Raw genomic sequence first — 57,671 nt, 5'->3', positions numbered from 1 at the left:
TTCTATTGCAATTGTAAGTGCAAGTGAGAAGGCCGTAAGCTCTACAGCTGGCCATGCTCTTATGAATACGCATCCATTTGCAAAAACTCGTTTCTTAAATGCTTGCAACAATTTTAACTCACTTTGCTTTGCTCTAAGTAGTGGTGACTTTGATGCCTTTGCAGAGATTGTTGAGGCCGAGGCATTAGAACTTCACGGCCTAATGATGAATTCAAAACCATCATTTATTCTGATGGAACCAAATACATTAGCAATCATCGCTAAGATCAGAAACTTTAGAGCACAAACAGGCGCAAAGATCTGTTTTACTCTTGATGCTGGGCCAAATGTGCATATTCTTTATCTAAAAGAAGATGAAGCTAAAGTTCGTCAATTTATTGAAGATGAAGTTTCTGGCCTTTGTCATAATAACGTTGTTATCCATGATCACATGGGTAATGGTGTCGAAGTGGAATTTTTAAATCGAGATTCATAATGGAAAGTGTCGGAAGTTTTAGCGCAAAAATTCTTCTTTTTGGTGAGTACTCAATCATTCGCTCGTCAAAAGCTTTAGCGATGCCTTACTCACTTTTTGACGGAAAGCTAAACTTTCCTGAAAAGCAAAACACAGGAGTTGATTCTGAGTTATCTGCATTTTCACAATATTTAAAGAAACAAAATGAGAAGGGAAACCTTAGCTTTAACTTTGATCACCAATCTTTTTCTTTTGATATCTCTAGTGGCATTAGATTTAAATCAACTATTCCTCAGGGTTATGGTGTTGGAAGTTCGGGGGCATTATGTGCGGCCGTTTTTGATCGTTATGCACGTATTAGTGATGAACAAAAAAACGATATTGCCTTCTTAAAGGATTGTTTTAAAGAAATGGAATCACACTTTCACGGATCTTCATCTGGAGTTGACCCACTGATAAGTTACTTAAATGTTCCGCTTCTAATTGATAGTAAGAAACAGCTGACTGAAGTTGTTTTAAAAAATGAATCCAAAGGCCCAGGGCTATTTCTTTTAAATACAGGCCGTGCCAGAAGAACAGAGCCACTTGTAAACTTATTCATGGAAAAGTGTTCTTCTAAGGACTTTGCTTATCTTTGCGATCGCGTCTTAACGCCAATTTCTGATGAGTGTATAAAGTATTATATTAATGACGATCGTGAAAAGCTCTGGAAGAAGTTTAAAGAGTTATCTTCGTTTCAATTTGAACATTTCAACCCGATGATTCCTGCTCTTTATCGAGATCTATGGACAGAAGGTCTTGAATCGAATGATTTCTATTTGAAGCTTTGTGGTGCCGGTGGGGGAGGTTTTCTTCTAGGTCTGGCCCGTGATATTTCTAAGCTACCTTCACAATTAGCTAATTTTGAAATTAGACCAGTATAAATAAGGCCCACATTCACAAGTGGGCCTTTAAGTTTCTTATCTGATACCGTACATTTTTCTAATATCAGCAAGCTTGTGTGTTGGTGTTACTTTTCTTTTATCTTTACATATCTTCATTGTTTTCATGGCATAGACACCAGAAAATACTGATTGTTTTGTTATGTAGTTATATCTTATATCTGAGACAACTTCGTTATTATCGTTTACTTCAAATTCTTGAAAAACTTCAACCGCCATTGCCTTGGCACTATATTCAACATCTCCATTTGGCCATGGAAAGGCACTACATTGTCCGACAGATAGTGCATACTCATTCACACTCACTCGGCATTTGTAATTTTCGTCATGCTTACCTTTTTCACACCATGTGCTTGCAAGGATATTTGTTGTCGCTAAAATCGATAGTAGTAAAATAATATTTTTCATGTTCTTCTCCATTTTTTCTGTTTGAGTTCTTACTGTTGAATTCCGTAAAGATCTTTAACTTCTTCTAAGCTGTATGTTTCAAGCTCTCCCATGGCCTTGCGACAGTCCCAATAAGAATCCATTGCTTGTACACCTGTACCTGTTCCACTCGTTGTACTAAGAACAGTTCTTCTTTCAGTAAGAAGATTGTGATTGGCATCTTTTAGGTAAACTTCTTCAACAAATGCTACCCCTGCAAATGCATTATAAGATTCGATATACATATTATCGTTGTACCAACATCTTCCTTTTTTAAGTACGTGTTGTGCAATTAGATCTCTACATTCATAAATTTTAACGTGCCTAGAGATTTGCTTACAGTTAGCAAAAGAGCTTGTTACTGTAAGTAGTGATAGTGCAAAAATTAACTTTTTCATATTCTCTCCTCATTCAATCTTTTTGTTTTCTTGTTCGAGGAGGTTATAACACAAAAAAGTGCACTACACTGTTTTTGTGTAAATATTTTATGGTGAGCTATGTTTTCGAGAGAAATTTATGTGAAATCAGTGATTTGGCCCACTCTTTTGGAGACGAGATGGGCCGTTCTTAGGCTAGATGGCCTCTGCAACAGTAGGAGCTTGTTTTAAAACACGGGCAAAGTCGCGTGGATTAATGAAATCCTTTCCATTTGCATAGTTTTTAAAGTCACCAGTGGCCAATGTTGAGTTAGCAAAAGTGATTTCCTCTAAAAGGTCATCTTCCATTGCCTTAATAAGAGCGTTGTTAAATGATCTCTTTGTTTGAATTCTTGCAGTAGGTGACTGCTTAGAGATACGAGTTACAATATCTTCAAGTTCATTTTCGCTGTAAAGAATTTTTCCGACAAGGCCTGCGTTTATAAGGGCATCGGCACCTACGCTTTGAGAAGATAGTAGGTATTGCATAAGCTTTGCACTATTTGCTTTTTCGTTAGTAAGAGTATTCATACCTGCCATTGGTGTGATTCCCTTATCGAGTTGATTAAAAGTCACACTAAAAGAAGGAGCGCAGTAGCGGATATCTCCACCCATTGCTAATTCTAGACTAAATGGGCAAGCAGATTTTTGAAATGACCAAAGGATCGTCTGTGGTAATAGCAATTGTCCCCAGCTAAGTCTTGCTAGTTGTTGTAGAGTATTACCAAGGTTTACTTCATCGAAAAACCTAAGTTCTTCTTTTTTGAATAATTCAATATCATCACTAGCAAATTTAAAAACTACTGAATGAATTTCAATTTTATTAGTTAACCAGTCAAAGAAGTGTTCAAGTTCATTTAAGTACGTCGAAGTATTGAAAAACTGTTCATCGTTGGCGATGACAACGTTGCATGTACGAGTTTGTCTAGATAGTGAAATATTGAGTGTATTGTACTTAAAGAAATTACTCATTGATACCTTCCCTGGTCTTTTTAAAACTGCTATCCGATGCAGTTTCTAGTTACTAAATGTAAACTCTCAGATCGATCCGTGATCTGTTAATAAAATTATTTCAATTTTGCTTTGGGTCTGTCAAATCTAAGAAGCTTTTTTTCTCATTAAATTTTCCACAAAAATACTTTCAGTATTCTTATAAGAAATAGACTTATCACATGAATTTAAGGTGTTAAGGATGTATTCTTGTAGTTGAGTATTTTGGTCGCTACTTACTATTCTTCTGGAATCCCTTGTTCTAAGCCTTAGTTGAATTACCTGTTCGTTTGGCTCAGATTTTAATAAGGCCTTAACTATTATTGCGTGAAGGGTGCTATTGTTGAAGTCCCAGTTTGCGGCCTCTAGATCATTTATTGTTTCTTGTGAAAGTTTTCTCACACTCATGCCGCGTTTAGTGCATTCATATTTAATATAGTGCTTAGCGATTTCAACAATCTCTGCTCGACGTAGTCGAAGTGGTGGAATATTGAGTTTTACTGTTGTGATGAGATTGTAGAGGTCTGTTAGAATAATATCGTTCTTTTCAAGGGCCTTCAGATCATTGGTTGCAATTGTCACGATTCTAATTTTAAGCGACCTAATAATATTGTAGAAGGTTGCTTGTTCATCGTAGCTTAGCATCTCAAGGTTTTTAACGATTAAATCCTTTATTCCCTTATTTGTCAGCTCACTTATTTGTTCAAGTTTTTTATGATTAGCAATTTCATCGTCATTAAAGTCAATGACATTCTCTTCATTATCGCCGCAAATATAACGTGCGTACGCTCTCTTTCCAAGGCCTACTTCTCCGTGGATATAGAGATTTTCTCTAGTGTTCTTAATTGTATTTAGAGTGTTAATGATCGATTGTCCGGTTTGTGATTTATCACTGAAAATGAAGTGATCTGGAAGTTTGTTTTCAACCTTTTCACTACTAATAGTATGCTTTTTACCTGCATAAAAATAAGAGATAAGGCTAGCGATAATCTTTATATTTTCAATCATCGTAAAATTAAACTTCCCACCCGATACACTATTAGACATACAAATAATGCCAATGCTTTCTCCATTGTGGTTAACAATAGGGGACATTAGGATATTTTTAATGTCGAGATCGACACCGGTTGCTTTTTTCTCATGAAAGCTTTTGTTAATGATTACTTTATTAAAGTAGGCTTCTTTTAGAATGCTATTAAAGCTATGATCCCTCGGTGTAACGTCACTATTGGTTCTTTCAATTTCGAATTCACCTGTTTTGGCATCAAAGAGAAAGATATGATAGTTTTCACAGCGGAAAATGCTAGGAAGCTCATTTAAGATATCGATAATCTTACCACTATAAGTTTTTTGAATTAAGCTTTGAAAGAGTGAAAATAACTCAACCCCATCATCACGATTGATCTTTATTTTATTTTGGCAGATTTGAAAGAGCTTGTCTTTGAGCTTCGCCGTTCGATAGTGTGATAAGAAGTCTTTTAAAAAGTATTTTAAAACCGTTGTTTGTGAATTTGGTTCAATTGAAATTCCGTATATCGTCTTTGTCACATCCTCACAATAGATGAATGAGCGGATGATTATTCCAGTTAACTCAAAGTCCCAGTTATTAAAAAGTCTTTTAGTTGCGATTTTGATTTTAACTTTCTCGCCAATTGAATATTTTTGCGAGCAAATGAAATTTAGGCCAGAGAGGTTTATTGAGTCAATGCGAACATTATTATGTTTGATATTTTCGCGATCTATTGTGATCACTTCAGCACTAACTTTATCTTCCTCGTGAATTGGGAAGCGATATGATTTGAAAAATTTGTAATTTTGAATATTAAATTTCAATTATTCCTCAATGATGGGTCCGATTTCAGATATCTTCTTATCGTCGATTTCTTTAGAATTTTTATATCTCTGAGAGTTAAAGTTAGTAATTTTACTAGACGATAAATATTCATATGAAGAAACTTAGAAATTATCGTATTAAACTAAAAGAGTCGGATAATATAGAGTGTATTCTCTATGAAATGATTGGAGACTCAACTTCAAATTCATTCAATGTGGCCGTCGACAATATATCAACAACAGGTATTGGTGTTCTCATCGGAGAGTATGTTGATAGTCAAATTTTTAAGATTGAAATTAAGTTTAAAAAAATACGATTATTCCAAACCGTTAAGCTAAGACGATATCGTCCAAATTTTAATAATGTTGGTGATAACTACCTTGGCCTTGAGTTTATTGACTACGAGGTTGAAAGCATTATGAACCTCATGACAGAACTTGTTTCTTCAATGGGCAAGAGACGTCTTCGAAACCTTATGTATGATATGGTTTTAAATGAAGCAGTTGCGGGAAATTATGATTCTGATAATACATTCGATAAAGATATCGATGATAATGTTTCTGTTTCAATGATTCTTGATTTATTTCACATCTTTAAGAACTATCGTAATAAAGTTGAATTGATAAAATTATTCATTATTGAAGTCCAAAGAATTGTTAAGGCACGAGATGCTAGGGCTTTTATTGTAGGACATGATGAACACACTTTCAGTGAGTTTGATTTTCACACGAATCAGCTAAAAGAAATTGAGTATCCTATTGTTGGAATACTTGAGGAGCTATATAACAATCCTCGTGGTATTAAATCAAAATTCTCTCAATCTCTATCAAGTGATGAATTCTTTAATATGTACGAGGTTGTTAATAATACAACGATCTCAACATATATGATGTGTCCGATTTTCGATCATAATGAAAATATCTTTGGGATTTTAAATTTTTCAAATAAAGAAAAGAACGAACTCTTTACTGATAACGATTTAAAACAGGCAATGTTCCTAGCTCGAGTTATTGGCCTTCTCTACTTTTACAAGAGTGATGAGATTGAAGAGTATGAAGAATATAATAGTGGTGATTATGGGGACGATTACGAAAATGAAGTTGCTTTAAATACTTCAATGGGAATAAGTGTTTTTGCCAAAGGTGCCCAATCGTTCTTAGATCAATATAGCGCACCTAATGAAAAGGGCCCTGTCTATATTTACGGCGGCGAGGGAAGTGGTAAGTTCTATCTTTGTGAAAAAATTGCTCGCCAGTCTAATACTGCTAATACTCATATCGAAGTTGTTAATTGCTATGCCAAGATGACAAAGAAAGATATTGATGAGGTTGTTGATAAGATTAGAGATCGTGTTATTAATGGCCATGTAATCTTTAAGGGCCTTGATAAGCTTTCACCTACGGTGGCAAATTATATTATCGAGACTGTTGATCAGAGAGAATCGTTTAGAATTCTTTTTACTGGTACTGTTTATTTGAATGAGTTAATGATTCCAAGCTTTAAAACCATCTCACTCGTTGAGAGAAAGGAAGATATTCTCTTCTTTGCAAATTACTTTATCTCACAATATAGCCTTAAAAATCATACCACTAAAAAACGTCTTTCTCATCGTGTTCAAAAAATGCTTCTCGATTATGACTGGCCTGGAAATATTTCTGAACTCAAGGCCTGTATTGCAAGACTCATGATCTTTAATAAAGGCAGTGGAAATTTGACGATTAGAACGAGTGAGATCACTCCTTTATTTGAAAAGGACATACAGCCACAAATATCAATTGAGGCCAATGATTTAAAAATTAATGCCTTTGATGAACATGACCTAAATGAACAGGAGTGTGCAGACCTCTATCTTTATTTCTTCGTGGCCAAGCAATTAAAAGAAGGTGCCGTAGGGCTTAAGTCTGTGGCAAAAGGCTCCTTAATCGACTACGAAGATATGGTTGGCCGCCTTAAAAATGGTAGTAAGGTTGTAAAGCGCTTATTTAATGAAACTGTTGAAAGAGTTGAGTTGTATATTTCAGATAATGTGGCCTAGATTTTCTCTAGGCCACGATATGAATTTAAATTATTCGTTTTCTTCTAAGAATCTTTCAGCTCTGATTGCTGCCTGACATCCAGAACCTGCCGCAGAAATTGCCTGACGGTAGTAAGAGTCTTGAACATCACCACAAGCAAAAATACCAGCAACACTTGTATCAGGGTGTCTTCCTTCAGTGATGATAAAACCGTGATCATCTAGATCAACTTTACCTTTTAAGAAGTCTGTATTTGGCTTATGTCCGATACCCATAAATAGGCCATCAGTTTTTCTCTCAGTAACCTCACCAGTTTTTAAGTTTTCAACCTTAATTGAAGTTACACCTGTTGCATCTGCGATGATTTCTGTAACAGCGCTATCCCATACGAATTCAATCTTTTCGTTATTAAAAGCACGCTCTTGCATTGGCTTAGATGCACGAAGCTCATCTCTTCTATGGACAACATATACTTTAGAAGCAAATTTTGTAAGGAAAGTTGCTTCTTCCATTGCAGTATCCCCACCACCAACAACGTGAACAACACGGTCGCGGTAGAAGAATCCATCACAAGTTGCACAAGCACTAACACCTTTACCAATTAATTCTTTTTCATTTGGAAGGCCAAGATACTTGGCCGATGCACCAGTTGCAAGAATAACAGCATCTGCAGTGTAAGTTTTATCTTCATCTACTGTAAGAGTAAAAGGTCTCTTTGACGTATCAAGCCCAGTGACAAAACCACTCAGGTATTGTGTACCAAATCTCTGAGTTTGTTTTTTCATATTGGCCATAAGCTCTGGCCCCATGATTCCTTCTGGGAATCCTGGAAAGTTATCAACATCAGTCGTCGTCGTTAATTGCCCACCTGGCTCATGTCCTTCAATAACAAGAGGCTCAAGGTTTGCACGTGATGCATATAGGGCCGCTGTATAACCAGCAGGACCTGATCCAATAATAATGACTTTGTGGTGTGCCATTCAAAAACTCCGTTTTTTTCTAAATTTTATTCAATTCCTAATTCTTTCTTAATTTCCTCAGGACGATCATCTTCCTCAGGGTTCATGTCGTAGTATGCGTTGACGCTTACTAGATCATCAGGATTAGCTGCTTTCTTAGTTGTTTTGTAAACTTCGCCAGTCATTTGGCATTCGTATCGAAAAATCTGAATATTCTTCTTTCTTTTGGCCATATTTTCCTCCGTTCACTCGTGGTGCACCGTGGCATAATTTTGTAAAAATATACATACCTTACCATATTGTTTCAAATACTTCCATTCGTTATAATTAAATATATGGATAAATATAAACAATTCGTAATGATACTTTTGCTAAATTTATTGATGGCAAATACTTATGCAATGATGCAAGCAAAAGTTGTGGCCCTTTCCCAGTCTGGACGCACAATTAAGCTGTCTGTCGGAAAGCTTACAGGACTAAAAACTGGTGATGTGGCAGACGTATCAATGCGTATTGGCGACTATCAAAAACCAAAATACCTCTACCTTGGAAGTATTGAGCTTCTAAAGGTTTCAGATCGAGAATCTTATTGGTATTTCAAGGATATTTCTGGAGATAAGCTAAACCGTGCTAATTTCGCTCCGGATGCAACTATTGCGCTACAAATTCGATCTCAAACCGCAAGTGGCCGTTATAAGAAAAAACCTGTCTACGAAATTAAGGCCTATGAGTCAAAGAAAACAAAATTTAATAATCAACACGCCATCGATGGAGAAGTTCCGACAGATCTTGTGCAAGATAAAGAGACTCCAAGTGATAAGAATTATGACTCAAGAATTGATGAGTCGACAATTTATAAGGTCACAAAGAAAACTCAGTTAAGAGATGGTGACGAGATTATCGTTAGAGATGGTAGACTTCGCTATAAGTATGTCGATTCTCAGCTAGAGCCTGTTGATACAGCAAAACTTACGGCCGAAGAATTTGATGCTCAAATGGCGCGCCAAAATCAAGATCAATTAAGTAAGATCTCTGCGGCCCAAGATGGCTACAAAGAAATGCTCTATAGTGGGCGACCTGACTTAACTGGTGCTAATTCAAATCTCTCAATTCCAAATGCGATGGAAGAAAGCCTTGCAAGAGAAAGGGCCAAGAATCGTGTGACAAAATCGGCAAAGGCAGTTCTCGATAAAGAAGGGCCACTATGGTCTGCTGATATGGATAGTGAGCAACTTAGTCGCTACTTAAAGTCATCTGGTATTGCTCGTGAAAAATTTAGAAGAGAAAATGTTCTTTCAATCGAAAGTGGTAATGAAGTTCAGTTAAGCTTTATTTCAAACCTTATGCCAAATTATACGGATAGTGACAGTAACCACCAAAACCTTGGTTATGGCCTTGCCGCTTCTTATGAATTTCATCTTATCAGAGCACATGATTCTCTCAAAAAGTGGAGTGTTGACTTTGGTCTCGACGTTTCAAACCTAAATGTTGATCTTGGTGGTATCAATGGCCGCATGACTTATATGAATTTTGGCGCGCATGTTAATTATTACTTCTACAATGCTCCTTACGTGCGAAATAAACTTCTTGCTTTTGTTGGCCTTGGAATGAAGCGTGGAACTGGTGAGACGACCTCTGCCTCTTTTGCTAATTACAGCTATGACTATGAATCAGTCGCTCTTCCTTCAATTACTCTTGGAATTAAAACAAGAATTTCTACATTCAGAGATTATGAAAAAGGAAATATGTTTGGCTATGGTATAGGGGCCAAGTTAAACTATGAACTACTAAGTTTGTCTCCTATAAGCGAAGTTAATGCAACGGATGCTAATAATTTTGCACTTAACCAAACAGTTAGTAATTTAAAATTTATCGCTAGTTTAAGTATATTTTTTTAAGGATATGATATGACAGGACGTTTACTAAAAATTCTAACCTTCTCACTAATTACACTATTGAGCTCTAGTACACTGGCTCTGGATATTGATGAGAAGTTAACTTTCAGAATTCTTCAGACTTCAACATCGAAGAAAACGATTCTTATGAATCGAGGCCTTGAAGATGGCCTCGTTATCGGGGATCATGCAAAGTTCTTTATTACGACAGGTGTTTTTGCTAGAGCTGTCTGTATTAAGGCCACTCCTTCACGTTCTGTATGGAGTATTTATCGAATTGTAAAACCTAATGAAATCCAACGTGATAAGGTTGCAAACTTAAAGATTTCTTCTCCTGTGAAACTGACAGATGATCGATCTAAGTCACTACAGGCAACGTATCCTGGTGGAAAGCAGATGGGGGAGCCTGTTGATGTTAACCGTTCTGCCCCACAACAAAGAAGTTCATATACTCAATCTTCAGCTTCAAATAGCTATGAGGAACAGAGTGAGCTTGAGGCCATTAAAACAACATCATTTTCAAGCAATCAAACAATGTCTAAACCGACACCAAGTAAGATTCTAGATAAGAATATGGCCTTTAATGTCTCAGCTGGCCTTAATATGCTTAGCGGAACATATGACAATGTTGGTGTAAGTACTGATGCAGAACTTAGCTCACTTGGTTTTGCTGGAGAGTTTGAGCTATTCTTTCCAAAGTCTCAAAGTTTTCTACAAAAATTTTCACTTAAAGCAAGTGTTGGTTACTATTCTGGAAGCAATGGCATCTCTGACTCAACTTCATCTTCAATTGATTTTGGTGGGGCCGTTAATTTCCATATTTTTAATCCTCTTGCAACAAACCGCTTTATTCCTTACGTTGAAGTTGGTTTTGGTCTATCGATGACTTCACTTAATGAAATCCCACAGAGTGCTGGTTCTTCAACAACTGAAAGCCTTTCTGGTTCAGGGACATATATGAATTTTGGTGGTGGGATCAAGTACACACTTGATTCAGGATTTGGTTTCTATGCAAAAGGTGACTACTTTAGCAGCTCATCAACTTTCAGTATAGAAACTGGTGGATCGACAGTTGAGAACACGATCTCTCTAAGTGGTTTTAGAGCAATTGCTGGAGCCTACTTACGCTTCTAGTTTCTCTTAACAGACGCGACTTAATACTCTAGTGGCGTCTGTTAAAATCTTCTTCACAACGGATAAACTCGTACTTTCTAACTTCAGCTTCCTGCTCAGGTGTGAAGCCTTTTTGCTTAAAAGGATTGTAGCGCATCTTAAAGCGAAACTCTGCAAGGGTCTTATCTTGAATATATGGTTTCTTATGTTTGTGAACGATTGCTCTTGCTACATCTTGGGCCATTGTTCTAAATGTCGTATATTTTCCACCAATGAGAACGTGACAGTTTTTCAATGGTTGAAAGTATTTGTGGACTCGCGCAGTCTTTCCTAGAGCGGCCGTGGAATCATCTTTTACCAGTGGACGAATTCCTGCAAAGCTTGAGAGTATATCACTTTCTTCAATCTTGGCCTTTGGGAAATATTGATTTAAGTTGGCGAGTAAGTAAGTGATCTCTTCTTGAGTTGGTTTTAGATCAAAATAATCTTCTTCTACTTTTGCTTCTGTTGTACCAACTAGAATTTTATCGGCCTGTGGAATGACAAAAATAACTCGGCCATCATTTGGTGTTAAAAGAATTGCACTCTTTATTTTTAAGCGCTCTTTTGAGATCCAAATATGACTACCACGTGATGGTAGTAGTTGTGGATGCCAGTGGATTTGCTTCGATTTTGCGAGGATTTTGTCTGTAAAAGGTCCTGTCGCAAAGATCATGTCATTGCAGTAGACTTCCTTTGTTGTCCCTTCAATTTCATCATTTAGAACAACTCTGATTGTTCCATCTGCTAGAAATTCATAATCAACTAAGGCCACATGATTTAGAGCATGACACTTAGGATTGAAGGCCCCATCTCTTAGGACTTCAATCGTTAATCGCCCATCGTGTACAACAGCATCATGATAAACGCCGCTTCCTTTTAAATCGTCTTCTTTTAAATCCGCATTTGTTTCAAGTGTTTCAATTTTACTCTTCATCTCATACGGAGAGTTTTGAAAACTTGAAAGAAGATCGTATAAGAAAAGGCCAATTCTAATCATCCACTTTGGACGAATTGAATCAGAATAGATCGGTAGATAGAACTTTTCTTCAAAGCAAAGGTGAGGAGCAAGTTTTAGCCACAGGTTCTTCTCATGTAAGGCCTCCCATACTAGGGGAAAGTCAAAATTTTCAAGATAGCGGATTCCACCGTGAAGCATTTTAGAGCTCTTAGAACTCGTTTGAGAGGCAAAGTCCTTCTTGTCGACAAGAAGAGTATCGACATCATGTAGGCTTAGGTCTCGGAAAACTCCGGCCCCTACAATGCCGCCTCCAATAATGATGGTACTGTAAAAATCTTTTGTATCGCTTAAATTGCTAATCATAATTGTCTATTTTCTATGCCTTGTTTTCTTCTAAAACGACATAGTCCCCGTGGGCCATGATAATAATATCATTAGACGCTGAGTCTTTATTGTGATGATTCACTGTAAAATGGATCGAAATAATTGCATTGGCACCCTTTTTAAAGGCGCTTTCTTTGAATTGGTCACTGAAGTATTCGATGAGGTTAATTGATTTAATATCATTAAACTCGTTACCATCAATGACTTCATTTATCTGCATTGGCCCTAAGCTATGTGTGATAAGGTATCCTGGGACGAAGTGAGAAGAGCTAAGAAGAACATCTTCTTGGTTAAAGTCTTCATCATTTCTGACAAAACGCTTTGTTTTATTTTGGTTGACTGAGCGAGGCCCTGTTAGCCCTCTCTGATCATTGTGGTCATAATTAGGGCTAGCATGGATTTCATGGGCCAGTCCAAGCTTGATCACACGGCAATAGCGACGTAATTTTCCTGCTAAGTAAATGGCACTGAACTCGCCAATTTGTGCAATCAGAAGCTGTCCACTTTCTAGGCCTGTGCGATAAAGATCTTCGTTATCACCTAAGAGTCCATGTTCATTTAAAATGGCAAGAATACTCTCATCATATTCACCAGGAATAATTCCTTGCATAAGGATGGAAAAAGGTGGATTTCCACCAATTGCAACCTTGCCGTATGTTGAGTTGGCCGCAAAGTCTCTGACTTCAGCAAAGTCTTGGGCCATTTTAACTTCAGGTGTTACGGTTTCAGGTGTGGCCGTAAGGGGAGTTTCTACTTGCTCATAGGCTTGTGCTTCTGGTGTAGAGAGCTCTTCTTGCTGAGGAAGTTCTTCTTCAAGGATGTTATTGTCTTCTTCAGTTTCAGATTCAGTTTCTTCTTCGAAAGGAGATAGTTCGATTTCAGCTTCTTCAGCTTCTTCGCTTTCTTGGTCCTCTATTTGGTCATCTTCTGCATATTCGACATTTTCGTCTTGATTGTTGTCGAAGTCGTCATCGAGGGCGTCATTTTGGAAGTCGTTTTCAAAGTTGCTTTCAAAGTCTTCGTTGAAGTCTGTTTGATCGTCTTCTTGACCAACTTCCTGATCGTCTTCATGATCGACATCGTCGTCGAGGCCTGACTCATCAAAGGCGTATTCGGCCTCGTCATATGAGTCGTCCTCATTATTGTCATTATAAAACTCTTCTTCTGACTCATAAGTGTCGTCATCCGAATTTTCTTCTGAGTTATTTGAATATTCAAATGGCGCTAACTCGATTTCAGCTTCGTCTTCTTCATTAGAGTCCTCACTGGACTCATCAAGATCAGAAAGAAGCTTGTCGAGCTCATCATCACCTTGATGAAGAAACTCAGACAAGTCCTCAATACGTGTTAAATCGTTCTTGTTATCGCCATCTGACATATTAATTATGATCCGTGACAGTGTTTAAATTTCTTTCCAGAACCACATGGGCAGGCGTCGTTGCGTCCTACCTTAACTTGACCGCGTGAGCGAGGAGCCTGAGCTTGTGCTGGTTCATCACGTCCTTCTTCTTCAGCAATTCTTTTTGCTTTTAGAATTTCTAGTTGCTTTTGTAGTTCTTCTTCCTGTTGACGTCTTAGTTCTTCAATCTCTTCTTGAGTGTATAGACGTACAGTAAACATATTGCGAACAACACTTGCTTTTACATCAACACGCATTTGTTCGAATAGGTTGAAAGCTTCTCTCTTATATTCAGTAAGAGGATCTTTTTGTGCGTAGGCCTTAAGATTGATCCCTTCTTTTAGGTGATCCATATTTCTTAAGTGATCTTTCCAGTGTTGGTCAAAAGTTGAAAGTAGAATTTCTCTTAGAGCAAGAGTCACTTGTCTTTCGTCATAACCAGCAAGCTTTGTTTCAAGAATTTCTTTTGCTCTTTCTTCAAAGTACTTGCTTACATTACCTTCGAATTTGTCAGAACATTCAACTGCACTTACTTCGTATTCTGTATTAAAAGTAGCACAGAATCCTGATTTCATCTCTTCCCAAGGAAGGTCCTCAAGAGGAACTTTCTTTTGTGGACGATATGTTTCATGAAGGTTGTCAGCAACATCTTCTGTCATCTCTTTAACGAATCCAAGGTTGTCTTCATCTGAAAGAATATCACGACGGATACGGTAGATTACTCGACGTTGTTCATTCATAACATTATCAAAGTCAAGAAGGTGCTTTCTGATTTCAAAGTTGTGCGTTTCAACTTTCTTTTGAGCTTTAGCGATGGCATTAGTAATCATCTTGTGCTCAATTGGCTCATCTTCTTCCATTCCAAGAGTGTTCATCACTTTTGCGATACGATCACTTCCGAAAATTCTCATTAAATCATCTTCTAGAGAAAGGAAGAATTTTGAACGACCAGGGTCTCCTTGACGTCCTGAACGACCACGAAGCTGGTTGTCAATACGACGAGACTCGTGTCTTTCAGTACAAAGGATATATAAACCACCTAGGGCCTTTACTTCATCATTGATTTTAATGTCGGTACCACGACCGGCCATATTTGTTGCAATTGTGACAGATCCCTTTCGGCCAGCATTTTCAATGATACCGGCTTCCTTACCGTGTTGCTTGGCATTTAGAACATTGTGTTCAATTCCTGCCTTTTCTAGCTCTTGCGAAAGTAGGTTAGAAGAGTCAACTGTAATTGTCCCAACTAGAACCGGTTGGCCTTTTTCGTTTAGTTCTCTTAGAAGCTTAATAATTGCTCTATATTTTGCTTGCTTGTTCTTATAGATAACGTCCGCTTCATCAACACGAGCAATTGGAAGATTTGTAGGAATAACAATTACGTCAAGATCATAGATCTTCTTAAATTCTTCCGCTTCTGTATCTGCTGTACCTGTCATACCTGCTAGGTTTGAGTACATTTTAAAGTAGTTCTGGAATGTAATCGAGGCAAGAGTTTGGTTTTCTTGCTTAATCTCAACACCTTCTTTTGCTTCGATAGCTTGGTGAAGACCGTCTGACCAACGAGAACCCGTTTTAAGACGTCCTGTAAACTCATCAACGATAATAACTTCACCATCTTTAATGATGTAGTTAGCGTCTCTTTTAAATAGGTGATGAGCACGAAGCGCTTGGTTTAAGTGGTGAAGTAGAGCAGAGTTTTCTATATCATAAAGATTATCAACTTTCATTAGCTCTTGAACTTTTAAAATCCCTTCTTCTGTAAAAACAGCTGACATTGATTTTTCATCAATTGTGAAATGCTTTTCAACAGTAAGTTGTGGGATAACTTTATTTGCAACACCATAAAGAGTTGAGTCACCTTCACTTGGACCTGAAATTAGTAGGGGAGTTCTGGCCTCATCAATTAGAATCGAGTCAACCTCATCCACGATACAATAGTGAAAATCTCTTTGAACATATTCTTCTAAAGAGAATTTCATATTATCTCTTAGGTAGTCGAAAGCAAATTCGTTATTTGTACCGTATGTGATATCTGAAGCATATGCCGTCTGGCGATCTTCATCTTCCATATCTGCAATAATACAACCAGTCGTTAGACCTAACCAATTATAAAGAACACCCATCTCCTGAGCATCACGACTTGCTAGGTAGTCGTTAACTGTTACAAGGTGGGCACCTTTTCCTTCAAGAGCTTTTAGGTAAAGAGGCAGAGTTGCAGTAAGAGTCTTACCTTCCCCTGTCTTCATCTCCGCAATAATTCCTTTGTAAAGAACAATACCACCGATGATCTGTACATCATACGGACGCATACCAAGGACACGCTTAGCAGCTTCTCTTACTGTTGCAAATGCTTCAGGAAGAATTTGGTCTAGAGTCGCTCCTTCACTTAGGCGTTGCTTAAACTTAGTCGTCTGTGCCTTAAGCTCGTCATCACTAAGTTTTTCCATTTGTGCTTCAAGAGAATTAATTTCATTAACGATTGGCATGAGCTTCTTGATATCGCGATCGTGTTTCGTGCCAAAAAAAGACTTAAGCGGATTAAACATTTAAATTTCTCCTAATTAATCCAGTACATAATAAAGTGGGTCCACCGGTGTTCCATTAATGCGAATTTCGTAGTGCAAATGGGGGCCTGTGGATAAACCGGAGTTACCAACTTTTGCAATTGGTTGCCCCCGTTTGACACTTTGGCCTTTTACAACGATGTTTTCTGAATTATGTCCGTAAACTGTAGTTATACCGTATCCATGATCTATTTCAACGTGGTTTCCAAAACCGTAATTTTTCTTTGATACTTTAACGATCCCATCTGCTGGAGCTAGGATGATTGTTCCAATTGGTGCACCAACATCGAGGCCTTCGTGCATTTTTACTCGTTTTGAGTAGTGACTCATACGAGGCCCATAGTACGAAGTAATCCAGCCACGGGCCGGAAGAAGTGTTGGTGTCGATCTTAAGAAAGACTCGCGATCGAGTAAGAATTGATCGAGCTCATTTACACGAATCTCTAAATCACCTGAAATCTTGCGTAGGATTGAATATCGATAATCAAAAAACGCAAAGTTTTCAGCTAACTTAAAACTTTGTTTAATTAAGCTACTCCATTCTTTTGTGAAGCTATAACCAGAAGTTAACCCAAAGTTTGTTGCGATCTTTCTTTCGTAGAGATCATTAATGTCGCTAAACTCCTCAACATTCTTAAGGTCAATTAGCTCCGACTTAACTTTATTCATTAACTCCTGGTCTCGTTGGGGGATGAGAACAGACTGTGGGTTGCGCGAAGGATTTGAAGGGGCCGTGTGATTATGGCCATGATCGCCTTCTTGTGCCTCGTGCTCATCAGAGTTTTGCATTACTGGCTTTGTTAGATCAAAGTCCTTAAAACCAGAGATCACTCTTAATTTACTTTCGATTTTTTGAATACGTTCAATATCATCTGTTAAGGTATTGAGTTTCATATTAAAGAGTTGGATTTGCTCTTTAAGCTGACGGTTCTCAATGCTTAGGTGACGGTTTTCGTAAACTTGTTTAAGAATTTTAATATAGTCAAAAGTAAGAATACCAATAACTGCTACAATGATAACGATGAAAAATAGAACTGAGTTAAAGATCACTCGTGGAATGCGAAATGACTTAACTCCCTTCTCCTTTTCAGGAATTACCATAATTGTGTAAAAACGACTCAAAATTACTTCCTTGAATTTTCAATAATTTCTGATGTTTATTGTAGGTTTCTTGATAACAGTTTGCAAGACATTAATCCATGACACATCGAGACGAAATAATCGTCCTGATTAAGCTGGTTAAGATTAATTAACTACAGCTAAGATTACAGATATATTGTCCTGTCCACCGTGTTCATTGGCCTGCCTCACAAGTGTTTGTGCGCAGTCGTGAATGAGCTGATGACTTAGTTCGTCGTTCTTTTTTATCATATCGCTAATGATAAAGAGGATATCTTCGTCACTTAGTTTTCCATGAAGCCCGTCTGAGCAAAGAAGAAAAATATCTCCCTTATTCGGTTTGTAATCATAAAGATCGACTTCAATTCCTGATTCAAACCCGACCGTTCGAGACAGGTAATTCTTATTTGGATCATTAGCAGCTTGTTCACGAGTATAGATTCCAAAATTGATTTTTTCTTGGATGACAGAGTGGTCTTTTGTTAATTGAAAGATCTGTCCTTGAGTGATGACATAGGCACGTGAATCACCAACATTTGCAATACTTGCTTTATCTTCGCCAAAGAGAATTCCAACAACAGTTGTTCCCATTCCTTTTAAAGATGGTTCTTCATCAGCGTAATTTTTAATTTTTTCGTTAGCAAAGTGAACAGAGTCTTTGAGGACAGTAGAAGTATCAGTGCTTGATGCTTTGAGCTCTTTCACTTTCTCTGCAACATATTTGATGGCCATTGTTGAGGCCAGTTCACCGCCAGAGTGTCCACCCATGCCATCTGCCACGACATAGAGTTTACTTGAATTCCCAACGTAAATTGAATCCTGGTTGGTCTCTCTCTTGCGTCCAATATCTGATACGCCGGCACAAATAATATCCATATTCACCCTTGTAATCCCTCAACAATGCTAAATCTGTAATTCCTATATTTTCAATTGGATACAGATTTTAGTCAAATGCTTTTGTTGGGCATTCATTTTGCCAAATATTTGCCTAGTAATTTTAGTGAGTACCTGATTATTTTACGGTGTCAAAAAGTCACTACATATTTTTTTTATAGTTACCTTTGCTTCTACTTAGTTTTTCACGTTATAATATATTTAGGAATTTAGCTTGCATCGAATGCAACTCATGGATGGAGAAGATATGACTAAAATGAATATGAAAGACTTTATGAGTGAGAACTACAAAGTTGAAGACTTTGCTCACTTACACTGGACGGGGAGTTTTCAGGATTACGTAGATCTTGTAGCTGAAGACCCAAGAATCGGACGCAATTCATTCCAAAGAATTTTCGATATGATTATGACTTTTGGAACGAGTACTTATCTAGAATATAAAAAAGAAATCACTCGCTATCACTTTTTTGATGACCCAATTGGAAATGGTAAAGATGCCGTTTTTGGAATTGATGTACACCTAATGAAATTAGTTAACTTTTTTAAGGCCGCAGCTCTTGGTTACGGAACTGAAAAAAGGGTTCTACTACTTCATGGACCTGTTGGTTCTGCTAAGTCATCAATTGCAAGAAATCTTAAAAAAGGTTTAGAACACTATTCACGCACAGATGAAGGTGCTCTTTATACTTTTGAATGGTATGACGAAGAAGAATCTGACATTCTTGGTGGACAAAAAGTTTTTCCATCTCCAATGCATGAAGATCCATTAAAGCTAATTCCACACGAAGTAAGAAAAGAGTTCTTAGAAAATATGAATAAGGGCAATAAGGACCACAAGATTAAAATCCGTGGTGAAGTTTGTCCTGCTGACCGTTATATCCTTAATGAATACATGATTAAGTATGATGGTGACTTCATGAAGGTTATGGAAAACCATATCCGTGTTAAAAGACTAATTCTTTCAGAAAAAGATCGTTTAGGAATTGGGACTTTCCAACCTAAAGATGAGAAAAACCAAGATTCAACTGAACTAACAGGTGATATCAACTATAGAAAGATCGCACAATATGGATCAGACTCTGACCCACGTGCCTTTAACTTCGATGGTGAATTCAATATCGCTAACCGTGGTATTATCGAATTCATCGAAATGTTAAAACTTGATGTTGCTTTCTTATATGACCTACTAGGCGCTTCTCAAGAGCAATCGATTAAGCCTAAGAAATTCGCTCAAACTGATATTGACCTTGTTATTCTTGGTCACACAAATGAGCCTGAATTTAGAAAGCTACAAAATAACGAATTTATGGAAGCACTTCGCGACCGTACCGTAAAAATTGATATTCCATATATCACTCGTCTTGATAATGAAGTGAGAATTTATCAGCGTGACTTTAACGCTGAAAAGATTCCTCATGTTCACATCGCCCCACACACTTTAGATATGGCAGCAATGTGGGCAGTTTTAACAAGAATGGAAGAGCCAAAGAAAGCAGATCTTACTCTTGTTCAAAAACTTAAACTTTATAACGGTAAGACTCTTACTGGGTACAATGAAGACAACGTAAAAGAGCTTCGTAAAGAAGCGGTAAGAGAAGGTTTAGAAGGTATTTCTCCTCGTTATATCCAAGATAAAATTTCTAACGCTCTTGTTAAGTATGGACACACTGGTTCACTAAACCCATTTATGGTTTTCAACGAACTTGAGTCTGGACTTAAAAATTCTATGGCAAATAATCCAGAGGCAGTAGATAAGTATCGTGAGATGCTAGCAATCGTTCGCCAAGAGTATACAGACATTGTTAAAAATGATGTTCAAAAAGCTATCTCTCTTGATGAAACTGCAATTGAGACTCTATGTGCAAATTATATTGATAACGTTAAGGCCTACACTCAAAAAGAGAAGGTTCGCAACAAGTACACAGGTAAACTTGAAGAAGCGGATGAGCGTTTCATGAGAAGCATTGAAGAGAAGATCGACATTGCTGAATCTCGTAAAGATGACTTTAGACGTGAGATCATGAACTACATCGGTGCTCTTGCAATCGAAGGTAAACAATTCGATTACAAAATGAATGAAAGACTACATCGTGCACTTGAGCTTAAGCTTTTTGAAGATCAAAAAGATGCGATTAAACTTACAACAATCATCTCTAATGTTGTTGATAAAGAAACACAAGAGAAGATTGATGTTATCAAGTCTCGTCTAATTAAGAACTACGGTTACTGTGAAATCTCAGCAACTGATGCTCTTAATTATGTCGCTAGTATTTTTGCAAAAGGAGACAGTGCTAAGTCTTAGGACTTAGCACCTCCACAATTGGAGAGTTAATGGATCACCCGATTAAAAGAGACCACGCACGTTTTCGTAAAATTATTAAAGGAAAGGTGCGTGATAATCTAAGAAAGTATATTGCCGGCGGTGAGATGCCTATTCCAAAAGGTAATGGCCAATTTAAAGTTCCAATGCCTTCTATCAACACTCCACAATTTCGTTTTGGCGACAAAAGTCAAGGTGGAACAGGACAAGGTGATGGCCAACCTGGGGATCCAGTTGATGGACAAGGTGAACCACAAGAAGGTCAAGGAGAGCCAGGAGAAGCTGGTGAAGGGGAAGGTGAGAAGGCCCTTGATGTTGAAATGAGTCTCGATGAGCTTGCTTCAATTCTTGGCAATGAACTCGCGCTACCTAAGATTGAACCTAAGGGGAAGAAGAATATGCAGTCAACTGTGGATCGCTACACTAGTATCGGTACAGTTGGGCCAGATTCCCTAAAGCATTATAAGAGATCTTTTAAAGAGGCCTTAAAGCGTCAAATCGCAATGGGGACTTATGATCCAAAGAATCCTGTGGTTGTTCCAATTAAAAGTGATATGCGCTACCGCTCAAGTGATTCAAAGATTGAATTTGAAAACTCTGCGGTTGTTATTTATATGATGGACGTCTCAGGTTCAATGGGTGATGAGCAAAAAGAAATTGTTCGCACAGAATCTTTTTGGATTAACCTATGGCTTAAGTCTCAGTATAAAGACATTGAAATTCGCTATATCATCCACGATGCAACGGCAAAAGAAGTTGATGAAGAGACATTCTTTAGAACGCGTGAAAGTGGTGGAACTCTGATTTCATCGGCACTTAAGCTTTGTAAGGATATGATCGCTAGTGATTATAATTCGGATGAATGGAATATTTATCCTTTCCATTTTTCTGATGGTGATAACTGGTCGGCCGAAGACACAAAGGTTTGTCTTGATATTTTAAAGAATTCAATCATTCCAAATTCAAATGCATTCTTCTACGGACAAGTTGAGTCTCGTTATGGTTCAGGTCAATTTTATAAAGACCTTTCCAAAGAGTTCGGTGAAAAACATGAGGATGTCATTTTAAGTAAAATTAAAAATAAAGAAGCAATCTTAGATTCAATAAAAGATTTTCTAGGAAAAGGTAAGTAAGGCGTGACTCCAGTAATAAGTAGTATGGAAAGAACAAAACCACTAAGTGGTGAACTTGCAAGATTAAGAGATGAAGTACACGGCTATGCAGTCGAGTACGGACTTGATTTCTATCCTGTTGTATTCGAAGTTTGTGACTATGATACCGTTTGTATTCTTGCCGCAAATGGAGGATTTCCTTCACGCTATCCTCATTGGAGATTCGGTCTAGAGTATGACCGCCTTGCTAAAGGTAATAAATACGGTTTTCAAAAAATATACGAACTTGTGATTAACACAGACCCTTGTTATGCCTATCTTCTTAGCTCTAATCGTTATGTTGATCAAAAGCTAGTTATGGCCCACGTTTATGGCCATGCTGACTTCTTTAAAAATAACGCTTGGTTTAGAGGAACAGATCGTCGCATGATGGATGTTATGGCCAATCATGGGACAAAAGTACGTCGCTACATGGATAAGTATGGCCAAGATCGTGTGGAAGAATTCATTGATACAGTTCTTTCTTTTGAAAACTTACTGGATGTTAATGTTCTTTTCCAAAGCGAAGAAAAACAAAAAACATCGGCCGACGAGGATTTTGAATTCAAAGATGATCGCTCGCAAGTTCTGCGCTCTTTCATGAATTCTAAAATGGGACGAGTTGGACTTGAAGAAGGTAAGGACGAAGTCAAAAAGACGCCTCTAGAGCTATTAGATGAAGAAATTCGCGGCACACGTGATATTATGAAATTTCTTATTGATCATGCCCCAATTGAAGATTGGCAAGCGGATATCATAGGTATTCTTAGAGAGGAAGCGTATTACTTTCTACCTCAAAGAATGACAAAAATTATGAATGAGGGATGGGCCTCTTATTGGCACTCTAAGATCCTAACGAAGAAGGCATTGAATAGTTCTGAGATTATTGATTTTGCAGATATTCACTCTGGTGTTATGGCCATGAGTAAGCAAAATATTAATCCATATAAAATCGGTATTGAGCTGATGCGCGATATTGAGTACCGTTGGGATACTGGAAAATTTGGTAAAGAATACCAAGAGTGTACAGATCTACACAAGAAAGAGAATTGGCATATTGAAACGAATAAAGGACGCGAAAAGATTTTTGAAGTAAGACGTACTCATAACGATATTACTTTTATCGATGAGTTCTTCACTGAAGAATTTTGCAACCGTATGCAGCTTTTCACTTACAAGTATAACTCACGCACTGGCCGAAATGAGATCGAAACACGTGACTTCAAAGAAATTAAGGCAAAGCTTCTAAATCAACTAACGAATTTTGGTTCTCCAATAATAGAGGTCGAATCTGCTAATCATAAGAACCGTGGAGAGTTACTGCTTCGCCATGTTCACCAGGGTGTCGATCTAGACTTAACTCAGGCCCAAGATACGATGGCAAATATCTATAAGATTTGGAAGAGACCTGTTTCAATCACAACTGTTGTGGAAGATAAGTCTATTGTTTATCAATTTGATGGTGTTGAGTTTAAAGAAGATAAGTAGTCGCTTTATTAATGAGTTGTCTATATTGCTTGTTGACCTAAAAATAGTTTCAAGTAAAATTGAAGTAACTTTCAATATTAGAAATTTTAGAATTTAAGTCAATTTAGGAATATACATGCTTTTAAAAAGTACTTTCTTTGTTTTATCACTTTGTGTTTCAATCCAAACATTAGCTGCAATAAAGCTTAATTCAGGACGTGGTGATATTTCATTGATAAGTAAGAATCAATCACGCCAAATAGATGCAACTAAAATCACTAGTGATATAAATCTTTCTCAAGACACTCTTATTATTACTGAAGATAATTCATATGCTCGACTTTCAAATGAACGTGGTGATTTACTTATCATTGGGCCTAATTCAAAGGTTACAATTGAGCTTATCAATGCACCTGAAGGTGACTTTGTCTCACTTCACGCTGGGATCATAAGACTTAAAGTTAAGAAACAAAGAAAGGTTAGGGACTCTCGCTTTGATCGTATTTTTGTAAGAACTAATAGCGCTCTTGTTGGCCTTGAAGACACTGACTCTCTTGTTCTCTACAATATCTATAATAACGTAACTGGAACGCTGACTTTTACAGGTAAAGCAAATATGAAGCGAATCAATCGCTCTCATAAATTCAGTGCGGGTGAAAGACTTGTTTTTAGAAGAAGTCTTAATGAACAAAAAATTAAATTTAAATTTCGTACAAATAATGAAATCAGAAATTTTAGCAAAGAGATTAATGATGTTCTCTTTGGTGAAAAATTAAAGGACGTGGCAACAGTTGCACGTGGCCAATATAGTGCTACATTTCACGAGTCAAGGCCTGTTTCCATGCCTGTTAAGTTAAATCCGCTACAGCTATCAAAACTTTATCCTAATAATCGTTTAGATATGACAGTCTATTCAGAAGATACTGATAGTGAGGAAATTAACTTATCTCCTTATCCACTTACAGATAATCTCTTCAAACCTGCTGAGCAGAGAAGCTCATATCGTGGCCAGTATTCAAGCTCACAAAAAAGGTATGCGCCAAAGGCCGGTGGATTAGTTGATCTGGTTTCTGGTATTTATATTCCACCTGAAAAGAATGCGACCTTCAATGAGAATTATCGTGTCTATGAAGCACGAGAAATTGGACGTATCAACAGCTCCAATGGGAATTTTATTTCCCCAAAGAATCTTACACTTGATCCAAACCGCGGATTTCTTGTTGTTAATAACACTCATGAGTCAATTCAAAAACAAAGTGAATTAAATGACCTCTTAAAATCAAACTTACTTCTTGCAAGCTATAAGAGTGTTAGTGGAAAGAAAATGACGACGGCCGAAAGGTTCTCTTCAAATATTGTAGGGCTCTCTCTTGTGAATCAGGGCCATACATTCGGCTATGATAGTGGTGATTACGAATTAGGCAAGAGGGGGATTGAGCTTAGCTTGGCCCTTATGGGTAATGGAAGCTTTCGTCCATTTGCCAAGTTTAGACTATTGAATGAAAACTTTGCGAGCTCAAGTCTTTCAAATAATATTGAACGATTCTATCAAATGAATCTTGGTGTCGATTATCAATTTGGTTCGATCTTCTACGTTAGTGGACAGCTTTCAATTGATGAAGAGCCTATTGTTTTAAATGCTACTTCTAGTATTGTCAGTGCAACTCTTACCAATTTTATCGGAGAGTTTGGCGTTAAGGTTCTTAATTTGAAAAAGCTAGACCTCTTTGCTAAAGCTGGTGCTAAGTATAGCTTGGCCAATGCTGATGATGGCTTTGATATTGAAAGTGGTATGGGCCTTTATTTCGGAGGTAAGCTTGATTATTGGCTTAATCGTTATAGTTTCGTCTTCGCTGAGCTAGAGTATTTAACACACTCTTTCTCGATTTCTGGTGGCGGTAATGACAGCGATGTTGATATGAGTGGCGCGATGATTAACTTTGGTTATCGCTATTCGTTCTAACGAGATCAGTGCCCAAGGTCTGGGTACTGTGCTAAGTCTAGTTCGTAAATATCTTTTTGATAAATAAGCACTGGCTCATTAAATTTCTTTTGTGCTGGTGCTGTAATCATGGACTCAAGTCGATCCTGTATCGTTTTTGATTCCATCTTTTGATCCTTTCGAATCACTTCAGTTGTAAAATTATCCCATAGTTTCGATTGCATATGCAGCCAGCAACTGATGATATTCTTGTTAAGGCATGACTTATCACTTAGCTGAATCCAGTTTTGATCATTATTTAATAATTTTAAATATGTACTAAGAATCGCTGCCTCATAAGGTAGACGCTTGTTATAACGAATATCCAGATTATTCATTAGGTAAACGGCCTCTTTAAACTTTCCCTCTTTGATAAGAATATTGATTCTTAAAAGTTCTTTTTCACGAGAAAGTGAGTCTGATAATGGAATTTTTGAAAGTGCGATTCGAGCATTCTTAAAATTCCCACTAAGCCATGCTGTGGTAAGTATGAGCTTATTATTTACGATTGATTCAGGCTTTTGAATTAAGTTTGATATATAGTGAGAGTAGGCCGTCTTGATATCATCTTTATGAATCTCCATGTGGCCTTTAATTTTATTTGTATTTGTATTATCAATTGATTGAGCAAGTTTTAATGCTTGATCATACTTTCCAGCGTTATAAAGATTAACTGCAACTAGTGTTCTAAGCATTGGGTCTGCATAGAATTCAACTGGTATTGTTCCATAGTGTTTTAAAACTCTTTCGTGTTCTTTAAAAAAGATACCATAACGAAGAACTGTTTTTATGATATCGATATTATTGCTGGCCATTAGGTCTCTGATTCGTGTTGATCTAACATAACCTTTAAGGCGCTTTTCTAAGACAAGGTTAAGCCAAGTATTGTCCTGATAAGGATTCTTGTTGTGAATTCTGACAATGCAATTATTGAAGATTTCTTCAATTTTCTCATTCATTTCTTTTGGCATTGAAAGGGCACTCACCATTCTCATTGTACAATTTTGATAAAACCAAGAGGCGTTATCTTGTAAGGAGGCCAGTGTCTCGCGTGTCTCCTTGGCCCGTGCATCGGAGAAGTATGCAAGTACAAGGAAGCGGTTAATGAGAAGTTGTTTCTTATAACTATTTGTTTTGGCCGAAAGTTTTTCTAGAACAAGGATGGCATCATTGGAATGGCCATCAATTAAAAGGGATTTAGCAACCCTCAATTGATCAAGAAAATCCTTGCGATCATCTAGTTGTAGCCCTTCATTGAAGTAAGCGGCCTCAATTTCGTGATAGATATTATAAGGTGGATCTAGCTCACGCTTGGCCTGCCTTGAAATAATATTTGCATTAGATTGCGCACGAATGACTTCACTTAATAACGATAAGCTTATGAGTAAGAGAATGGCCTTAAGTGAAATTATTTTCATATTTTAATTCTTTTAAATTTCCCATTAAACCTTTCGGGAATAATTCCGATAACTTAAGCGAAAGTTTAAATGGATTTTACATGGATGTTTTTGCAAAATTCTTAAAGTATATACGTTTGTTGGCCTGCCCATTGTTGGCAATGATATCGCTACAAGCACTATCAGCTGATTCTCTTGTTCTTAACAAACAAGGAGATAAAATATTTGATAATCTTGGTAAGTCTATTGAGCAATCTCGTGTTAAAAATTCAAAAGAAAATTTCGACCTTCTAAATAATTACCGAAAATTCTATCTCGAAGATGAAAAGCTTGATTATTTTTGTCGTGAAAATAGTGCAAAACTTTACTTCAATAATGGCCTAGAAAGAGACGAGTTCTACCGAACAATAATGGCCACACTTCAGTATAAGATGATGAATTATTCGATGCAGGCCATTGCAACCTATGCCAAGAAGCTTCAATTTGATAGTGAGCAATATGACAATCTTGTTAACTCTCTCGTTTCAAAATGTTCTCAAAATATTACATTGATGGGCCACCGCCTAATTAAATATCTTTTCCAAAACTACTTTAAAGACGAAGGCCAAATCTTTTTACCAATTGATCAAAGAAAGAAGCTCTATACAGATAAGTTAAATAAACTACAAAGTGAAAATGAAATTCTAGTTAATGAGTTATACTACACCACTGGTATTTTCTCATACGCATGCTCATGGGGGGGCCAAGTTAATTACCCAAGAAAGCTTGCAAATTTCTTATCTTCATCTGCTGTCATGAGCTATATCATTCGCGAACTGAGTGGACTTGATACATATGCATTTAAAGATAAGCTCTCAGACAAAAAAGGGGCCCTTTGCCGAAATCAAATCTGTCGCCCAAAAAACATCTCCAAAATTCAACAAGATATTATTCGTCCAGTTGGTTCAGCTAATCTTAATTTTGATTATAAACTGGCCTATTGTGAAAAATTTCGTTTCTCATCACCAAAGTACTCCACTGAGGTTGATAGCGAATTTGTTAAAGCGCTTGATGAATTTAAGGATGAAAAGCCTCGCCTTATTGGTCAATTCTTGGCTCTCGTCACACGAGTGCCTGATTTTAACGTTTGGACACATGATTCAAAAACGATCAAAGATTATATCTCTTTATCAAATGATGGCCTATGGGATTTTTGGGCCCTTGATTATTTAAAATCAAATTCTAAAAAACTTTCTTACGAGGAAGCTCTCGTTATGCAAGTTGATAAAGAAGTAAATAACTACTTTGTTTATCGCAAAAGCTTTCCTGAAATAAATTTCAATGTTCTTCATGGTGAATTTGATAAGGCCAGTGATGTAACTAATATGATTAATCTCCACTTCGATATCAATATTCCACGTACTGATATTAAGTGGATTTATGAGCAGTACAAAATCGCTCATGTTGGAAATGACGACAAGAAAGTTGAACAGCTAAAAAAACGTCTAAGTCTCTATATTGAAAATGACTATAAGGATATTAAAAATACCCTAATGCAGTTCTCTGTAAATGCAGATCTCACTCAAGTGATGACCGATGAACTTATTAGACAATTCGATATTATTGACTATATCGAGCTGCCAAAAGGTGATGAAGCAAAGCAACTAAAGATTGGAGTTAACATCCGTATTGCTCCATTTGCTCTTGTTGCAATACGAAATAAAAGGATTGTCACTGATTTATCAACAAGGGACTTAAATGAAATTAAGTCCTTAGAAACCCTAAATAATATCGATTCTATGGCCGTCGAAGCCAAAAAATGATAAATAGCCTTAATGGCAAAAGTTAAAAACAATAATAAACCAAAGTTCGATGTCGAGGTTCTTCCATCTGTCGAAGATTCCGATCTTATCGTAACTCCTCATTCAATATCTGATGAGGAAGGCGACTACGTTGATATCGGCCCAAAGAAGCTGACAATTGATGAAGAAGTCCAGCTGATTCAAGAGACACTACCGGCCATTGCTTCGAACCTGCCGGTTCCTTCCAAGCTAGATAATAAACTTAATCAATACCTAAAAGAGATCTCTCGCTACGAACTCCTTTCACCTGAACAAGAAAAGCTACTCGTTAAGCAATTTCGTGAATCAGGGGATATTGATCTGGCAAAGAAGCTTGTTGTCTCAAATCTACGCCTTGTGGTTAAGATTGCCATGGAATATCGCAGTGCTCATGCCAATGTGATGGACCTTATCCAAGAGGGAAATATCGGCTTAATGAAGGCCGTCTCACTCTTTGAGCCAGATAAGGGTGCCAAGCTCTCTTATTACGCTTCTTGGTGGATTAAGTCTTATATCTTGAAGTTCATTCTCGATAATTTTAAGTTAGTTAAGCTCGGTTCAACTAATGAACAGAAGAAGCTTTTTTATAACCTCATGCGTGAAAAAGAACGCCTCGAGGCCCAGGGGATTAAACCCGACCACAAGACCATTGCTCAAAACCTTGATGTAAGCGAGAAGGCCGTGGCCCTGATGGATATGCGCCTTGGTGAAGGTGGCTCAGAAGTCAGCATCGATACTCCTGTGGGAGAGTCATCATCAACAATGGGTGATCTGCTACCTGATTCTGGTGACTTTGCTGAGGATATTGAATTTCAGCAATCCTTGAAATTATTACAAGATAATCTGGACCAATTCATTCAAGGCCTAAAGCCTAGGGACCGAGAAATCTTTCGTGAGAGACTCTTAAATGATGCTCCGCGCTCACTCCAGTCCATTGCTGACGATTACGGGGTGTCTAGAGAGCGAATTCGCCAAATTGAGGCCCGTTTGCTCGAGAATTTAAAGGTTTACATGAGCGAAATTATAAGATAATATGCTCAAAATTATAGCGCCCCTCACTTGGCCTGGAAAATAACTTCCTTGCTCGGTTTTGGGTAAGTACGGAGAAAATTATGATTACAAAAGCAGAAACTGCAAGCATCGTAGCTGAATTTGGTAAAGAATTTGGTGCAGGTGAAAAAGACAGCGGAAGTGCAGCGGTTCAAGTTGCTATTCTTACAACAAGAATCAACAACCTAAAAGCTCACTTTGGTTCACACATCCACGATTACTCATCTAACCGTGGTCTTCTTAAGATGATTGGACGTCGTCGTCGTCTTCTTAAGTATGTAGCTACTAACAGCGAAGAAAGCTACAAAGCACTTATTAAGAAACTTGGTCTTAGAAAGTAAACCAAATAAAAAGAAAGGAAGCTTTATGCTTCCTTTTTTTTATTTAAAAAGTTAAAATTTTAGTACGGAAATGGTTAAGAGGAGAGTTTGAGATTTAAGGGATATTAAAATTTAAAAACATGCTGATTTCGGTGGTTTTAGATTTTCATATTCTTTGGATTTCTTCTCACATACATTCCAACTAACACATTTCTTAATATAGACATTCAAAAATATAAATGGAGTTATTTATGTTAAACAACAAACGAGAGTTTACTTACAACTTTGGTGGTAAGGAAGTTACAATTGAAACTGGACGTATGGCCAAGCAAGCTGACGCATCAGTTATCGTATCTAGTGGCGGTACACAAGTTCTAGTTACTGCTACATCTGCAACTCAAGTAAAAGACGGACAAGACTTTTTTCCACTTCTAGTTGAATACACAGAAAAATTTTATTCAGCAGGGAAATTCCTTGGTGGATTCCTAAAAAGAGAAGGTCGCCCTTCAGTAGGTGAGACTCTAAATGCTCGTCTAATTGATAGACCACTTAGACCTCTTTTCCCTAATGGATATATGTTTGATACTGTTATTTCTTGTACAGTTATCTCTTACTCACCAGAAGGTGACCCTGAGGTTCTAGCAGCACTTGGTGCTTCTGCAGCTCTAACTATTTCTGATATCCCATTTGCTGGTCCAATTGGTACTTGTAAGGTTGGGCGTATTGACGGTGAATTCGTAATCAACCCTGACCACGATAAGTGGGAAGAGTCTGATATGGAAATCGTTGTTGCAGCAAGTGACAATGCAATCCTTATGGTTGAAGGGGAAGCGAAAGTTGCTCCTGAGCAAGATGTTCTTGATGCAATCTTCTTTGGACAAAAAGAAATCGAAGGTTTCGTTTCATTCCTTAAAGATATTCAAAAAGAAGTTGGTAAAGAAAAGCGTGAATTCATTTCTGCTGCTGCTAACGAAACAATGCTAGAAAAAATTAGAACAGACTACACGGCAACTGCGCGTGAGGCCCTAAAAATTACAGATAAACTTGAAAGACAAAAAGCTGTTAAAGCGATTGAAGCTCAAGTTAAAGACGCAATGGCGGCGGATCCTGCAGCATTTGGTCTTGCTGAAGACGAAGCTTTTGGAAAAGAAGCATACAAAGGTGTTGATGAGCTAATGTATGAAATGCTTCGTGGAGATATCCTAGACGAAGATAAGCGTATTGCTGGACGTGGTCTTGCTGAAGTACGTGAAATCGAAACAGAAATTGATGTTCTTAAAGTTCCACACGGATCTTCTCTATTCACACGTGGTGAAACTCAGGTAATGGCCGCTGTTACACTTGGTGGTAGCAAAGGTGCTCAAATGAGTGATCGTATTATCGGAACAAGTGAAGATCAATTCTACCTACACTATAACTTCCCTCCATACTCAGTAGGTGAGGCACGTGGTGTACGTGGTGTTGGACGTCGTGAACAAGGTCACGGTAACCTTGCTGAACGTGCTCTTAAAGCAGTAATTCCTACAGACTTCCCATATACAACTCGTCTTGTTTGTGAGGTTCTAGAGTCAAATGGTTCTTCTTCAATGGGTTCTGTTTGTTCTGGTTCAATGGCACTTATGGACGCTGGTGTTCCTCTAGCTGCTCCAGTTGCAGGGATCGCAATGGGTCTAGTAACTGATGGTGAGAGATTCAAAATCCTAACAGATATCCTTGGTGACGAAGATCACCTAGGTGATATGGACTTTAAAGTTGCAGGTACAACAGAAGGTATTACTGCAATTCAAATGGATATTAAGATCACTGGTCTTACAAAAGAAATCGTTGAGACTTCAATGGCACAAGCTCGTGAAGGTCGTCTACACATCCTAAGTGAAATGGCAAAAACGATTAGCGTAGAAAGAAAGACACTTAAAGAAGGTGTTCCTGTTATGAAGTCTATGCAAATTAAGCAAGATCAAATCGGTGGCCTTATTGGTCCTGGTGGGAAGAATATCAAGAAGCTTCAAGAAGATTTCGATCTTACTATCGAGATTGATGAAGATGGAACAACTAAGTTCATCTCAACTAACCAAGAAGCAATCGATGAGTGTATGGCACTAGTTGCTCTACAAATGAATGGACCAGAAGTTGGAAAAGTATACGAAGCGAAAGTTGCATCTTTAAAAGATTACGGTGCATTCGTTGATATCGCTGCTGGTGTTGGTGGACTTGTTCACATCTCTGAAATCGCTGAAGAGAGAATCACTGATGCTGCTGACTACCTAGATGAAGGTCAGGAAGTTAAGATCAAGGTTCTTGAAATCGATAAAATGGGACGCGCTAAGCTTTCTATCAAAGCAGTTGAAGCTCTTAAGAGAAAAGACGGAAAAACTGAAGCTGAAGCACAAAAAGATGCTCCTAAGCGCGAGCCACGTGAGTCGAGAGACGGTGACAGAGGTGATCGTCGCCCAAGAGGTGACAGAAAACCTCGCGGTGACAGAAAGCCACGTGGTGACAAAAAAGACTAATAGGCAGATTGAGACTTATGATCGATAGAGTAGTTGATTTAAAAGTTAAGAAGCTAGAGCATTACGACTCTAGCTTCGATCTTCCACAATATGAAACAACTGGAGCTGCAGGAGCAGATCTTCGTGCTCACCTTGAGAACAAAGATGACCTTGTTATCGCTCCAGGTGCTCGTGTTCTTGTTCCTACAGGTTTAAGCTTTGAGATCCCTCATGGATATGAAGTTCAAATCAGACCTCGTTCAGGACTTTCATTTAAGACAGACCTACTTGTTGTTAACTCACCTGGGACAATCGATTGTGATTACCGCGGGGAAGTTAAGATCATTCTTGGAAATTTCGGAAAGGAAGACTTCATCATTAAGCATGGTGAGCGTATTGCTCAGATGGTTATGGCACCTGTTTGGCAGGCCAGAATCTCGGCCGTGGATGAGTTGACTGATACTGAAAGAGGGGCCGGAGGCTTCGGTTCAACAGGAACTAAGTAACAAACCAATACAATAAGGATTATTTCGATGAGTTTAAAGGTAAACTATAGTCAGGCCTCAAATCAAGAGGAAGCTTATAATCTAGGAAAGCAGGCCGTGACGCCTGAGTACGTGGCAAAATTCAATGTAAAGGCTGATGTCACAACAGATGATGGTAATTTTTCCATGCAAGCTAAAGGAAAAGGCTTTGAATTGAAGCTAAAGTTTGAAGATTCTTACTGTCTAGTTGATCTTGACCTATCTTTTATGCTAAAGCCTCTTAAAGGAAAAATTTTAGAAACCATTGAGAATAAGATCAAGAAGACCGTTTAATCGAGTTATTCGTTCTCAATAAATTTAATGAAGGCTTAAAATGTTCAAAGTTAATCTTACTCCATCAAATGAGACAATTTACGTTGATGATGAGATGTCTCTATTAGAGCATCTGAAAAAGAATGGAGTTTATGTTAACTCTAGTTGTGGAGGACACGGTACATGTACTGACTGTATTGTGAGAATCACTGCTGGAGCAGATAACCTAAATGAGCCGACGGAAGTTGAGCAAAAACTTTTAGGGAATGTATTCCACATCACTAAAGAGCGTATGTCTTGTCAGACACTCGTTAACGGTGAAGTTACTGTGGATATGTCAGGGCACACGAAAGCAGGTGTTGAGGCCAAGCGTGAAGCTAAGAATAAGAAAGTTGTTAATGAGAAACTTTCAAAGCTTAAGCAATCTGGAAACTTCAAAGTAAGAAAGAAAGATGAAGTTGAAAAGGTTATGACTGAGCGCCAAGCAAAGTGGGAAGAAAAGAACTCTAAGAAAGAGGAATGGAAGAACCACTGGGAGCGTGATGGACGCGACAGCTCAAAAGAAAAACGCCTTGGTGGTGGTCGCCGCCCTAAAACAATTCGTCAAAACTACAAAGAAGACGATAGCGAGTAAAATCCAGTTAAAATTCTGATAGCAGGGCCTGAATCTTTTTCAGGTCTGCTTTTCTATTTGAACGATCCACAAAAATATAATTTCCATTTTCAAGCTTTGCAAAAAGTTGAAAGTAGCCCTTATTTTCAAAACCACGCATTGTTGGATCTTGCTTCATCTTTGCCACATTTGGAGAGTCCATGAAGTGGTCAATTGAAAAAGCATCCTTTGCCGCAAGCTTATAAGTTTTCTTATAGATTGGGATAAAGAAAAGTCTATGCTTTAGGACAAGCTTATCATCTTGCTTGATAATAAATTTCTCATACATATAGAAAGAAAGTGTGATGAAAGGGATAAGAAATAGTGTGGCCGCAACCGCAATAACCAGTGCCTGGTTGATGCTATCACCTGTGTTATATAGCTTAATCATCGGTCCTTTAACACCAATAAACATGGCAATAACGACTGTTGCAGCTGCTAGAAGGTAGCCCCAAAAAACCATCGGTAGTCCATAGGTCTTAAGAGTTAAACCCTCTTCGTTGATTGTGATACGATCTTTTTCTTCTTTTGATACTGGAAATATAAACATTAGGCCCATGTGGCGTATTTTAGTCACAGGTCTGCGAATAGTCTACCAGATAATTAAAAGATATCATCACAACTTCTGCAAAAGCTGGAGAGTCGCTAAGAAGACGATAGCGCCGATGGTGGAGATAACAATACTTCCTATAAGCCCGTAACTTGCAAAGCCTACCAGGTGGAATGTGAAGCTTCCTACGAAGGAGCCCATAATACCCACAATGATATTACCCACAAGGCCAAAGGTTTCTCCACGGTAGAGACTTCCTGCTAGCCAGCCAGAGATGGCACCAATAAATAAAATTATGATAAATTGTTCGATGGCCACGAAACACCTCCTAAATTAATTCATTTTAGGAGATGTATCGTATTGATTGTTAGTTAAGATAACTTAAATAAGTAAAACTTTTAAGCTCTAAGTACTGGGCCTAAAGCCAAGTACTTAGTGAGAAGTTAATTGCGTATCCGTTCGTTTCGTCCGCATTACCATCTGTTGATGTATTTGTTTCTTCTCTGTATTGGCGCTCAACAAGGAAACCACCATTAAGTTGTACCTTTCTTGATAGCTTATATTGTGCACCGATATCCAGCTTGTAGATCGTTGTTCTACTGATATTTCCGTCATTGTATCTCGACTGTCCGAAACCTGTGTCTGGGTCAGCAGAGTAATCGGCTTTATCGTGAGCTAGGTCGTAAACAAATGAGTACTCAGCGTTGATCCCTGCCGCCCACTTGTCATCGATCTTATATATGAAACCTGCTTGAGCGTTATAAGTCTCTTGCTTAAGAGTTGCATAGCGATCATTAGGGTGCTTTGAGAAGTATCCGTAAAGAGCTTCTGTCCAAAATGCCCAGCTATTATTTTCAAATTGGTAAGCAACAGAGTATCCGTGATCGGCTTCAGGATCAATATCACGCCAGTAAGTGAAAGCACCAAAGATGATTTCATGATTTTGAGATGGGTTAAAACGTCCCTTATAAGCAAAACCTCTTTGGAAGTTTGTGTTAAATGTTCTTTCTGTATCGTAAGAAAGCTCAGATGTTGGATCTCCACCAAGGTATGGGATCGACTGATTATCTCTGTCACGTCTTGCTTGTTGATTTGAACCAAAGAAAGTCACATCGTGAGTTTGACCTTGTCTCCAACCACCATAACGAAGAGTTAGAAGATACTTTCTTTTGAAGTATCCAGCTCTCATTCCTGAGTATGTTTGTGTTAGGTATCCACCGTCCATTAGGTTTCTTTCAGTGATACCAAAGTGCATTGTGTAGAAAGGAACTTTACCCTTACCACCTGTTAGCTTCCAATTATTATTGAAACGGTAAGTAAGTAGGGCCTCTTCCATCAGGTCAACTGTTGTCCCAGCTTCTTCTGTTGCATCGATATCAAGTTTGAATTTGGCGCTCCACTGCTCGTGGTTGAAATAAACTTTAATATCTGCTGTTCCGTAACCCATTTCAGCACGAGTGCTGTTACCACCGATCTTCTCAAGTGTCATTAGGTCTAAAACCATGAAGGCACGAACATTGAAGTCGTATGCCTGGGCAGTAATACTACTAAGTAGTAAAAGTGAAACTAGTAGGGATTTTTTAAACATTGTCTACTCTCTCTTCTCAAATTGGCTTATAAATTGGCGATTTAATAAGAGAGATGTATCAATTAAGTGACAATGTGTAAAAACAGAATTGTGTTAAGTATGAATTACTTACAATATAAATTTGTCTTTGCAGTTTTTTAAAGCTGATTACAGTCTTCGTAATTCTCGTAATATTGTTCGTAGTCAGGAACAGATGTTTCCTTACAATCTTTTCGTTCAGAAGCGACATCACGAGTTGTGCTTGAAGAGCACGAGGCGCTAAATAAAACTAGTGTAGACAGGGTAAGTAGAGAGATAATTTTTTTCATGAAAAACTCCTTTTCCTGCCAATATTATAACTCGAATAGGGATAAAAAAAAGGCCTGCAAAATGTGCAGGCCCTCTATTACATGATCGATAGAATCGATTATTAAGATTTCTTTTTAGCTTTTTTGCTCTTGCGATCACATGTCTTACCTTCGCATTTCTTAGAGTCCTTGCAATCCTTCTTCTTTTTTGCACAACAGCTCTTTTGTGAGCGATCACATGACTTTCCAGACTTATCTGAATGAAATGATGAGCAAGATCCCATAACTAGTAGTGCTGTTAAACCAAGTACTTTAAACATAACTTCTCCTTAAAATTTGTTAAAACTCTTCAACACAAAGATTAAAGAGGCCTTGCTATTAGCAAACTCTTTTCAGGTTGAAATTCTTTAAATAATTTTAACCCATTTTGGTAGAAATTGAAGGTTGAAAGGCCTGCGGAATTATTTTCTAAAGCTGCTAAATGAATAACAAAGTTAAATAATTGAGGGCACTCAAGTCCACTTGTGACAATAATCTGCCAATTTCTCTTGTCGCGCCTTACCTGGAAGAATTCAAAAACGTTGATATTGACACCAAATTTAAGAATTATATGATTAACTTCTTCTGGAATATTCTTTCTAAATTGAAACTCAAAGCTCTCATCAAGGGCCAGGGCAATGCGATCACTCCATAGGCTTTGGGCCCATAGTCCGAGATCACTAAATGGCTCTTCAATATACTCAATTGCTTCAATTGTCTTAGGTTCAAGATTATAAAGGATGCTTTCTAAAACAGAACTATCAAGACTACGGTTTCCATCTAAGCGCAGTCTTACACCCTTAGCTGCCAATGAGTTAAGGTCTGAGATCACATCATGAGTGTTGGAGCTTGTGGAAATTTTATATTTTAAAATATCATGTGAATGGAATTTTAAGTCTAGGCCTTTTTGATAAAGTAAATTGATCCTCACGCTGTTGGCCTGATTAAAGTAATCATTGTTACCATTTACTTTTCGGTAGAACTTAATGAGTGCATACTCAAAGGCCAAGATAACATTATTTGGAATCTCCTTCTCATTAATAATAGGAGCTTCAAATAAATCGCCCTTAATAAACTCATCAAGGGGATAGTCGATCTCATACTCGTGTTCGAGTTCTTGATTCTCATAGAAGAAGGCAAATTGGGTGATATAGGAAGTGAAGACTTCTTCTTTAATGTAGACTTCCACTTCAAAGTAATCAATCTTCTTATATTCTTTTGCACGCGCCTTAAGTGCTAAGCGCATATTATGAACTTCTTTGTATATAGGTCTAAGAACTAGCTTAGCCACATGACCCCACTATAAATAAGAGTTGAAATGAAAAGATACTTACCTGTACGGGCAAGACTTTCATTATAGGCCGGCGATGGCCCATTCTTAATAGGATACGTCCATGTTTTTAAAAATACCAAAGTTAAAATGAAAAGAAAAAGATCGAGGGCCATGGCCTGACCACTTCTTAAAATGAGAAGAGAATGTCCGCATAAGACGGCAAAGGCAATAATAACAAAGATTAAAGGCAGCCAGCTTGAGGCATTCTTCATCATTCTATTAAGTAAAATTCCAAGTGTTAGCTTACCTGCGGCCTTATCACTTTCGATATCACGAGCATTATTAATGGCCATAATGGCCGCACTTAGTAGGCCCGGATAGAGACTAAGAAGGATAATTGAATCATTAATTGTGCCCACCTGAAGATAGTAAGCTCCACAAACTGCAATATTGCCAAAAAAGACAAGAGCTAGAAGCTCTCCAAGGCCGTAGTGAGATAGTGGGAAAGGGCCACCTGTGTAGGCGTAGGCTCCAAGAATTGAGGCAAGGCCAACAATGATAATTGGCAGTCCTCCAACATTCATGAGAAAGATTCCAAGTAAGAAGGCCATGGCCAATGTAGCAATGAAAAACTTCTTTACTGTCTGTGGAGTTACAAGGCCTGTGCTTGTGACACGCTCTGGGCCTAAACGCTCTTGTGTATCAACACCTGTTTGGGTGTCGTAGTAATCATTAATTAGATTAGAAGAGATTTGTAAGAGGAGAGTGCAGACAAGAGTGATCGCAAATATTATCCAACTAATATCACCTTGATCAAAATAGGCCGCTGCCGTGGCCATGATAACCGGAGAGGCCCCGGCCGGTAATGTCTTGGGCCTTGCTGCAGTTATAAATCCTTTTACAAGTTGACTCATTATTTTACCTTTTTACTGTTTTTAATTTTTTAAAGAGTGCCAAATTTGACTCGTTATTAGTGATGGCCTCGATAATATTGACACCTTTAGTACTTAGGGCATCTGCCACTAGCTTATTAAAGTCTTTCTTGAATTCACAACACTGATAAGTGAGTCCATCAAATGCCTTGATAAGGCGATCAAAGCGGTCTTTGTGTGGTGTTGTTAGAAGAGGAAGAAATTCTTTTTCTTTTGCTATTGGAAGAAGGTTAAAAATATCACCTTGGAAATTATTAATGATAATAACTGTTAGATTCTTTCCGGCACTGGCCGCTTCTTCAAGCATATAAAGTGAATTTAGGTCATGCTTAAACGAGATATCACCTAGAACGAGAAGTTTTGGTTTATCGTTCTCATCACTAAGTCCAACAAGAGTTGCAACAAAGCCTTCAATTCCACTTACACCGCGATTACTAAATACGTTAACATTTGATCTGTAGTTGCTAGAAACAAAGTTATCAAAGCTTCGTACAATAGTTGAGTTACCTACAAGTAAGTCATAATTGTCGTCGATATTTTCAATGATATTCTTAGAAATAAATGGCTGTGTTAGCTCTTGCTCTTCAATGATGGCCCTTTTCTTCTCGACAAAGTCATGCCACATCACTGGTGGTGCTTGGTTTAATTCTAGCTTAACAAGCCCATTTAGAAATGAGAGTGGGTCACAGATGATTTTGTGTGTATTAGAAAAACCAGGGTCGTGATCAAAGTCCACATTTGTTACATGGATAAGCTCACAATTATTTCTTTCTAAGTAATTATAGTAGTGCTTAGAAACTAAGCGTCCACCAATATGAATGATGATATCTGGCGGGTTCTGCTCATAGACATCTAAGACTTCTGGATGATCAAAATTAGGTGTTAGGTAGTCTTCTAAGCAAAACTGATACTTTAATCCACTTGTTAGATCAAGATACTTTGGGACTTTGATTTTCATCAGAGCGTCTTGATAGTGTTCAAGATCTTTCTTTCCATCAAGCTTACCAATAACAAGTAGAATATTCTTTGCTTCAACTAGCTTTTGACCTAATTCAAACTCCATTTGATATGTTTGATAGGCGCTTGAGATAACCTTTGCTCCATTTGCATTAAAACTTTCTCGTGCCTTTTCTAGGTATTCTTTGGAAATAGGCATTGCTGTTGAGTCAAGAGGCTCTCTAAGAGGTAGGTTGATATGCACCGGTCTCTTGTTGATCTTTGCTCGACCTATGGCCGTTGAAATTAGAGTTCTAAGTCTTGTGGCACTTAATGCTTCATTTGGTGCTTCAAGGCTTAAGTTATAGCAAGTGTGATCAGCGATGACACTAAGTTGGTCAATGGTCTGATTCGAGTCCGTTTTTACTAACTCACTTGGCCTATCTGCCGTAAGTATAATTAGTGGAAGCCCCGATTTATTTGCTTCAATAATGGCCGGCGCGAAATTGGCCATGGCCGTTCCTGAAGTACAAGTCAGAAGGGGAATTGAATCCGAAACTTTTGAGCGCCCTAGGGCCCTATAGCTTAGTGCTCTTTCATCAAAGTAAGAATAGGTATCGACTAACTCATGGTAGTGGGCAGCTGCAAGAACTGGTGCATTTCGCATACCAGGAGCTGTATAAAATTGTGTGATTGAGTTCTTTGCTAACTCATCAACAATAATGGATGCCCAAAGTCTTGAAAGATTTTCTGTTATTGGAAATTTGTCCATGATTTGGCCTTGATAACTTCAGTGAAGTTCTTCATTTTATTTGTGGTTTCATTCCATTCTTTTTCGGCCGAGGAGTCTTTGACGATTCCACAACCCGCATAGATATGAAGGTCTGTTTTATCCACAAGGGCACATCTTAGTCCTACAGCAAATTCAGTTCTATCTTTTGAAAAATAACCAATTGGTGCAGCATAGAGCCCCCTTGAATTTGTCTCAAGTTCACTAATGAGATCCATCGCTAGTGGCTTTGGAAGTCCCGCTACAGCTGGAGTTGGATGCAGGTGTGTGATTAAATCACTACGTTTTGCATTTTCATTTAAGATGGCCTCATACTTAGTGTGAATATGCTGAATATACTTAAGCTTTAAGATTTGCTCTTTCTTTGTGATTTCAATATCACTTGCAAGACTCGCAAGTGTGTCTTCAATATAGCTAGAGACATGTCTGTGTTCTTCTAGCTCTTTTGTATTTGTTAGAAGTGTTTGCTCAAGAGCATCGTCCTCTTGTTTATTTGCACCTCTTTTTGTCGTCCCCGCAAGACTATCAATAAAGATTTTTCTACCATCAAGTTTAAATAGAGTCTCAGGTGTTACGCTATAGAAACACTGGTGAGGAGAAAATTGAAATAAGATATTATAGCTATTGTGACTATTATTTTCTTTCAACGTTTTAAATTGTCCATAAGAGGAAATTGGATTCTTAAAAGAAACCTTAAGTTTTCTTGAGAGAACAATCTTTGATATCTGTGAACGATTAATTTTTGAAACAGCTGCCTTCACAATTTTATTCCACTGATTCTTGCTCGTTTCAGACACATTCTTTGTAATGTGATTATAATCACTAAGGGTATGCTTAGGATTCGGATCTAAAGTGATCGCTAACTCATGGAGAGCTTGTTTCTTATTTTGCTCATCCGCAAAGAAAGAGTTTGGTAGAATCACATTGATATCGACTCCTTGAGGAGTTGATTCAATTAAAACCTTGGGAACAAAGTACGAGCAGTCTTCAAGGCCGTGCCATTCGAGAGAGTCTGCTTCAGCTTTAAAGCGCTGTGCTCCACAGATTTTTAAGAAGTCATGTGACTCAATAAGGCGTTCAATGTCTTCATAGTGATAAAGAGAGTTGAAGTCACGCCATGAACCAAGGGCCAAGATTTCTGTGTCCTTGTCCTTGTTTAAAAAGTAAAACTTCTTAAAAGTTTGAAAGTGATCAATAATAGATGAAATATTATTAAAGCCAGCTTCAAACTTATAGAGGCTATATTCACTGCCTTTGATTAAATCTTCACTTGAGCAATCAAGCTTAATCAAGGCATTGATAATATCAATTTGAAGGTTATTAGCAGATAAACGCAATTACTTCTCTCCAATGTAAAGAGTGGCAATTCCAAATGTTAGAGTAATAAATCTGACATTCTTAAATCCTGCCTTAGTCATTTCGTCCGCAAATTCCTGTCCATATGGAAAGTCTTCTACAGTTTGATTTAGGTAAGTGTAGGCATCCTTATGCTTTGAAATTAAATTTCCAACAAATGGTAGTAAGTATCTGAAGTAGAAGAAGTAAATTCCACGAAAGATAAAATTCTTTGGAATTGAAAACTCAAGGACAAAGCTTCTTCCACCTGGACGAATAACTCTGTACATATTCTGTAGAGATTTTTTGAAATCAGGGAAGTTTCTAATACCAAAGCTTACACTTGTGACATCAAATGTTTCATCGGCCGCTGGAATTTCAACGCCATCACCAATATGCATCTTGGCTTTATGATCTAATTTCTTTGCTACGATTTTCTTCTTACCGATTTCAATCATACCTTTCGATAGATCAATTCCTGTTACGCTCTCAACGTTTTTTGCGCGGGCAAGGGCAATTGTAAGATCCCCAGTTCCACAAGCAAGGTCTAGGCATTGTAGTTTTTCTCTCTTTGGAAGGTTGGCAATAACCACCTTACGCCAGTAAATATCAATACCAAATGAAAGGATGTGATTTAGTAAATCGTATGTACCAGCGATCTTATCAAAGATCTCAAATGACTTCGTTTTTCTTGTAGCAAGTTCTTTATTGCTCATATTTAATCAGTCCTTCTGCAGTGCAGTGTTTATCAATAGTATTTGCGTTATATTAATCATTTACGGCCCCTTTCGACAAGTGGTATTACTATTAAAACGGAAAAAACTATGAACGAATTTTTTGAAAGCATCCCTCCACAAATTTTAGAGAAAGCGGTCAATATTGACCTTGATATTAAGTCTGAAAACTGCCTTAAATCCATTAAGGAAGTTCTCGCTAAAACTGTTTTATCTGGTGGAAAACGCCTGCGCCCAATGCTGACATTTTTAATGGCAGATTTTTTTAATGCGCATGAGAAAGAGGATGTGACGATTTGTGCTCGTGCGATTGAAATGGTTCACGCTGCTTCACTTGCTCACGATGATGTTATCGATGGCGCAACGCAAAGGCGTGGAAATCCTTCAATTAATGTTGAAGCATCAAATAAGAAGGCCGTACTTGCTGGAGACTACCTACTGGCAGATGTTATCTTAAGTCTCTCAAAAATTGGTTCAATTAAAGTTCTACAAAGCATGTCTCAAGTTATTCAAGACCTTGCCATTGGTGAATGGGTTCAGTCTGATGCTCTTGAGTCTCGTAAATACTCAAAAGAAGTTATTGAAAATATCGCCTTCCATAAAACAGCTTCTGTTATGGGGTGGTGCTGTTGGTCTGGAGCCTACCTTGGTGTTGAAGATGAAGAGTTGGCAGCTAAGGCCGCACGCTTTGGACATCTCATTGGTATTGCATTCCAAATGGTCGATGACACACTTGATTTCAGTGACGGAGAGAGTTTAAAAGATGCTCACCTCGACCTTGAGCAAAACTTAGTTAACTCAGTTGTCTATGACTATCTTGCGGCCAATCCTCTTAAGATGGAAGCCTACCAAAAAGGTGGTGAACTAAAGGATATTGTAAATCTCGATGAGATCGCTAGCAGTGTATTCAATATCAAAAATGAGGCAAAGGCACTAATTGATGAGGCCCGTGATATCCTTCACGAAATCCGCACTGAATTAATTGCACGTGGATTCAATGAAGAGCGACTACAAGAGACGATAAAACCACTTGAATTAATCGGTGGCTTTATCCTCAATCGTAATGTTTAATTACTTTATTTTTAAATTATAATCGAAATGTTGCCCAAATAGGGAAGTGATCACTTGCCTTCTTTAGCTCAATGGCATCGTCATCAATACAAGTCACACGCTTATCTAATCCTTTAACCATATACTTTGGTAGCTCACTTGGTGGCGTACAAAAGACATTGCCTTTATTAACAAGAGTCTCTGGATTATAGATTCCAGAATCCATAAGCTTTAGGCCCCTGTAAGCAATATAATCTAGTGTTAGTGGATTACGATTGCCGGCAAAAGTTTGGCGCTCATTTGTTGGCCCTGGATTTTTGAGCCAAGGACTTAGGTGATTAAATAATCTTCTAAGGACAACAGAGCCAGGATTATTCATATAAATTGAAGTGTTGAAATCACCCATGATGATCACTCGATCTTCTTTATGAATTGGTTTTAAGTGAGCATACTTCTTTGGAAGTTTCACATTGAAATTTGTTGCACCAGTTACATACCACTCAAGAAAACGAAGTTGGTCACGGTTTCTTTCATAGTTTGGCGTCTGGCGATTTCCAAAGTGATAACTTGGAACTGTGTGAAGAAGAATAATATGCACTTCTTTATCTGCGACCTCAATGACGAGGTGAGTGAAGCTCTTATCAAAAAGTTGCATCTCTTTTGGAAGTTTCTTTCCGCCACCATCGCGAAATTTTGAAAAGTCTGCGGCGGGATTAAACTCCTTCCACTGAAGATCCTTTACGATGATCTCTTCCTTGATTGGATGCTTTGAAGCGAAACCTGTTGAGTACTGACCTGGGAAAAGTCCGTAATTTACTTGGTCGGCATTCTTGCGATCCTTAGAGTACTTTCCATTTACTTTCTTTGCTTTGTTTCCAGTGTTTGCCTGAGTGAAGCTAAAGGCAAATTCACTTGTATCTTCTTTTAATTGACCCAAGAGCTTTTCTAGATTCTTTCCATTAGGAAGGTCGTATTGAATTTCATTTACGCTAATAGCGTCGAAATCAAGTTTCTCTAGAATATTTTTAACACTTGTAAGTTGGTCATTCTTCTTACTTAGTTTCGCAGTATCAAGTTCCTTAATATTCCAATGAACGAGATGAATTTCATCATCTCGTCTATCATTGGAGGCACAAGAAGCACCTATTAAAATAAAAAGAGTTATTAAAAGAAGATTTGTCGTTTTCATTACAGTAGGAATTCCTTTACGTCTTTTGCACAAGCTTCTTCAACTTCTTCAACTGTCTTTGGAATCATGTGAGATAGATTCTCGTATCCATCATCAGTGATAAGAATATTATCTTCGATACGAATTCCAATTCCTTTTAACTCTTCTGGAATATTTGAGAATTCATTGTTGAAGTAAAGTCCAGGCTCAATTGTAAAGATACAACCTTTTGTGAAAGTCATTGGATCTTTTGTCCCTTCAATTAAGTATGGGTTTTGATCGTGAACATCAAGACCTAGCCAGTGACCTGTTCCGTGAGGGAAGTACTTTCTGTGATTTGCTTGTTCAATATTTGAACTAACACTTCCTTCAAGAACCTTAAGATCAATTAGACCTTGAGTTAGGATTTCACTAACTTTATTATGAAGGATTGTTGCGTTATTACCCGGTTTTGATAATTCAATGGCCGCAAGCTGTGATTCAAGAACGATATTATAAACTTCTTTTTGAATACCTGTGTACTTTCCACTAACTGGGAATGTTCTTGTGATATCTGTTGCGTAACCATTTAGCTCACTTCCTGCATCGATAAGAAGAAGGTCACCTTCATTTAGAACTTCATCATTTTTGATATAGTGTAAGCAGTTTGCGTTATTTCCACCTGCAATAATATTATCGTATGCACTTCCTTGAGATGGCCCCTTCATGAAAAGGTAAGTCATAAGTGCATTTACTTCTTGCTCTGTTGCCCCTGGGCGAGCAAGTGCCATGGCCGCACGGTGAGCACGATCTGTAACGATCATTGCTTCTCTCATTGTGGCGATTTCTGTTTCATCTTTAATAAAACGCATCTTTTCAATTAAGTGGCCTACATTTTTAAATGTATCTGGTGGCAGCTCTTGTTGCGCTCTTTTCTTGTGAAATAGTGAAGCTGCAATTTTTCTGGCCTTATCTGCAATATCAGTGCGCTCACTTAGGTGAACGTAAAGACTTTTGTGTCCTGGTAGAAGTTCTTCTAGTTTCTTATCAAGTTCCTCAATTGAGTAACCTTCATCTGTTCCAAGAAGCTCACTAGCCTTTACTGGGCCAAGTCTTTTTCCGGCCCACATCTCTGCAATTTCATCTTTTGGACGAACAAAGATAATCTGTTTTTCAACCCCACCTTTCTTTGAAAGGATAAGAGCACTATCGGCTTCATTTAGGCCTGTTAAATAACGAAAGTTTGAGTTTTGGCGAAATGGGAATTCTGTGTCATTACTCTTATGAGCATATGTAGCGGAAGCAATAATTGCAATTCCGTCATCCATCATTTCTAGTAGCTTTTTACGGCGGTTTATATAGACATTATTTGTCATTGAATACCTCACTTTTTATGGAGTTATCCTATCAAAATATGCCCAAAACGCAAAGAGGGCGCCCTGGAAAAGGCGCCCCCTTTTTACAACCAAAATCTAATGGAGTATTAGATTTATTGAAAAATTTTAGATTAGTATCTTCTCATACAAGTGTCACGACGGTGGCTATATCTTGCATCTATTGCACAGTCACTAGTTGCTTTTTGACATGCACGACTTTCTGCTTCATAAGCTGTTCTCGCTGTTGCACTTGAAGTGTATGTTTGAACAACACGACCTGAGATTGTTCCATTTGCAATTCTATCAACAGTACAAAATCTTGTCACAGTTGGGTTTGGTCTTGGTGGCCTAGAACCTCCACGAACCTTTTCACAAGAGAATTTCCATGGGTTTTGTTTTGTGTATCTTGCATCAAAACACTTATCATCTGCTTTACGACAAGCTTGGTGCTCGTTATTTGCTTGAGCTGTAAATGTATTAACAACTCTTCCGTTTTGTGTGTTTACTAAGTTAAATGAACAAACTTCTTTTCTTTGGTGTGGTGGTGGAACTGGCCTTCTTGATGTAACTGTACATGTAGCACGAGCAACAACGCGATCATATGACCTTCTGTCTTGTTCGCGTGTACATTGCCTTAGGGCCTGGCGACAAGCAGCTTCAAAGTTGTAATCATACGATGAGAATTTATCAATTGAGCGTCCATTTCTGGCAACCATATCAACATGACAAGTCTCGGCCATGGCCATTGCAGATGTAACTAATAAAGCAGCAGCAACTAAAAATTTTTTCATAAATAAAACCCCTCTCGTTTCTTTTATTTTGTTAAGTTAGTTTTATGAACAAAGAACAAAAGTGACAATTTCAATAATTTAGCGGGCCAGAAAATAGGCCGAATGTAAGAAATTCTAAGAATTTTCACAAAAAATGACATTTTCGAGTTGTACATTTTACAAAAATGCCCTGTTTTTGGGCCCCTAATGTCACTATTTTGCCGATTATGATCAATATTTAAAATTTATTCACACTTACTTTTGGCAACGCCGATCATTTTAATATGGAAATGAGCTTCTTTGATCGAGTTAAAATTCACGCCTTAAGCAATGAGTACGTAAACCTGAAGACTGTTGGGCAGCAGGTATACTGCAATGATCAGCTGATTTGTAGTCCAACAATGTGGGACCGTAAGCTTTTGCGCCACTCCTATGCTCTTTATGGGGTCATCAAAAGGGAAGTGATGCAAATACGATTTCACTTGGCCGGCGACGTTATTTTAGAATCAAAAATTTTTAAAGGGACTGCCCAGAGTGTTTCTGATTATAAGACGATTATGAATGCAATGCTGGAGCTTGAAAGCGAAGCTCGTAAGTGTGGCCTAGAGATAATTAAGGCCGAGATTGGCCATACACATTTAAGCTCATGTTATATCGATAAGAATAAATTTAAACTTTGTTTATTATCTAAGAGCGATCTTGAAGTCGCGCGACGCTTAAAACAATTTAGGGATTATCCAATTGAAATAAAGGCCATCGCAAAGGATGGCCTAGTATTTAAAAAAGTCTTTAAATAACTCTTTAAGTAAGATTTGATTACTTTAGAAGCTTAATCACACGCTCTTTACCAATTGTACGGATAAATCCTGCAAGCTTTGGTCCTTTTTCACGTGAAATTAGTTTTTGATAAATTGGTGCAAAAATATCTGCAGGCTTAAGTTCTAGCTCGTGCATAATTTCATACATCTTATCATTGAACTCTTTATCATCTGCAATTGAGTCCCACTCAGACTCACAAAGAGCAACTAACTTATCAAGGTATGTGCGAACATTTTGCTCAAGAGGCATATCAACAGCTTCTTTATTGATAGCAAATTTAAATTCTTCTGGAGCGTTTTCTTGTAGCCAGTGAAGAGCACAAGCACTTCTTTCTCTAAAGCGTCTTTCGTCTCTGTCATTTTTAATTTGGTCAGCATAGAAAGCACGAGCGGCCTCAATGTCACCATCATTAATTTGAAGAACGTTACAAAGGTGTCTAAAAGATGGTTGGAATGGACACTGCGCTGGATGCTCTCCAATTTGTGATAATTCCAGAACTCTCTTTGCCATGGCAACTTTCTTTTCGTTACCTTGCTCAAGCCCATAAGCTAGACGCTCTTGACGATCATAATCTTCGTAAGTCTTAAGAACATCAAGATCAAACGAGATCGCAAAGTCGACATTTGTCTTATAAGAAGCAAAAATCCAACGAACCATTTCTGGCTCATATACTTTTAGGATATCATTTACAGTAACAAGGTTACCTTTTGAAGAACTCATCTTCCCACCAAGACCTTTAATCGATACGAAATCGTACTGAAGGTAAATTGGCGCTTCCCAGTCAAAGATTTTTACAATGTCTTTTGCTGTTGTGAAAGATCCACCTTGAGAAGAGTGATCCTTTCCACCTGGTTCAAAGTCAACTTTTTCAAATGCCCAACGCATTGGCCAGTCAACTCGCCAAGGAAGTTTCACAAGACTTGTTGTATTAATATCGATTTCACCTTCATAGTCATGCTCGTTATGCTTGTAGCGTAACTTGCTCTCTCCATCCCATGAAAGAATTGTCGTCTTATCAGTCTTATACTTTTCGCAGTAAACAGATACCGGATAGTAGTCATCACCATATGGCTCTTTTCTGTATTGGTTTAGAATATCGCGAATTTCTAGTCTCTTATTAAGAGCAAGTTTAATCTGGTCTTTGTAATCTCCAGCACGATATTTTTTTGCTTGATAGATTGGCTCTACGTCGACGCCAACTTTTTTGAGTTGCTCTTCAAAGTTGTGCTCGTGGTGAGCAGCGTAGCTATCATGTTCTCCAAATGGGTCTGGAGTATCAACGATTGGTTGAAATAGGTACTGAGCTAACTCGTCTTGTTTAGGAAGGTTTGCTGGAATCTTTCTAAATGTATCGTAATCATCCCAAGAAAAGATGAAGCGAACATTCTTACCGCGAGCGCGTAGTCCACGTGCTACAAGGTCAGTTGTGATTACTTCTCTAAAGTTTCCAAAGTGAACAACACCTGAAGGTGTGATCCCACTGGCAACAACATAGTCGTCTTTATCGCCATGTTGACGGATAATGCGGTCTGCCGTCATATCGGCCCAGTGAACAAGATTTAATTTTTGTGTCATATGATACCTACTGCTTAAACTATATAAATCGAAATTGCTCACACTATAACAAAATAATTTCACGTAGTTAAGATTTTTAATGATATTTTGGCCACTTTTATGCTAGATTTTAAGCATGTTTGCAGCATTAATTAAGGCCGCCATTTTCTATTTTATCTTTATCCAGATAAGAAAGTTTCTTCGAAACTCTGGTGTGCTTTCAGATTCTAAGCCTTCAGCACAAAAACACCAGCAGTACGAGCATTCCGCTTACCGTTCTGCACATAAGTCTCAACAAGGGCCAAGCTCATCTCATGATAAAGATGTAATCGAAGCCGATTATCGTGTTATTGATTAAATAATTGTAAGAAATTATCAGAACTTAACTTCTTTTTATTCGTTAGAATAAGAGATGACTTTTATATTTTTAATTGGAGTTTCTAATGCTTAAAAAAATCGGTTCAGGTTTACTGTGGCCAATTGTAATCGCCCTTACTTTCTCTTCTTGCGATGATTACGGAGAAGGGGGAGATAGTGATCGCGGTGTCATTCGCGCTGGTCAGGCCTTAGAAATTAAAAATACATTATTAACTGGTGTAAGCTTAACTCGTCTAACTAAAATGTGTGAAGCTCTTGAAGAGTATCACGATAATATTTTAAGAAGTCGTTTTTCGGAAGATTTTATCTTCTCTCGTCGTCAAAAAAACTATGGTGATCCTACAGTAAGAGATATTTCAAATATTGGTGTCTATATTGAAGTTCCTAATGATTATCAATCAACTCCGGTCTTTAAAGGAACGAGGGGAGTCGTTAAGAATTTTATCACACAAATTCCGACTGAAAATAATCTCTATATGGCCTCTCTATGTGACTATACATTAAATAATGTTGGCCCAGCTCCAAAGGTTCAAGAGTTAGTTGGTTCTCGTTACTATGTTTATAATGTTGTCTCTGACGATCGTTTTGATGTCGGGATCTATACTAAGCATAATGATTCAAAATATTACTTATATCGATCATATCAATACCGCTTTGATATCAATAAGGCCTCTCGCTACTATGGTATGGCCATAGAACAGAGTGAGATCTTTATTAGTGACCACTCAGGTAAGGATTATAAATTAATCTATCAAAAATTTCTTAGAGCAGATTAAATAAAAAGACCGAGTTACATCGGTCTTTTTATTTCATATTCATTGGGGGGAGGGGTTATCTCATCTCGATTAAATCTTGATGGATATATTCAATATCTTCTTCTAATGCTTTTAAGTATTCTGGCGAAATCTCGCTCGCGTAATCATTTAAATGTGTCAGCTCATTGGCCATATCATTAAGTTCTGGCCCGTAGTCTCGATGCGCAAGATCTTTAATATTTGCATATTCTAAAATGGCAAGGTTAAGCCTCTTAGTCATCTCTTTAAGCTTTTGGTCCTGCTTTAGGATTTGAGAGATATTATTAATTGATCTTTCATCATCGCCACTAAGTGGGATAGCTGCAAGTGCCTGAGTTGAAATGAATAGTGCAAGAAGTAGTGCTTTCATATTTTCATTTTAACACTTTCTAAAATGACATTCTTTAAATGGTGTAAGGCTTACAAGGGTGTATTGATGGTAGACAAGGCTTCAGTTTCGCAGATTCCTGCAAGCGTTTTTCATCACTTAACAGGGAATCTGCACTGATTTAAGCTTATAGCCCTAGGCGAGCGTTCACTTCTTTTTCATCTGCTTGGCCAGCTTCAATTGAGCTTTTGATGACCATTAGGGCCTGTTGGCTAAGAAATCTCTTATCTGCTGTTGCAACAGAAAGGTCGATATGTTTTTGATTATCAATTGTTGAATACTTCACAAGTGGTTTTACAATTTCAATCGCTTCATCAAGCGTTGGTAACTTACTCACTTTTTACTCCTTTTAAATCTTTAATAGAGATAAGAATACACGATTTTGATAGGCCAGAAAATAAAAAAGGTGACAAGATCAATAAAGTTTCTATAAAATTTACTGTAAGACAATAAAAAACACATACATATTTTGAGAGAGTAGAACTAAAACAAAGGATTGTTTAATGATTAAAATCGCAATGTCACGAGCGATGATGGGACTCATTTTCTCTATCATCAGCCTAAGTACGTATGCTCAGGATTATGGTCAAACGGAAGTTGACCTTCAAGAGCGAATTAACGAATTCTTTGGCATAATTAACGGAAAGTATTATCCATTCTTATTCTGGGAAATTCCTTTCATCGAAATGCCACTTATTTTATTTGTTATGGTTTTTGGTGGACTCTTCTTTACGATTCGAATGGGTTTTATCAATGTGCGTCTATTTAAGCACGCTATTGATGTTATCCGCGGTAAGTATGATAACCCTGAGGATGAGGGTGATATCACTCACTTTCAGGCCCTAACTTCTGCACTGTCTGCAACAGTTGGTCTAGGAAATATTGCAGGTGTGGCCTTAGCTATTGGTAAGGGTGGCCCAGGGGTTGTTCTTTGGCTATGGATCATTGCCTTCTTTGGAATGTCGATGAAATTTGCTTCATCAACATTTGGACAAATGTTTAAGCACAAGACTTCAAGTGGTGACATGCTAGGTGGGCCAATGGTTTACCTTACTCAAATGTTTAAGCTGACGAAAGTTGCTTGGATTGGAAAGTTTCTTGGTATCTTCTATGCAATTATGACTATTGGTGCTTCATTTGGTGGTGGGAACCTTTTCCAAGCAAATCAAACTTTTAAAATCATTGCTGATCAGCACCCTGATGCATCCCCATGGGTTGTTGGGATTGTTCTTGCATTCCTGGCCGGTGTTGTTCTGGTAGGTGGTATTAAGAAAATTGGTAATGTAACTTCAAAACTTGTACCGATTATGTGTGCTTTCTATGTTTTTACATGTCTAGCAATTATTCTTTCTAATTATCAAAATATTCCACATATGTTTTCTATGATCTTTAGAGAGGCCATGACTCCTGATGCGGCCTTTGGTGGTGCCTTTGCAGTTATGCTAGTTGGGATTCAAAGAGCGTCATTTTCAAATGAGGCCGGACTTGGCTCTGCTGCTATTGCTCACTCTGCGGCCAAAACAAGTGAGCCGGTAAGAGAGGGTGTCGTTGCTATGGTTGGGCCAGTTATTGACACTCATATTGTTTGTACGATTACGGCACTTACTCTTCTTGTAACTGGAGCATATGAAAACCCAGCTGTTGCGGGAAAAGGTGTGGAAATGACGGCCTATGCCTTTTCAACACTTGGTGACTGGGCCCCGTATTGTCTTCTTATGGCAATTTGTGTCTTTGCCTACTCAACAGTTATCTCATGGTCTTATTACGGTGAAAGAGCAACTTTATTTCTCTTTGAAAAATGGATTGGTTTTAAAAGTGTAAAGATGTACCGTCTTTGTTACGTCTTCATCATTATCCTAGGGCCAGTTCTTAAGATTGGTCACGTCCTAGACTTCGCTGACTTAATGCTGCTTTCAATTGCTTTCCCTAATATTATTGGGATGATTTGTTTTTCTAATCTACTTAAAGCAAAAGTAAATGACTATCTAGCACGCTTTAATTCAGGACAAATGAAAACTTATAACTAGAAATAAAAAGGCCCGACTTTTAATTTTATGTCGGGCCTTTGTTTTATTTATAAATTTTAATTGATTCGATTTCTTTTAAGTATTCAGCATGGCCCCTCGTTTCAAATTCACGTAGCTCACTCATGCTGCCAAGTCGATTGCCCCAGTCTTTTACAAACTCACATCCATTAATAAGATCAATGGCAAGCTTGCCAAATGCGTACTCATAATCCTTGGCATCCCATTCAAACTTGTCTCCTAAGGTGCGTTTAAATTCACGGCAAAGATATTGAGAGACTTGCCAAGAGTTAAACTCTTTTTCATTTGTGACGTGAATATGAACACCTCCGCAAGCACTACCAGCATGCTTATTAAATGTCGGCATGAAGTTAACTGGACGTAAAATGAAACTTCCATTATCGATTTCTTTTAGGCTTTCTTTTAGTGAGTCGACAAACGAGTAGGCCTCAATTGCAGGGTGGCCCACAACTTCAAGGGAACGTGTCGTCCCACGTCCTTCACTTAAATTTGTTCCTTCGTAAAGAACAGTTCCGCAAAAAGTAAGCGAGCCTTCTGGTGTCGGAAGATTTGGTGATGGGTTAACCCAAGCAAGTCCAGTGTCTTTCCAAAACATTGATCGCGTAAGTCCTTCGACTTCGATAACCTCAAGTTCGACATCAATACTTAGTTTCTTCTTAGCAAGAAGGGCGTATTCTCCCATTGAAAGGCCGTGGCGCTGTGGGATTTCAAGTGCACCAACAAAAGATTTAAATTCTGTCTCTAGAATATTTCCCTCGATCTTTTCTAATCCTACTGGATTTGGGCGATCGAGAATAACTACCTTGATGCCATTCTTGGCACATTCTTCTAAAAGGTAAGTCACCGTTGTGATGTAAGTATAAACACGTGTTCCCACATCTTGAAGATCAACAACAAAAGTATCAATTCCTTCAAGCATTTCCTTTGTAGGCTTTCTCGTTTCACTATAAAGTGAGTAAACAGGTACTCCAAAAAATGGGTGAGTGTAGTGGTCTGTCTCAACCATATTATCCTGCACATCACTAACAAATCCATGCTGTGGCCCAAAGAGTTTCTTGAATCGATCTCCAAAAATTTCCTTGAAAATAATTGGGGCGACTTTGAATTTTGAATCAACACTTGCACTGTGACACAGTAGTGCGATATTTCCTGTAATTTTATTTTGTAAAGTTGCGTCATCTCTAAGACGCTCTAGTCCGATTTTTATCATGATATATTCCCTTATTTGTAATATTTTATGGGCCTTTTTGACGAGTTGCAAGCTATTAAAACTGTGCTTGATTCTGTATAATAAACTTTAGACAAAACACACCAAATACACACATAGCTAGGGAGACACACGGATGAGACAATACTTAGATCTAATGAAGCACGTGCTTGAAAATGGTCAGAAGAAAGAAGACCGTACAGGTACGGGGACAATTTCAGTTTTTGGATATCAAGCTCGTTATAATTTAGAAGAAGGGTTTCCTTTAGTGACAACTAAGAAGTGTCACCTTCGTTCAATTATTCATGAACTTCTTTGGTTCTTAAAGGGTGATACAAATATTGCTTACCTTAAAGAAAATAAAGTTCGTATCTGGGATGAATGGGCAGATGAAAATGGTGACCTAGGTCCAGTTTATGGTTATCAGTGGCGTCACTGGAAAACTCCAAGTGGAGAAGAGGTTGATCAAGTTGCTAATCTTGTTAAAGGTCTACGTGAAAACCCTTTTTCTCGTCGTCACATCTTAACTGCATGGAATCCTGCCGATGTTGATAATATGGCCCTTCCTCCATGTCACTCATTTATTCAATTCTATGTTTCACCTGATATGAAATTATCTTGTCAGCTCTATCAAAGATCGGCCGATATCTTCTTAGGTGTTCCATTTAATATTGCTTCATACGCACTAATGACAATGATGCTTGCTCAAGTTTGTGACTTAAAGCTTGGTGATTTCGTTCACACAATGGGGGATGCTCACCTTTATTTAAACCATATCGAACAGGCACAGCTTCAATTGACTCGCGAGCCACATGCGCTACCGACAATGAAGATCAACCCTGAAGTTAAGTCAATATTTGATTTTAAATATGAAGACTTCACTTTAGAAAATTATGAGGCCCATCCACATATTAAAGGTGAGGTATCAGTTTGATTCTCTCTTTAATTGTTGGAATAGGAAAGAATCGCGAAATAGGCAAGGGCAATGATTTGCTTTGGCATATTAGCGAAGACCTTAAAAATTTCAAAAAAATAACAAGTGGTAAGCCGATTATCATGGGACGAAAGACTTATGATTCAATCGGCAGACCTCTGCCTAAGAGACGCAATATTGTTATCTCTCGCGACCCTTCACTTAAAATTGAAGGTTGTGATGTTTTCACGGACCCCGAAGTTGTTTTAAAAGATCTCAAAGAATCAGGCGTTGAAGAGGCCGTGGTTATTGGTGGATCGTTTATCTATGAATACTATCTTCCAAAGGTTGATCGTATTTATTTATCAGAAGTCGAATATGAAGGAGAGGCCGATGTTTTCTTTCCTAAATTTGACCGAAGTGAATTTCGAGTAAGTGATGAGGCATTCTTTGAAGAAACAGAGAATTCCCCAGCTTGGAAATTCTCTGTCTTAAATCGATTATAGACTACTGTCTTTCATAAGTTTTCTAAAGCCTGCATTTAAGTCGCCAATGACTTCTTTCCCATCGTGTATAAGAACAACTGTTTTAAAGTCTAAGTTGTCGCCGACTTTCTCTCCAACGTTGTCTGGTGAAATGGTATAACGTCCAGCGGCCTTGGCCACTGGCCACTCCATATCATCAAATGTTACGTAGGCAAGCTCCGAGCAAACGATTCTCTCATCTGTCTCAACATCAAAGTTAAAGTCATATACCTTTCCTACTTGTTTAAAAGCATTGATTAAGTAATCTTGTTTTTGCTCGCGAGTAAGTTCTCTCTGGTAGCGAACTGCTGCTAGGTCATCAATATCCATAAAGTGGTGAAGGGTGTTGTATTGAACGCCAGGTCTAAGCGCTTCAATAATTCTCTTTCCTTTATTTTCAATCTCATCGTGGAATGGCACAACTTCTGGGTGATCCCAGATTCCTAGCTCTTGTAGCTGGGCCTTATTTCCCGTCCAAATAGCAACGTGTCCCCAGTGTCCTGGAATAAATTTATCCGTAAGTCTAAATGGAGTCTTTTCTAGTAAAACATCAAGAGGCTCAAGTTGTGATTCAAGCTCCTGAATTCTTTCAGGTGTTGGATCATAAAGTTTTCCACGTCTTGTTTGAACAAGTCCTGCTGTATTTCCAAAACCTTTAGAAACAACGTGAGTAACGTTATTCTTACTTTCTTTGAAGTAGTCACCAATATAGCGCCAGATCATTGATAGCTTGCGACCAAAAATTCCTCTCTTAAATTCTTTATTTAGCTTCTCAAAACTTTGTGATGATTGGATGAGTGAATCAAGATAGTAATTTGCACGGTCAACTACGACTTTATTGTCATGATTGAATTTTAATAGATCGTGATATAGGCCTAGCCCTCTTTCAATACGATTATAGTTATCATATTTATTATAGCTATAGGTAATCTTAGCTAGCTGATTTTTAAGTTCGGCGTTGTCGTAATTGATAAGGTGGCGGATCTTTTTCATTTCTTGGATCTGTGAAAGAACGATCATGTAATTGTCATACATAACAAGGGAAGTGGCGATGGCCATTTTCATGTCATAGATAAGAGTCTTTCCTAATTCATCATTAGGGTTGATTGTTATTTCTTTGTACTTTACCCATCGGTAATTATTCGATTCATTCTTATGAGGGGCCCCTGGCCTTTTTACTTTTTTCTTCTTTTCTAAAACTTGAGAAGCTTTGTTTGAAGTGATAGTGATTTCATTGTACTTATCAACAACCCACATTGTTTCTTCTACTTTAGGCCAGACTGCGTCTCTGAAGCTTTTATATGTTTCGGTCCCTTCTTCATGCATCGTAGTGATTTGATCACTTCTTAATACTTTCTGTTCTTGGATATCTATAATAAAGTCAATGGCCTTATGTCGCCAGACAAGAATCTCTTCAATTCTATTTTGGTAGTTTTCTAACTCTTCATGATCGTAATATGTTTCAAGTTCAGGGCCATAGAGGCTCACAGAGGAGATCTTCCTACTATTGATATTCGCATAGTCTTTGGTACAGCTTGAAACAATTAAGCTGGTTGCCATAACGACAACTATGGCGCTTTTTCTCATCATGATAACTCCCTCACATTAATAGATATCGATTATTTATCGGCACCTTTAGGGGAGTTGTTTAGTCTGATATTGTGATTCTGAGCTTTTTCAGTAACTTATAGTACTCTTATCCCAAATTCTTCTAAGATTTTTGAAAGTGAGATCAGTGGCAGGCCAATAATCGATGAATGATCAGGACACTCGACTGTATCAAAAAGCGCGATCCCAAGTGTTTCTAACTTATAAGCACCACAGCTCCATAGAGGCTCATCGATTTCAATATAGCGTTTGATTTGCTCATCACTAAGTTGCTTCATTGTCATTTTTGAAACAACAGTTTCGATAACTTGCTTATCTTTTGAGATAACTGCAATACTTGTGATTAGCTCGTGAGTTTGGCCTTGCAGGCGTTTTAGGTGATTAAATGCATTTTCTGGTGTTTCTGGCTTATTAAAGATTTCGCCCTTAAAGTTTAGGACTTGATCTCCACCAATAATAATTGCATCTTGATTCGTTTTAAGTACTTCTTGTGCTTTTTGTAGGGAAAGCTCACGAGAGACTTCAAGAGGAGTAAGACCTTGAGTTTTGATAGACTCTTCATCAATATTAGGGGAGATACATGTAAATTCTAGGCCCAGCTGCTTTAGTTGTGCCTGGCGAAATTGTGATGAACTTCCTAAGATTAATTGCATATTTTACTCCGTTAACGATTTATTCTAACTTAGCAAATCTATCACGCTTGGGCCATTCATGTTATAATTACTCAAACTTTATTGAGGTAAATATGTCTGATAATAATGAAACAAATAAAATTAAACCAAGT

General features: G+C 37.9%; 54 protein-coding genes and 1 pseudogene (2 of these 55 cut by a window edge). 24 read left to right on the top strand and 31 right to left on the bottom strand.

Annotated features, from left to right (window positions below; all coding sequences use genetic code 11):
- Positions 1 to 475: the end of a diphosphomevalonate decarboxylase gene (gene mvaD, locus ABMA78_RS13760; protein WP_392860854.1), read on the top strand. 611 nt of this gene lie to the left of the window's left edge; 475 of the gene's 1,086 nt are visible here — the last part of the coding sequence; its start codon lies off the left edge, out of view; it ends in the stop codon at positions 473 to 475.
- Positions 475 to 1,377, top strand: coding sequence for a mevalonate kinase (locus ABMA78_RS13755; RefSeq protein ID WP_392860852.1), 903 nt, complete (start codon positions 475 to 477; stop codon positions 1,375 to 1,377). The genes mvaD and ABMA78_RS13755 overlap by 1 nt, the downstream gene beginning before the upstream one ends.
- Positions 1,378 to 1,413: 36 nt before the next feature.
- Here the strand turns inward: ABMA78_RS13755 and ABMA78_RS13750 are convergent, their stop codons facing one another.
- The 4 genes from ABMA78_RS13750 to ABMA78_RS13735 form a co-directional block, all read right to left on the bottom strand.
- Complete coding sequence (locus tag ABMA78_RS13750) at positions 1,414 to 1,803, bottom strand: hypothetical protein (RefSeq protein WP_392860850.1); 390 nt, start codon at positions 1,801 to 1,803, stop codon at positions 1,414 to 1,416.
- Between the two features lie 29 nt (positions 1,804 to 1,832).
- The gene (locus ABMA78_RS13745) at positions 1,833 to 2,219 is read right to left on the bottom strand and encodes a hypothetical protein (RefSeq protein ID WP_392860848.1); all 387 of its coding nucleotides are present in this window, start codon (positions 2,217 to 2,219) and stop codon (positions 1,833 to 1,835) included.
- 174 nt (positions 2,220 to 2,393) lie between these two features.
- The gene (locus ABMA78_RS13740) at positions 2,394 to 3,209 is read right to left on the bottom strand and encodes an enoyl-CoA hydratase/isomerase family protein (protein ID WP_392860846.1); all 816 of its coding nucleotides are present in this window, start codon (positions 3,207 to 3,209) and stop codon (positions 2,394 to 2,396) included.
- Positions 3,210 to 3,335: 126 nt separating this feature from the next.
- Positions 3,336 to 5,060: a hypothetical protein gene (locus ABMA78_RS13735; protein WP_392860844.1), complete on the bottom strand. Its 1,725-nt coding sequence runs from the start codon at positions 5,058 to 5,060 to the stop codon at positions 3,336 to 3,338.
- Positions 5,061 to 5,173: 113 nt separating this feature from the next.
- Between ABMA78_RS13735 and ABMA78_RS13730 the strand changes: the two genes are divergently transcribed.
- Complete coding sequence (locus ABMA78_RS13730; protein WP_392860842.1) at positions 5,174 to 7,096, top strand: hypothetical protein; 1,923 nt, start codon at positions 5,174 to 5,176, stop codon at positions 7,094 to 7,096.
- 30 nt (positions 7,097 to 7,126) lie between these two features.
- Here the strand turns inward: ABMA78_RS13730 and trxB are convergent, their stop codons facing one another.
- Together trxB and ABMA78_RS13720 are read right to left on the bottom strand one after the other, a co-directional pair.
- The gene (gene trxB / locus ABMA78_RS13725) at positions 7,127 to 8,056 is read right to left on the bottom strand and encodes a thioredoxin-disulfide reductase (RefSeq protein ID WP_392860840.1); all 930 of its coding nucleotides are present in this window, start codon (positions 8,054 to 8,056) and stop codon (positions 7,127 to 7,129) included.
- Positions 8,057 to 8,082: 26 nt separating this feature from the next.
- On the bottom strand, positions 8,083 to 8,268 hold the full coding sequence (locus ABMA78_RS13720) for a hypothetical protein (RefSeq protein ID WP_392860838.1): 186 nt from the start codon (positions 8,266 to 8,268) through the stop codon (positions 8,083 to 8,085).
- A gap of 102 nt (positions 8,269 to 8,370) precedes the next feature.
- Here ABMA78_RS13720 and ABMA78_RS13715 point away from each other — a divergent pair, with 102 nt between their 5' ends.
- Together ABMA78_RS13715 and ABMA78_RS13710 are read left to right on the top strand one after the other, a co-directional pair.
- Positions 8,371 to 9,933 carry a hypothetical protein gene (locus ABMA78_RS13715; RefSeq protein ID WP_392860837.1) on the top strand — a complete coding sequence of 521 codons (1,563 nt, stop codon included), beginning with the start codon at positions 8,371 to 8,373 and terminating at the stop codon, positions 9,931 to 9,933.
- Positions 9,934 to 9,942: 9 nt separating this feature from the next.
- Positions 9,943 to 11,064, top strand: a complete 1,122-nt coding sequence (locus tag ABMA78_RS13710; RefSeq protein ID WP_392860836.1) for a hypothetical protein — start codon at positions 9,943 to 9,945, stop codon at positions 11,062 to 11,064.
- Between the two features lie 28 nt (positions 11,065 to 11,092).
- Here the strand turns inward: ABMA78_RS13710 and ABMA78_RS13705 are convergent, their stop codons facing one another.
- The 5 genes from ABMA78_RS13705 to ABMA78_RS13685 all read right to left on the bottom strand — a co-directional run bounded on the left by ABMA78_RS13705 (position 11,093) and on the right by ABMA78_RS13685 (position 18,388).
- Entirely contained in the window at positions 11,093 to 12,406 is a 1,314-nt protein-coding gene (locus tag ABMA78_RS13705; RefSeq protein WP_392860834.1) for a glycerol-3-phosphate dehydrogenase/oxidase, read from the bottom strand.
- 13 nt (positions 12,407 to 12,419) lie between these two features.
- Positions 12,420 to 13,805, bottom strand: a complete 1,386-nt coding sequence (locus ABMA78_RS13700) for a hypothetical protein (RefSeq protein ID WP_392860832.1) — start codon at positions 13,803 to 13,805, stop codon at positions 12,420 to 12,422.
- Between the two features lie 5 nt (positions 13,806 to 13,810).
- Positions 13,811 to 16,375, bottom strand: a complete 2,565-nt coding sequence (gene secA / locus ABMA78_RS13695; RefSeq protein ID WP_392860830.1) for a preprotein translocase subunit SecA — start codon at positions 16,373 to 16,375, stop codon at positions 13,811 to 13,813.
- Positions 16,376 to 16,390: 15 nt separating this feature from the next.
- Positions 16,391 to 17,515, bottom strand: coding sequence for a M23 family metallopeptidase (locus tag ABMA78_RS13690; protein WP_392860829.1), 1,125 nt, complete (start codon positions 17,513 to 17,515; stop codon positions 16,391 to 16,393).
- 123 nt (positions 17,516 to 17,638) lie between these two features.
- On the bottom strand, positions 17,639 to 18,388 hold the full coding sequence (locus tag ABMA78_RS13685; protein ID WP_392860828.1) for a Stp1/IreP family PP2C-type Ser/Thr phosphatase: 750 nt from the start codon (positions 18,386 to 18,388) through the stop codon (positions 17,639 to 17,641).
- A gap of 265 nt (positions 18,389 to 18,653) precedes the next feature.
- On the opposite strand from ABMA78_RS13685, the gene ABMA78_RS13680 reads away from it, so the two are divergent.
- The 4 genes from ABMA78_RS13680 to ABMA78_RS13665 all read left to right on the top strand — a co-directional run bounded on the left by ABMA78_RS13680 (position 18,654) and on the right by ABMA78_RS13665 (position 25,307).
- A complete protein-coding gene (locus ABMA78_RS13680; RefSeq protein ID WP_392860826.1) occupies positions 18,654 to 20,708 on the top strand; it encodes a PrkA family serine protein kinase in 2,055 nt (684 codons plus the stop codon).
- A gap of 29 nt (positions 20,709 to 20,737) precedes the next feature.
- Positions 20,738 to 21,859 (top strand): DUF444 family protein, encoded by a 1,122-nt coding sequence (locus tag ABMA78_RS13675; RefSeq protein ID WP_392860825.1) that lies wholly within the window; start codon positions 20,738 to 20,740, stop codon positions 21,857 to 21,859.
- A gap of 24 nt (positions 21,860 to 21,883) precedes the next feature.
- On the top strand, positions 21,884 to 23,365 hold the full coding sequence (locus ABMA78_RS13670) for a SpoVR family protein (RefSeq protein ID WP_392860824.1): 1,482 nt from the start codon (positions 21,884 to 21,886) through the stop codon (positions 23,363 to 23,365).
- Positions 23,366 to 23,480: 115 nt separating this feature from the next.
- Positions 23,481 to 25,307 (top strand): hypothetical protein, encoded by a 1,827-nt coding sequence (locus ABMA78_RS13665; protein WP_392860822.1) that lies wholly within the window; start codon positions 23,481 to 23,483, stop codon positions 25,305 to 25,307.
- A gap of 5 nt (positions 25,308 to 25,312) precedes the next feature.
- Here ABMA78_RS13665 and ABMA78_RS13660 read toward each other — a convergent pair whose 3' ends face one another.
- Complete coding sequence (locus ABMA78_RS13660; RefSeq protein ID WP_392860820.1) at positions 25,313 to 26,743, bottom strand: hypothetical protein; 1,431 nt, start codon at positions 26,741 to 26,743, stop codon at positions 25,313 to 25,315.
- An 80-nt stretch (positions 26,744 to 26,823) separates the two neighbouring features.
- On the opposite strand from ABMA78_RS13660, the gene ABMA78_RS13655 reads away from it, so the two are divergent.
- From ABMA78_RS13655 to ABMA78_RS13625, 7 genes and pseudogenes are all read left to right on the top strand, one after another.
- A complete protein-coding gene (locus ABMA78_RS13655; RefSeq protein ID WP_392860819.1) occupies positions 26,824 to 28,524 on the top strand; it encodes a hypothetical protein in 1,701 nt (566 codons plus the stop codon).
- A 12-nt stretch (positions 28,525 to 28,536) separates the two neighbouring features.
- Positions 28,537 to 29,574 (top strand): RNA polymerase factor sigma-32, encoded by a 1,038-nt coding sequence (locus ABMA78_RS13650; RefSeq protein WP_392860818.1) that lies wholly within the window; start codon positions 28,537 to 28,539, stop codon positions 29,572 to 29,574.
- Between the two features lie 80 nt (positions 29,575 to 29,654).
- Positions 29,655 to 29,933: a 30S ribosomal protein S15 gene (gene rpsO, locus ABMA78_RS13645; protein WP_392860817.1), complete on the top strand. Its 279-nt coding sequence runs from the start codon at positions 29,655 to 29,657 to the stop codon at positions 29,931 to 29,933.
- A 230-nt stretch (positions 29,934 to 30,163) separates the two neighbouring features.
- Positions 30,164 to 32,251: pseudogene (gene pnp, locus ABMA78_RS13640) on the top strand (polyribonucleotide nucleotidyltransferase); the annotation flags it as partial.
- Positions 32,252 to 32,439: 188 nt separating this feature from the next.
- Positions 32,440 to 32,907 carry a dUTP diphosphatase gene (gene dut / locus ABMA78_RS13635; protein ID WP_392860816.1) on the top strand — a complete coding sequence of 156 codons (468 nt, stop codon included), beginning with the start codon at positions 32,440 to 32,442 and terminating at the stop codon, positions 32,905 to 32,907.
- Positions 32,908 to 32,934: 27 nt separating this feature from the next.
- The gene (locus ABMA78_RS13630) at positions 32,935 to 33,219 is read left to right on the top strand and encodes a hypothetical protein (protein WP_392860814.1); all 285 of its coding nucleotides are present in this window, start codon (positions 32,935 to 32,937) and stop codon (positions 33,217 to 33,219) included.
- Between the two features lie 40 nt (positions 33,220 to 33,259).
- Entirely contained in the window at positions 33,260 to 33,832 is a 573-nt protein-coding gene (locus tag ABMA78_RS13625; RefSeq protein WP_392860812.1) for a 2Fe-2S iron-sulfur cluster-binding protein, read from the top strand.
- Positions 33,833 to 33,839: 7 nt separating this feature from the next.
- Here ABMA78_RS13625 and ABMA78_RS13620 read toward each other — a convergent pair whose 3' ends face one another.
- The 10 genes from ABMA78_RS13620 to ubiE all read right to left on the bottom strand — a co-directional run bounded on the left by ABMA78_RS13620 (position 33,840) and on the right by ubiE (position 42,296).
- Positions 33,840 to 34,409 (bottom strand): hypothetical protein, encoded by a 570-nt coding sequence (locus ABMA78_RS13620; RefSeq protein ID WP_392860810.1) that lies wholly within the window; start codon positions 34,407 to 34,409, stop codon positions 33,840 to 33,842.
- Positions 34,410 to 34,466: 57 nt separating this feature from the next.
- Positions 34,467 to 34,718 carry a GlsB/YeaQ/YmgE family stress response membrane protein gene (locus ABMA78_RS13615; protein WP_021266560.1) on the bottom strand — a complete coding sequence of 84 codons (252 nt, stop codon included), beginning with the start codon at positions 34,716 to 34,718 and terminating at the stop codon, positions 34,467 to 34,469.
- A 100-nt stretch (positions 34,719 to 34,818) separates the two neighbouring features.
- Positions 34,819 to 35,988 (bottom strand): hypothetical protein, encoded by a 1,170-nt coding sequence (locus ABMA78_RS13610; RefSeq protein ID WP_392860808.1) that lies wholly within the window; start codon positions 35,986 to 35,988, stop codon positions 34,819 to 34,821.
- 137 nt (positions 35,989 to 36,125) lie between these two features.
- A complete protein-coding gene (locus ABMA78_RS13605; RefSeq protein WP_392860807.1) occupies positions 36,126 to 36,296 on the bottom strand; it encodes a hypothetical protein in 171 nt (56 codons plus the stop codon).
- Between the two features lie 101 nt (positions 36,297 to 36,397).
- Positions 36,398 to 36,595, bottom strand: coding sequence for a hypothetical protein (locus tag ABMA78_RS13600; protein ID WP_392860805.1), 198 nt, complete (start codon positions 36,593 to 36,595; stop codon positions 36,398 to 36,400).
- 41 nt (positions 36,596 to 36,636) lie between these two features.
- Positions 36,637 to 37,605: a hypothetical protein gene (locus ABMA78_RS13595; RefSeq protein ID WP_392860803.1), complete on the bottom strand. Its 969-nt coding sequence runs from the start codon at positions 37,603 to 37,605 to the stop codon at positions 36,637 to 36,639.
- The gene (gene menA, locus ABMA78_RS13590; protein ID WP_392860802.1) at positions 37,593 to 38,501 is read right to left on the bottom strand and encodes a 1,4-dihydroxy-2-naphthoate octaprenyltransferase; all 909 of its coding nucleotides are present in this window, start codon (positions 38,499 to 38,501) and stop codon (positions 37,593 to 37,595) included. Before menA ends, ABMA78_RS13595 begins: the two co-directional genes overlap by 13 nt.
- A gap of 4 nt (positions 38,502 to 38,505) precedes the next feature.
- Positions 38,506 to 40,227 carry a 2-succinyl-5-enolpyruvyl-6-hydroxy-3-cyclohexene-1-carboxylic-acid synthase gene (gene menD / locus ABMA78_RS13585; RefSeq protein ID WP_392860801.1) on the bottom strand — a complete coding sequence of 574 codons (1,722 nt, stop codon included), beginning with the start codon at positions 40,225 to 40,227 and terminating at the stop codon, positions 38,506 to 38,508.
- Positions 40,209 to 41,582 (bottom strand): isochorismate synthase MenF, encoded by a 1,374-nt coding sequence (locus tag ABMA78_RS13580; RefSeq protein ID WP_392860799.1) that lies wholly within the window; start codon positions 41,580 to 41,582, stop codon positions 40,209 to 40,211. The genes menD and ABMA78_RS13580 overlap by 19 nt, the downstream gene beginning before the upstream one ends.
- A complete protein-coding gene (ubiE, locus tag ABMA78_RS13575) occupies positions 41,583 to 42,296 on the bottom strand; it encodes a bifunctional demethylmenaquinone methyltransferase/2-methoxy-6-polyprenyl-1,4-benzoquinol methylase UbiE (RefSeq protein WP_392860797.1) in 714 nt (237 codons plus the stop codon).
- A gap of 108 nt (positions 42,297 to 42,404) precedes the next feature.
- Between ubiE and ABMA78_RS13570 the strand changes: the two genes are divergently transcribed.
- Positions 42,405 to 43,385: a polyprenyl synthetase family protein gene (locus ABMA78_RS13570; RefSeq protein ID WP_392860796.1), complete on the top strand. Its 981-nt coding sequence runs from the start codon at positions 42,405 to 42,407 to the stop codon at positions 43,383 to 43,385.
- A 16-nt stretch (positions 43,386 to 43,401) separates the two neighbouring features.
- Here ABMA78_RS13570 and ABMA78_RS13565 read toward each other — a convergent pair whose 3' ends face one another.
- The 3 genes from ABMA78_RS13565 to ABMA78_RS13555 form a co-directional block, all read right to left on the bottom strand.
- Positions 43,402 to 44,553, bottom strand: a complete 1,152-nt coding sequence (locus tag ABMA78_RS13565) for a hypothetical protein (RefSeq protein ID WP_392860795.1) — start codon at positions 44,551 to 44,553, stop codon at positions 43,402 to 43,404.
- Positions 44,553 to 45,887 (bottom strand): aminopeptidase P N-terminal domain-containing protein, encoded by a 1,335-nt coding sequence (locus ABMA78_RS13560; RefSeq protein WP_392860794.1) that lies wholly within the window; start codon positions 45,885 to 45,887, stop codon positions 44,553 to 44,555. The genes ABMA78_RS13565 and ABMA78_RS13560 overlap by 1 nt, the downstream gene beginning before the upstream one ends.
- Before the next feature lie 131 nt (positions 45,888 to 46,018).
- On the bottom strand, positions 46,019 to 46,678 hold the full coding sequence (locus ABMA78_RS13555) for a hypothetical protein (protein WP_392860792.1): 660 nt from the start codon (positions 46,676 to 46,678) through the stop codon (positions 46,019 to 46,021).
- A 263-nt stretch (positions 46,679 to 46,941) separates the two neighbouring features.
- Here ABMA78_RS13555 and ABMA78_RS13550 point away from each other — a divergent pair, with 263 nt between their 5' ends.
- Complete coding sequence (locus ABMA78_RS13550; protein WP_392860790.1) at positions 46,942 to 47,454, top strand: hypothetical protein; 513 nt, start codon at positions 46,942 to 46,944, stop codon at positions 47,452 to 47,454.
- A gap of 19 nt (positions 47,455 to 47,473) precedes the next feature.
- Here ABMA78_RS13550 and lysS read toward each other — a convergent pair whose 3' ends face one another.
- Positions 47,474 to 49,051, bottom strand: coding sequence for a lysine--tRNA ligase (lysS, locus tag ABMA78_RS13545; protein ID WP_392860789.1), 1,578 nt, complete (start codon positions 49,049 to 49,051; stop codon positions 47,474 to 47,476).
- Positions 49,052 to 49,166: 115 nt separating this feature from the next.
- Between lysS and ABMA78_RS13540 the strand changes: the two genes are divergently transcribed.
- Together ABMA78_RS13540 and ABMA78_RS13535 are read left to right on the top strand one after the other, a co-directional pair.
- Positions 49,167 to 49,388 carry a hypothetical protein gene (locus ABMA78_RS13540; RefSeq protein ID WP_392860788.1) on the top strand — a complete coding sequence of 74 codons (222 nt, stop codon included), beginning with the start codon at positions 49,167 to 49,169 and terminating at the stop codon, positions 49,386 to 49,388.
- Between the two features lie 85 nt (positions 49,389 to 49,473).
- Positions 49,474 to 50,184, top strand: a complete 711-nt coding sequence (locus tag ABMA78_RS13535) for a hypothetical protein (RefSeq protein WP_392860786.1) — start codon at positions 49,474 to 49,476, stop codon at positions 50,182 to 50,184.
- A gap of 55 nt (positions 50,185 to 50,239) precedes the next feature.
- On the opposite strand, the gene ABMA78_RS13530 is transcribed toward ABMA78_RS13535, so the two are convergent.
- Positions 50,240 to 50,572: a hypothetical protein gene (locus tag ABMA78_RS13530; protein WP_392860785.1), complete on the bottom strand. Its 333-nt coding sequence runs from the start codon at positions 50,570 to 50,572 to the stop codon at positions 50,240 to 50,242.
- Between the two features lie 145 nt (positions 50,573 to 50,717).
- A complete protein-coding gene (locus tag ABMA78_RS13525) occupies positions 50,718 to 50,927 on the bottom strand; it encodes a hypothetical protein (protein ID WP_392860784.1) in 210 nt (69 codons plus the stop codon).
- 166 nt (positions 50,928 to 51,093) lie between these two features.
- On the opposite strand from ABMA78_RS13525, the gene ABMA78_RS13520 reads away from it, so the two are divergent.
- Positions 51,094 to 52,617, top strand: a complete 1,524-nt coding sequence (locus tag ABMA78_RS13520; protein WP_392860783.1) for an alanine/glycine:cation symporter family protein — start codon at positions 51,094 to 51,096, stop codon at positions 52,615 to 52,617.
- Between the two features lie 43 nt (positions 52,618 to 52,660).
- Here ABMA78_RS13520 and ABMA78_RS13515 read toward each other — a convergent pair whose 3' ends face one another.
- Positions 52,661 to 53,845 carry an exo-beta-N-acetylmuramidase NamZ domain-containing protein gene (locus tag ABMA78_RS13515; RefSeq protein ID WP_392860782.1) on the bottom strand — a complete coding sequence of 395 codons (1,185 nt, stop codon included), beginning with the start codon at positions 53,843 to 53,845 and terminating at the stop codon, positions 52,661 to 52,663.
- Positions 53,846 to 53,978: 133 nt separating this feature from the next.
- Here ABMA78_RS13515 and ABMA78_RS13510 point away from each other — a divergent pair, with 133 nt between their 5' ends.
- Both ABMA78_RS13510 and ABMA78_RS13505 read left to right on the top strand, forming a co-directional pair.
- Positions 53,979 to 54,776: a thymidylate synthase gene (locus tag ABMA78_RS13510; protein WP_392860781.1), complete on the top strand. Its 798-nt coding sequence runs from the start codon at positions 53,979 to 53,981 to the stop codon at positions 54,774 to 54,776.
- Complete coding sequence (locus ABMA78_RS13505) at positions 54,773 to 55,261, top strand: dihydrofolate reductase (protein WP_392860780.1); 489 nt, start codon at positions 54,773 to 54,775, stop codon at positions 55,259 to 55,261. Before ABMA78_RS13510 ends, ABMA78_RS13505 begins: the two co-directional genes overlap by 4 nt.
- Here ABMA78_RS13505 and ABMA78_RS13500 read toward each other — a convergent pair.
- Positions 55,256 to 56,869, bottom strand: a complete 1,614-nt coding sequence (locus ABMA78_RS13500; protein ID WP_392860778.1) for a YiiX/YebB-like N1pC/P60 family cysteine hydrolase — start codon at positions 56,867 to 56,869, stop codon at positions 55,256 to 55,258. The genes ABMA78_RS13505 and ABMA78_RS13500 overlap by 6 nt on opposite strands.
- 95 nt (positions 56,870 to 56,964) lie before the next feature.
- Positions 56,965 to 57,540, bottom strand: coding sequence for a Maf family protein (locus ABMA78_RS13495; protein ID WP_392860776.1), 576 nt, complete (start codon positions 57,538 to 57,540; stop codon positions 56,965 to 56,967).
- 92 nt (positions 57,541 to 57,632) lie between these two features.
- On the opposite strand from ABMA78_RS13495, the gene ABMA78_RS13490 reads away from it, so the two are divergent.
- A protein-coding gene (locus ABMA78_RS13490) for a methyltransferase domain-containing protein (RefSeq protein WP_392860774.1) crosses the window boundary here: on the top strand, positions 57,633 to 57,671 show its 5' portion. The gene runs 816 nt beyond the window's last position; 39 of the gene's 855 nt are visible here — the first part of the coding sequence; its start codon is at positions 57,633 to 57,635; the stop codon falls past the right edge of the window.

The sequence above is a fragment of the Halobacteriovorax sp. RZ-2 genome, assembly GCF_043196685.1.
In the GTDB taxonomy this organism is placed as follows: domain Bacteria; phylum Bdellovibrionota; class Bacteriovoracia; order Bacteriovoracales; family Bacteriovoracaceae; genus Halobacteriovorax_A.
This window is presented reverse-complemented; position numbering and strand designations above follow the sequence as displayed.

Excerpts from the sequence above, each read along its gene's own strand:
- ABMA78_RS13755 (WP_392860852.1), top strand. The coding sequence starts at position 475 with ATGGAAAGTGTCGGAAGTTTTAGCGCAAAAATTCTTCTTTTTGGTGAG.
- ABMA78_RS13750 (WP_392860850.1), bottom strand. The coding sequence starts at position 1,803 with ATGAAAAATATTATTTTACTACTATCGATTTTAGCGACAACAAATATC.
- ABMA78_RS13745 (WP_392860848.1), bottom strand. The coding sequence starts at position 2,219 with ATGAAAAAGTTAATTTTTGCACTATCACTACTTACAGTAACAAGCTCT.
- ABMA78_RS13740 (WP_392860846.1), bottom strand. The coding sequence starts at position 3,209 with ATGAGTAATTTCTTTAAGTACAATACACTCAATATTTCACTATCTAGA.
- ABMA78_RS13730 (WP_392860842.1), top strand. The coding sequence starts at position 5,174 with ATGAAGAAACTTAGAAATTATCGTATTAAACTAAAAGAGTCGGATAAT.
- trxB (WP_392860840.1), bottom strand. The coding sequence starts at position 8,056 with ATGGCACACCACAAAGTCATTATTATTGGATCAGGTCCTGCTGGTTAT.
- ABMA78_RS13720 (WP_392860838.1), bottom strand. The coding sequence starts at position 8,268 with ATGGCCAAAAGAAAGAAGAATATTCAGATTTTTCGATACGAATGCCAA.
- ABMA78_RS13715 (WP_392860837.1), top strand. The coding sequence starts at position 8,371 with ATGGATAAATATAAACAATTCGTAATGATACTTTTGCTAAATTTATTG.
- ABMA78_RS13710 (WP_392860836.1), top strand. The coding sequence starts at position 9,943 with ATGACAGGACGTTTACTAAAAATTCTAACCTTCTCACTAATTACACTA.
- ABMA78_RS13705 (WP_392860834.1), bottom strand. The coding sequence starts at position 12,406 with ATGATTAGCAATTTAAGCGATACAAAAGATTTTTACAGTACCATCATT.
- ABMA78_RS13700 (WP_392860832.1), bottom strand. The coding sequence starts at position 13,805 with ATGTCAGATGGCGATAACAAGAACGATTTAACACGTATTGAGGACTTG.
- secA (WP_392860830.1), bottom strand. The coding sequence starts at position 16,375 with ATGTTTAATCCGCTTAAGTCTTTTTTTGGCACGAAACACGATCGCGAT.
- ABMA78_RS13685 (WP_392860828.1), bottom strand. The coding sequence starts at position 18,388 with ATGGATATTATTTGTGCCGGCGTATCAGATATTGGACGCAAGAGAGAG.
- ABMA78_RS13680 (WP_392860826.1), top strand. The coding sequence starts at position 18,654 with ATGACTAAAATGAATATGAAAGACTTTATGAGTGAGAACTACAAAGTT.
- ABMA78_RS13675 (WP_392860825.1), top strand. The coding sequence starts at position 20,738 with ATGGATCACCCGATTAAAAGAGACCACGCACGTTTTCGTAAAATTATT.
- ABMA78_RS13670 (WP_392860824.1), top strand. The coding sequence starts at position 21,884 with ATGGAAAGAACAAAACCACTAAGTGGTGAACTTGCAAGATTAAGAGAT.
- ABMA78_RS13665 (WP_392860822.1), top strand. The coding sequence starts at position 23,481 with ATGCTTTTAAAAAGTACTTTCTTTGTTTTATCACTTTGTGTTTCAATC.
- ABMA78_RS13660 (WP_392860820.1), bottom strand. The coding sequence starts at position 26,743 with ATGAAAATAATTTCACTTAAGGCCATTCTCTTACTCATAAGCTTATCG.
- ABMA78_RS13655 (WP_392860819.1), top strand. The coding sequence starts at position 26,824 with ATGGATGTTTTTGCAAAATTCTTAAAGTATATACGTTTGTTGGCCTGC.
- ABMA78_RS13650 (WP_392860818.1), top strand. The coding sequence starts at position 28,537 with ATGGCAAAAGTTAAAAACAATAATAAACCAAAGTTCGATGTCGAGGTT.
- rpsO (WP_392860817.1), top strand. The coding sequence starts at position 29,655 with ATGATTACAAAAGCAGAAACTGCAAGCATCGTAGCTGAATTTGGTAAA.
- dut (WP_392860816.1), top strand. The coding sequence starts at position 32,440 with ATGATCGATAGAGTAGTTGATTTAAAAGTTAAGAAGCTAGAGCATTAC.
- ABMA78_RS13630 (WP_392860814.1), top strand. The coding sequence starts at position 32,935 with ATGAGTTTAAAGGTAAACTATAGTCAGGCCTCAAATCAAGAGGAAGCT.
- ABMA78_RS13625 (WP_392860812.1), top strand. The coding sequence starts at position 33,260 with ATGTTCAAAGTTAATCTTACTCCATCAAATGAGACAATTTACGTTGAT.
- ABMA78_RS13620 (WP_392860810.1), bottom strand. The coding sequence starts at position 34,409 with ATGGGCCTAATGTTTATATTTCCAGTATCAAAAGAAGAAAAAGATCGT.
- ABMA78_RS13610 (WP_392860808.1), bottom strand. The coding sequence starts at position 35,988 with ATGTTTAAAAAATCCCTACTAGTTTCACTTTTACTACTTAGTAGTATT.
- ABMA78_RS13605 (WP_392860807.1), bottom strand. The coding sequence starts at position 36,296 with ATGAAAAAAATTATCTCTCTACTTACCCTGTCTACACTAGTTTTATTT.
- ABMA78_RS13600 (WP_392860805.1), bottom strand. The coding sequence starts at position 36,595 with ATGTTTAAAGTACTTGGTTTAACAGCACTACTAGTTATGGGATCTTGC.
- menA (WP_392860802.1), bottom strand. The coding sequence starts at position 38,501 with ATGAGTCAACTTGTAAAAGGATTTATAACTGCAGCAAGGCCCAAGACA.
- menD (WP_392860801.1), bottom strand. The coding sequence starts at position 40,227 with ATGGACAAATTTCCAATAACAGAAAATCTTTCAAGACTTTGGGCATCC.
- ubiE (WP_392860797.1), bottom strand. The coding sequence starts at position 42,296 with ATGAGCAATAAAGAACTTGCTACAAGAAAAACGAAGTCATTTGAGATC.
- ABMA78_RS13570 (WP_392860796.1), top strand. The coding sequence starts at position 42,405 with ATGAACGAATTTTTTGAAAGCATCCCTCCACAAATTTTAGAGAAAGCG.
- ABMA78_RS13565 (WP_392860795.1), bottom strand. The coding sequence starts at position 44,553 with ATGAAAACGACAAATCTTCTTTTAATAACTCTTTTTATTTTAATAGGT.
- ABMA78_RS13560 (WP_392860794.1), bottom strand. The coding sequence starts at position 45,887 with ATGACAAATAATGTCTATATAAACCGCCGTAAAAAGCTACTAGAAATG.
- ABMA78_RS13555 (WP_392860792.1), bottom strand. The coding sequence starts at position 46,678 with ATGAAAAAATTTTTAGTTGCTGCTGCTTTATTAGTTACATCTGCAATG.
- ABMA78_RS13550 (WP_392860790.1), top strand. The coding sequence starts at position 46,942 with ATGGAAATGAGCTTCTTTGATCGAGTTAAAATTCACGCCTTAAGCAAT.
- lysS (WP_392860789.1), bottom strand. The coding sequence starts at position 49,051 with ATGACACAAAAATTAAATCTTGTTCACTGGGCCGATATGACGGCAGAC.
- ABMA78_RS13540 (WP_392860788.1), top strand. The coding sequence starts at position 49,167 with ATGTTTGCAGCATTAATTAAGGCCGCCATTTTCTATTTTATCTTTATC.
- ABMA78_RS13535 (WP_392860786.1), top strand. The coding sequence starts at position 49,474 with ATGCTTAAAAAAATCGGTTCAGGTTTACTGTGGCCAATTGTAATCGCC.
- ABMA78_RS13530 (WP_392860785.1), bottom strand. The coding sequence starts at position 50,572 with ATGAAAGCACTACTTCTTGCACTATTCATTTCAACTCAGGCACTTGCA.
- ABMA78_RS13520 (WP_392860783.1), top strand. The coding sequence starts at position 51,094 with ATGATTAAAATCGCAATGTCACGAGCGATGATGGGACTCATTTTCTCT.
- ABMA78_RS13515 (WP_392860782.1), bottom strand. The coding sequence starts at position 53,845 with ATGATAAAAATCGGACTAGAGCGTCTTAGAGATGACGCAACTTTACAA.
- ABMA78_RS13510 (WP_392860781.1), top strand. The coding sequence starts at position 53,979 with ATGAGACAATACTTAGATCTAATGAAGCACGTGCTTGAAAATGGTCAG.
- ABMA78_RS13500 (WP_392860778.1), bottom strand. The coding sequence starts at position 56,869 with ATGATGAGAAAAAGCGCCATAGTTGTCGTTATGGCAACCAGCTTAATT.
- ABMA78_RS13495 (WP_392860776.1), bottom strand. The coding sequence starts at position 57,540 with ATGCAATTAATCTTAGGAAGTTCATCACAATTTCGCCAGGCACAACTA.